Origin of the sequence: Synechococcus sp. UW86 (assembly GCF_900474085.1) — a bacterium.
Classification (GTDB): domain Bacteria; phylum Cyanobacteriota; class Cyanobacteriia; order PCC-6307; family Cyanobiaceae; genus Parasynechococcus.
In genome coordinates this window covers 1-54859 of sequence record NZ_UCNU01000010.1, presented here as the reverse complement: position 1 = coordinate 54859, position 54859 = coordinate 1, and the positions used below count along the sequence as shown (strand labels likewise).

58 protein-coding genes and 2 pseudogenes (1 of these 60 cut by a window edge) are annotated in these 54859 nt (G+C 63.6%); 37 read left to right on the top strand and 23 right to left on the bottom strand.

What is annotated here, in order from left to right; genetic code table 11:
- Together DXY04_RS05510 and DXY04_RS12450 are read left to right on the top strand one after the other, a co-directional pair.
- Positions 1 to 388, top strand: the 3' portion of a protein-coding gene (locus DXY04_RS05510; protein ID WP_115161332.1) for a hypothetical protein. 59 nt of this gene lie to the left of the window's left edge; only the last 388 of its 447 coding nucleotides appear in the window; the start codon falls outside the window, past its left edge; its stop codon occupies positions 386 to 388.
- A gap of 70 nt (positions 389 to 458) precedes the next feature.
- Positions 459 to 668: pseudogene (locus DXY04_RS12450) on the top strand (hypothetical protein).
- Positions 669 to 710: 42 nt separating this feature from the next.
- On the opposite strand, the gene DXY04_RS05500 reads toward DXY04_RS12450, so the two are convergent.
- The gene (locus DXY04_RS05500; protein ID WP_115161331.1) at positions 711 to 956 is read right to left on the bottom strand and encodes a Nif11-like leader peptide family natural product precursor; all 246 of its coding nucleotides are present in this window, start codon (positions 954 to 956) and stop codon (positions 711 to 713) included.
- A gap of 61 nt (positions 957 to 1017) precedes the next feature.
- On the opposite strand from DXY04_RS05500, the gene DXY04_RS05495 reads away from it, so the two are divergent.
- Positions 1018 to 1332: a hypothetical protein gene (locus tag DXY04_RS05495; protein WP_115161330.1), complete on the top strand. Its 315-nt coding sequence runs from the start codon at positions 1018 to 1020 to the stop codon at positions 1330 to 1332.
- Here DXY04_RS05495 and DXY04_RS05490 read toward each other — a convergent pair.
- Together DXY04_RS05490 and DXY04_RS05485 are read right to left on the bottom strand one after the other, a co-directional pair.
- The gene (locus tag DXY04_RS05490) at positions 1249 to 2073 is read right to left on the bottom strand and encodes a carbohydrate ABC transporter permease (RefSeq protein WP_115161329.1); all 825 of its coding nucleotides are present in this window, start codon (positions 2071 to 2073) and stop codon (positions 1249 to 1251) included. The genes DXY04_RS05495 and DXY04_RS05490 overlap by 84 nt on opposite strands.
- 10 nt (positions 2074 to 2083) lie before the next feature.
- Positions 2084 to 3706: a 2-isopropylmalate synthase gene (locus DXY04_RS05485; RefSeq protein WP_115161328.1), complete on the bottom strand. Its 1623-nt coding sequence runs from the start codon at positions 3704 to 3706 to the stop codon at positions 2084 to 2086.
- A gap of 109 nt (positions 3707 to 3815) precedes the next feature.
- Here DXY04_RS05485 and DXY04_RS05480 point away from each other — a divergent pair, with 109 nt between their 5' ends.
- A complete protein-coding gene (locus DXY04_RS05480; protein WP_115161468.1) occupies positions 3816 to 5411 on the top strand; it encodes a glycoside hydrolase family 57 protein in 1596 nt (531 codons plus the stop codon).
- A gap of 81 nt (positions 5412 to 5492) precedes the next feature.
- Here DXY04_RS05480 and crtL read toward each other — a convergent pair whose 3' ends face one another.
- A complete protein-coding gene (gene crtL / locus DXY04_RS05475) occupies positions 5493 to 6731 on the bottom strand; it encodes a lycopene beta cyclase (RefSeq protein WP_115161327.1) in 1239 nt (412 codons plus the stop codon).
- 2 nt (positions 6732 to 6733) lie between these two features.
- Positions 6734 to 9358: a DNA gyrase subunit A gene (gyrA, locus tag DXY04_RS05470; RefSeq protein WP_115161326.1), complete on the bottom strand. Its 2625-nt coding sequence runs from the start codon at positions 9356 to 9358 to the stop codon at positions 6734 to 6736.
- Between the two features lie 91 nt (positions 9359 to 9449).
- On the opposite strand from gyrA, the gene DXY04_RS05465 reads away from it, so the two are divergent.
- The 5 genes and pseudogenes from DXY04_RS05465 to rsmD all read left to right on the top strand — a co-directional run.
- Positions 9450 to 9956, top strand: coding sequence for a CAAD domain-containing protein (locus DXY04_RS05465; protein WP_115161325.1), 507 nt, complete (start codon positions 9450 to 9452; stop codon positions 9954 to 9956).
- A gap of 63 nt (positions 9957 to 10019) precedes the next feature.
- A complete protein-coding gene (locus DXY04_RS05460; protein WP_115161324.1) occupies positions 10020 to 11183 on the top strand; it encodes a GuaB3 family IMP dehydrogenase-related protein in 1164 nt (387 codons plus the stop codon).
- A 180-nt stretch (positions 11184 to 11363) separates the two neighbouring features.
- On the top strand, positions 11364 to 11687 hold the full coding sequence (gene trxA / locus DXY04_RS05455; RefSeq protein ID WP_006851354.1) for a thioredoxin: 324 nt from the start codon (positions 11364 to 11366) through the stop codon (positions 11685 to 11687).
- 26 nt (positions 11688 to 11713) lie between these two features.
- Positions 11714 to 12355, top strand: coding sequence for an imidazole glycerol phosphate synthase subunit HisH (gene hisH, locus DXY04_RS05450; protein ID WP_115161323.1), 642 nt, complete (start codon positions 11714 to 11716; stop codon positions 12353 to 12355).
- Positions 12352 to 12891, top strand: a pseudogene (rsmD, locus tag DXY04_RS05445) (16S rRNA (guanine(966)-N(2))-methyltransferase RsmD); the annotation flags it as partial. The gene hisH and the pseudogene rsmD, both read left to right, overlap by 4 nt.
- Positions 12892 to 12901: 10 nt before the next feature.
- Here rsmD and petG read toward each other — a convergent pair.
- The gene (gene petG, locus DXY04_RS12445) at positions 12902 to 13018 is read right to left on the bottom strand and encodes a cytochrome b6-f complex subunit V (RefSeq protein ID WP_071823076.1); all 117 of its coding nucleotides are present in this window, start codon (positions 13016 to 13018) and stop codon (positions 12902 to 12904) included.
- A gap of 56 nt (positions 13019 to 13074) precedes the next feature.
- Between petG and DXY04_RS05435 the strand changes: the two genes are divergently transcribed.
- From DXY04_RS05435 to DXY04_RS05375, 13 genes are all read left to right on the top strand, one after another.
- Positions 13075 to 13488 carry a c-type cytochrome gene (locus DXY04_RS05435; protein WP_025362444.1) on the top strand — a complete coding sequence of 138 codons (414 nt, stop codon included), beginning with the start codon at positions 13075 to 13077 and terminating at the stop codon, positions 13486 to 13488.
- A 9-nt stretch (positions 13489 to 13497) separates the two neighbouring features.
- A complete protein-coding gene (locus DXY04_RS05430) occupies positions 13498 to 14244 on the top strand; it encodes an RNA methyltransferase (RefSeq protein ID WP_115161321.1) in 747 nt (248 codons plus the stop codon).
- Between the two features lie 28 nt (positions 14245 to 14272).
- A complete protein-coding gene (locus tag DXY04_RS05425; protein ID WP_115161320.1) occupies positions 14273 to 15418 on the top strand; it encodes a serine hydrolase in 1146 nt (381 codons plus the stop codon).
- Positions 15415 to 16767: a DUF3370 domain-containing protein gene (locus DXY04_RS05420; RefSeq protein WP_115161319.1), complete on the top strand. Its 1353-nt coding sequence runs from the start codon at positions 15415 to 15417 to the stop codon at positions 16765 to 16767. Before DXY04_RS05425 ends, DXY04_RS05420 begins: the two co-directional genes overlap by 4 nt.
- A 20-nt stretch (positions 16768 to 16787) precedes the next feature.
- A complete protein-coding gene (gene bchI, locus DXY04_RS05415; protein ID WP_115161467.1) occupies positions 16788 to 17876 on the top strand; it encodes a magnesium chelatase ATPase subunit I in 1089 nt (362 codons plus the stop codon).
- Between the two features lie 18 nt (positions 17877 to 17894).
- Entirely contained in the window at positions 17895 to 18359 is a 465-nt protein-coding gene (gene ruvC, locus DXY04_RS05410; RefSeq protein ID WP_115161318.1) for a crossover junction endodeoxyribonuclease RuvC, read from the top strand.
- A complete protein-coding gene (locus tag DXY04_RS05405; RefSeq protein ID WP_115161317.1) occupies positions 18356 to 18904 on the top strand; it encodes a 5-formyltetrahydrofolate cyclo-ligase in 549 nt (182 codons plus the stop codon). Before ruvC ends, DXY04_RS05405 begins: the two co-directional genes overlap by 4 nt.
- A gap of 11 nt (positions 18905 to 18915) precedes the next feature.
- The gene (locus DXY04_RS05400) at positions 18916 to 19359 is read left to right on the top strand and encodes a hypothetical protein (protein ID WP_115161316.1); all 444 of its coding nucleotides are present in this window, start codon (positions 18916 to 18918) and stop codon (positions 19357 to 19359) included.
- A 7-nt stretch (positions 19360 to 19366) separates the two neighbouring features.
- Positions 19367 to 19789 carry a SufE family protein gene (locus DXY04_RS05395; protein ID WP_115161315.1) on the top strand — a complete coding sequence of 141 codons (423 nt, stop codon included), beginning with the start codon at positions 19367 to 19369 and terminating at the stop codon, positions 19787 to 19789.
- Positions 19790 to 19882: 93 nt separating this feature from the next.
- The gene (locus DXY04_RS05390) at positions 19883 to 21190 is read left to right on the top strand and encodes a homoserine dehydrogenase (RefSeq protein WP_115008629.1); all 1308 of its coding nucleotides are present in this window, start codon (positions 19883 to 19885) and stop codon (positions 21188 to 21190) included.
- Between the two features lie 165 nt (positions 21191 to 21355).
- The gene (locus tag DXY04_RS05385) at positions 21356 to 21529 is read left to right on the top strand and encodes a hypothetical protein (protein WP_011364908.1); all 174 of its coding nucleotides are present in this window, start codon (positions 21356 to 21358) and stop codon (positions 21527 to 21529) included.
- An 88-nt stretch (positions 21530 to 21617) separates the two neighbouring features.
- Positions 21618 to 23207: an ABC transporter substrate-binding protein gene (locus DXY04_RS05380; RefSeq protein ID WP_115161313.1), complete on the top strand. Its 1590-nt coding sequence runs from the start codon at positions 21618 to 21620 to the stop codon at positions 23205 to 23207.
- Entirely contained in the window at positions 23207 to 24226 is a 1020-nt protein-coding gene (locus DXY04_RS05375; RefSeq protein WP_115081889.1) for an ABC transporter permease, read from the top strand. The genes DXY04_RS05380 and DXY04_RS05375 overlap by 1 nt, the downstream gene beginning before the upstream one ends.
- Here DXY04_RS05375 and DXY04_RS05370 read toward each other — a convergent pair.
- Positions 24220 to 25794, bottom strand: coding sequence for an alpha/beta hydrolase (locus tag DXY04_RS05370; protein WP_371634526.1), 1575 nt, complete (start codon positions 25792 to 25794; stop codon positions 24220 to 24222). The genes DXY04_RS05375 and DXY04_RS05370 overlap by 7 nt on opposite strands.
- Positions 25795 to 25931: 137 nt before the next feature.
- On the opposite strand from DXY04_RS05370, the gene DXY04_RS05365 reads away from it, so the two are divergent.
- Positions 25932 to 27146, top strand: a complete 1215-nt coding sequence (locus tag DXY04_RS05365; protein ID WP_244278590.1) for an MFS transporter — start codon at positions 25932 to 25934, stop codon at positions 27144 to 27146.
- A gap of 220 nt (positions 27147 to 27366) precedes the next feature.
- Positions 27367 to 27627 carry a hypothetical protein gene (locus tag DXY04_RS05360; protein WP_115161310.1) on the top strand — a complete coding sequence of 87 codons (261 nt, stop codon included), beginning with the start codon at positions 27367 to 27369 and terminating at the stop codon, positions 27625 to 27627.
- A 96-nt stretch (positions 27628 to 27723) separates the two neighbouring features.
- Here the strand turns inward: DXY04_RS05360 and ychF are convergent, their stop codons facing one another.
- A complete protein-coding gene (ychF, locus tag DXY04_RS05355; RefSeq protein ID WP_115161309.1) occupies positions 27724 to 28815 on the bottom strand; it encodes a redox-regulated ATPase YchF in 1092 nt (363 codons plus the stop codon).
- Positions 28816 to 28866: 51 nt separating this feature from the next.
- Here ychF and DXY04_RS05350 point away from each other — a divergent pair, with 51 nt between their 5' ends.
- Genes DXY04_RS05350 through DXY04_RS05335 form a run of 4 tightly spaced genes read left to right on the top strand, consistent with a single transcriptional unit; the run spans position 28867 to position 34809 of the window.
- A complete protein-coding gene (locus DXY04_RS05350; protein WP_244278589.1) occupies positions 28867 to 30033 on the top strand; it encodes an efflux RND transporter periplasmic adaptor subunit in 1167 nt (388 codons plus the stop codon).
- Between the two features lie 24 nt (positions 30034 to 30057).
- Complete coding sequence (gene polA, locus DXY04_RS05345; protein ID WP_115161307.1) at positions 30058 to 33018, top strand: DNA polymerase I; 2961 nt, start codon at positions 30058 to 30060, stop codon at positions 33016 to 33018.
- A gap of 46 nt (positions 33019 to 33064) precedes the next feature.
- Entirely contained in the window at positions 33065 to 34546 is a 1482-nt protein-coding gene (gene cysS, locus DXY04_RS05340) for a cysteine--tRNA ligase (RefSeq protein WP_115161306.1), read from the top strand.
- A 20-nt stretch (positions 34547 to 34566) separates the two neighbouring features.
- Complete coding sequence (locus DXY04_RS05335) at positions 34567 to 34809, top strand: hypothetical protein (protein ID WP_244278588.1); 243 nt, start codon at positions 34567 to 34569, stop codon at positions 34807 to 34809.
- A gap of 20 nt (positions 34810 to 34829) precedes the next feature.
- On the opposite strand, the gene DXY04_RS05330 is transcribed toward DXY04_RS05335, so the two are convergent.
- Positions 34830 to 36149: a sodium-dependent transporter gene (locus DXY04_RS05330; protein ID WP_115161305.1), complete on the bottom strand. Its 1320-nt coding sequence runs from the start codon at positions 36147 to 36149 to the stop codon at positions 34830 to 34832.
- 79 nt (positions 36150 to 36228) lie between these two features.
- On the opposite strand from DXY04_RS05330, the gene DXY04_RS05325 reads away from it, so the two are divergent.
- Complete coding sequence (locus DXY04_RS05325) at positions 36229 to 37476, top strand: 1-deoxy-D-xylulose-5-phosphate reductoisomerase (protein ID WP_115161304.1); 1248 nt, start codon at positions 36229 to 36231, stop codon at positions 37474 to 37476.
- A 65-nt stretch (positions 37477 to 37541) separates the two neighbouring features.
- Here the strand turns inward: DXY04_RS05325 and DXY04_RS12625 are convergent, their stop codons facing one another.
- On the bottom strand, positions 37542 to 37766 hold the full coding sequence (locus DXY04_RS12625; RefSeq protein ID WP_206749652.1) for a hypothetical protein: 225 nt from the start codon (positions 37764 to 37766) through the stop codon (positions 37542 to 37544).
- A gap of 296 nt (positions 37767 to 38062) precedes the next feature.
- Between DXY04_RS12625 and DXY04_RS05315 the strand changes: the two genes are divergently transcribed.
- The gene (locus DXY04_RS05315) at positions 38063 to 39208 is read left to right on the top strand and encodes a fatty acid desaturase (protein WP_115161302.1); all 1146 of its coding nucleotides are present in this window, start codon (positions 38063 to 38065) and stop codon (positions 39206 to 39208) included.
- A 35-nt stretch (positions 39209 to 39243) separates the two neighbouring features.
- Here DXY04_RS05315 and DXY04_RS05310 read toward each other — a convergent pair whose 3' ends face one another.
- The 4 genes from DXY04_RS05310 to DXY04_RS05295 are packed head-to-tail and all read right to left on the bottom strand — an operon-like array spanning position 39244 to position 43131.
- The gene (locus DXY04_RS05310; protein ID WP_170951348.1) at positions 39244 to 40275 is read right to left on the bottom strand and encodes an alpha/beta fold hydrolase; all 1032 of its coding nucleotides are present in this window, start codon (positions 40273 to 40275) and stop codon (positions 39244 to 39246) included.
- Positions 40275 to 41696: an NAD(P)(+) transhydrogenase (Re/Si-specific) subunit beta gene (locus DXY04_RS05305; RefSeq protein WP_115161301.1), complete on the bottom strand. Its 1422-nt coding sequence runs from the start codon at positions 41694 to 41696 to the stop codon at positions 40275 to 40277. The genes DXY04_RS05310 and DXY04_RS05305 overlap by 1 nt, the downstream gene beginning before the upstream one ends.
- Positions 41696 to 41992: an NAD(P) transhydrogenase subunit alpha gene (locus DXY04_RS05300; protein WP_011364925.1), complete on the bottom strand. Its 297-nt coding sequence runs from the start codon at positions 41990 to 41992 to the stop codon at positions 41696 to 41698. Before DXY04_RS05300 ends, DXY04_RS05305 begins: the two co-directional genes overlap by 1 nt.
- On the bottom strand, positions 41992 to 43131 hold the full coding sequence (locus DXY04_RS05295; RefSeq protein WP_244278586.1) for a Re/Si-specific NAD(P)(+) transhydrogenase subunit alpha: 1140 nt from the start codon (positions 43129 to 43131) through the stop codon (positions 41992 to 41994). The genes DXY04_RS05300 and DXY04_RS05295 overlap by 1 nt, the downstream gene beginning before the upstream one ends.
- Positions 43132 to 43255: 124 nt before the next feature.
- Here DXY04_RS05295 and DXY04_RS05290 point away from each other — a divergent pair, with 124 nt between their 5' ends.
- On the top strand, positions 43256 to 43834 hold the full coding sequence (locus DXY04_RS05290) for an EF-1 guanine nucleotide exchange domain-containing protein (RefSeq protein ID WP_115008613.1): 579 nt from the start codon (positions 43256 to 43258) through the stop codon (positions 43832 to 43834).
- 48 nt (positions 43835 to 43882) lie between these two features.
- Here DXY04_RS05290 and DXY04_RS11790 read toward each other — a convergent pair whose 3' ends face one another.
- Positions 43883 to 44059 (bottom strand): hypothetical protein, encoded by a 177-nt coding sequence (locus tag DXY04_RS11790; protein WP_186495854.1) that lies wholly within the window; start codon positions 44057 to 44059, stop codon positions 43883 to 43885.
- Between the two features lie 165 nt (positions 44060 to 44224).
- On the opposite strand from DXY04_RS11790, the gene DXY04_RS05285 reads away from it, so the two are divergent.
- The 3 genes from DXY04_RS05285 (at position 44225) to trxB (ending at position 47451) form a co-directional block, all read left to right on the top strand.
- A complete protein-coding gene (locus tag DXY04_RS05285) occupies positions 44225 to 45616 on the top strand; it encodes a DEAD/DEAH box helicase (protein WP_115161300.1) in 1392 nt (463 codons plus the stop codon).
- Between the two features lie 96 nt (positions 45617 to 45712).
- Entirely contained in the window at positions 45713 to 45961 is a 249-nt protein-coding gene (locus DXY04_RS05280; protein ID WP_244278585.1) for a hypothetical protein, read from the top strand.
- 107 nt (positions 45962 to 46068) lie between these two features.
- Positions 46069 to 47451 (top strand): thioredoxin-disulfide reductase, encoded by a 1383-nt coding sequence (gene trxB, locus DXY04_RS05275; protein WP_115161298.1) that lies wholly within the window; start codon positions 46069 to 46071, stop codon positions 47449 to 47451.
- A gap of 12 nt (positions 47452 to 47463) precedes the next feature.
- On the opposite strand, the gene infA is transcribed toward trxB, so the two are convergent.
- A complete protein-coding gene (gene infA, locus DXY04_RS05270) occupies positions 47464 to 47733 on the bottom strand; it encodes a translation initiation factor IF-1 (protein WP_006041809.1) in 270 nt (89 codons plus the stop codon).
- A gap of 201 nt (positions 47734 to 47934) precedes the next feature.
- Here infA and DXY04_RS05265 point away from each other — a divergent pair, with 201 nt between their 5' ends.
- Positions 47935 to 48597, top strand: a complete 663-nt coding sequence (locus DXY04_RS05265) for a pseudouridine synthase (protein ID WP_244278584.1) — start codon at positions 47935 to 47937, stop codon at positions 48595 to 48597.
- Here DXY04_RS05265 and DXY04_RS05260 read toward each other — a convergent pair.
- The 5 genes from DXY04_RS05260 to DXY04_RS05240 are packed head-to-tail and all read right to left on the bottom strand — an operon-like array spanning position 48530 to position 51905.
- Positions 48530 to 49357 carry a methyltransferase domain-containing protein gene (locus DXY04_RS05260; RefSeq protein WP_115161296.1) on the bottom strand — a complete coding sequence of 276 codons (828 nt, stop codon included), beginning with the start codon at positions 49355 to 49357 and terminating at the stop codon, positions 48530 to 48532. The genes DXY04_RS05265 and DXY04_RS05260 overlap by 68 nt on opposite strands.
- Positions 49357 to 49572 (bottom strand): hypothetical protein, encoded by a 216-nt coding sequence (locus DXY04_RS05255; RefSeq protein WP_114988609.1) that lies wholly within the window; start codon positions 49570 to 49572, stop codon positions 49357 to 49359. Before DXY04_RS05255 ends, DXY04_RS05260 begins: the two co-directional genes overlap by 1 nt.
- 53 nt (positions 49573 to 49625) lie before the next feature.
- Positions 49626 to 50588, bottom strand: coding sequence for an NAD(P)H-binding protein (locus tag DXY04_RS05250; RefSeq protein ID WP_115161295.1), 963 nt, complete (start codon positions 50586 to 50588; stop codon positions 49626 to 49628).
- Positions 50589 to 50644: 56 nt separating this feature from the next.
- Entirely contained in the window at positions 50645 to 50746 is a 102-nt protein-coding gene (gene petM, locus DXY04_RS05245) for a cytochrome b6-f complex subunit PetM (protein ID WP_011364936.1), read from the bottom strand.
- Positions 50747 to 50774: 28 nt separating this feature from the next.
- Positions 50775 to 51905 (bottom strand): N2,N2-dimethylguanosine tRNA methyltransferase, encoded by a 1131-nt coding sequence (locus DXY04_RS05240; RefSeq protein ID WP_115161294.1) that lies wholly within the window; start codon positions 51903 to 51905, stop codon positions 50775 to 50777.
- Between the two features lie 37 nt (positions 51906 to 51942).
- Here DXY04_RS05240 and DXY04_RS05235 point away from each other — a divergent pair, with 37 nt between their 5' ends.
- On the top strand, positions 51943 to 52908 hold the full coding sequence (locus DXY04_RS05235; RefSeq protein WP_115161293.1) for an alpha/beta fold hydrolase: 966 nt from the start codon (positions 51943 to 51945) through the stop codon (positions 52906 to 52908).
- Positions 52880 to 53410, top strand: coding sequence for an acetolactate synthase small subunit (ilvN, locus tag DXY04_RS05230; RefSeq protein WP_115132937.1), 531 nt, complete (start codon positions 52880 to 52882; stop codon positions 53408 to 53410). Before DXY04_RS05235 ends, ilvN begins: the two co-directional genes overlap by 29 nt.
- A 1-nt stretch (position 53411) precedes the next feature.
- Here the strand turns inward: ilvN and DXY04_RS05225 are convergent, their stop codons facing one another.
- The gene (locus DXY04_RS05225) at positions 53412 to 54083 is read right to left on the bottom strand and encodes a peptidylprolyl isomerase (protein ID WP_115161292.1); all 672 of its coding nucleotides are present in this window, start codon (positions 54081 to 54083) and stop codon (positions 53412 to 53414) included.
- 4 nt (positions 54084 to 54087) lie between these two features.
- A complete protein-coding gene (locus tag DXY04_RS05220; protein ID WP_115009215.1) occupies positions 54088 to 54624 on the bottom strand; it encodes a photosystem I assembly protein Ycf4 in 537 nt (178 codons plus the stop codon).
- Positions 54625 to 54859: the final 235 nt, after the last annotated feature.

Genomic DNA, 54859 nt, shown 5'->3' with positions numbered 1-54859 from the left:
GTTTCAAAAAGCACGGGCCCTGTATCTCAACAAATATCCACTTCCCCAGGCCGATGGCAGTGCTCCGCTGCGGCTTTACGTCTGCGATGAGCGGCTGGAGGAATCGATTCAGCCCGCCAACGATGGTGATCCGAATCACCGCCTGGCGATTCTCCGCTCACGGCCGGGGCAGTTGGCCGTGGTGCACTGGCAACAACCCCATCCGCCCGAGCCGGAGCAGCTGCGCCGCTACCTGCAGGACACCTGGTCGCTCAACCCGGACGAACTGGAGATCGAGGCCCTCAGCACCCCCTGGTTCAGGGAGGGCGGGCATCAAAGCCGCTTTGCTGCGCCCATGGGGTTGGGCTGGCAACAACAAACCCTCTTAACCCTCAAGGAAGAAAACTAAAAGCAATTCCGCAGAACGAGCGGAGCCACCGAAACGCACCGCTAGCCAGAAGAGATAGCCCTCTCAGCCAATGTTCACCAAACACGCCGAACGCTATGTGCTGAGATCCTGCTCGGAAGGCGGCTATCTCTGCATCAATGTGGTGAACCAACGCATCGAGAGCTAACCCTCCCTCGACAAAGCCTGGATCTTTCACAGCCACGATGGTGCCGTGAACCACGCCCTTTCGATCGGCGAAGTGCTCGGGGAAACACCGGACGTGGTGAAGCTGGATCAGTGACTGGATCTGTGAACTGTTCTGTGAACTGAAACGTGGTGGCGATCAGCCGTGGATGAAATTGCGCAGGCGGCGTGATTCGGCGGCTTGATCCTGCTGAAGCTCAGCTGCCGTTCGCGCCTGGTGTTCGCGCTGCTGTGCCGCGAAGACATCCGCCTCACTCAGGGCAAAGCCGTGCTCGGCAGCGAGCACGAGAAACCGCTCAAGATCCATGGGCTGCGCAAGGGCCTTGGCCAGATCAGGGTCGCTGTCGCGAAGCGTGAGAAACCGATCCAGATCCTCGAGAGACATCCCTGCACCACTTGTTGCGTGCCCCCATTGAAGTCAGCATCAGCCCAAGTGGGGAGGTCGCATGCTGTTGAAACTGATCAGCTGCGGCAGCCTGGCGCTGGTGAGTGTTCTGGTGGTGACCCTGCTGCAGGGTTTGCGGCAGCACAACCAACGCATCCATGCTCTGCAGGAGCGGATCGATCAGCTGGAGGAGCGCACACCGAACCGCGCCCACAGTGAGCTGCTCAGCCAACAGATGGGTGTGATGCAGGAACGCATGGATGCCTTCTCGGCCATGCGCACCTCGGCCGCTTCATCCCTTCACAGCATCCCCGCTGGCATTGGGCAGGATGAAGCGCTGCGACAGCACGAACACGACCAACACCGGCAGGATTGACACCACCGAGCCAGCGGCAACGATCCGCCAATCCAGGGAAAAGCTGCTGGAGAGCTGCTGCAACCCCAGAGGCAAGGTGTAGAGGGACGGGTCGTCGAGGATCACCAGCGGCCAGAGGAAATCACTCCAGGTGCCGATGAACACGAACATCGCCAGAGTGATGAGATCGGCTTTGGCGGCAGGAATCATCACGTTCCACCATTCCCCCAGGCGGCTGCAGCCATCGATGCGTGCCGCCTCCTCCAGCTCCTTGGGAACACCCAAAAAGCTCTGGCGCAGCAGATAAAGGCCAAAGGCGGTGGCCGCCTGGGGAATCACCAGGGCCAACAGGGTGTTGCGCAGGCCCAGCTGCACCATCAGCAAATACAGCGGAATCATCACCACCTGAAACGGGATCAGGATCGTGGCCACCACCAGGCCCAGCACCAGGCCCCGGCCGGCGAAGCGCAGCCGGGCCAGGGGGTAGGCAGCCAGGGAGCAGAACAGCAGGTTGGCCAGCACCGCCAGGCCACTCACCACGGTGCTGTTGAACAGATAGGTGGTGAGGGGATTGTCCTGAAACAGCCGCACGTAGGCATCGAGGCTCGGCTGGGCGGGCAGCAACGCCGGTGGACTGCTGAAGATGTCTTCCGCCGGGCCCTTGAGCGAGGTGCTCACCAACCAGAGCAAGGGCGTGAGCACCAGCAGCGCCAAAAGAATCAGCAGCACCAGCTGAACAACCCGGGCGGTGGAGGTGCGCATGGCGTCGGCTCTAGAGCGTCGGTCGGGTCTCCAGAACAACAGGATCCTTCTGCGGATGCAATGACTGGCGCTCTTCTCCGGCCACCAAGCGATTGAGGGCATTCACGAAGGCCATCGCCGCCGCCACCACCACATCGGTGTCTGCAGCGTGACCGGAATAGAGCGCACCGTTGCGGCGCAGGCGAATGGTCACATCGCCCATGGCATCGATGCCCTCGGTGACCGACTTGACCGAGAACTCGATCAATTCATTGGGCACACCCGCGAGATCATTCAAGGCACGGCAGACGGCATCCACCGGACCGGTGCCCACTGCCGAGCCGGTGGTTTCACTGCCCTCTTCATCCGAAAGGGTGACGGTGGCAGTGGGGAGCAGGCTGCTACCGCAGCTGACCTGAACAAATTTGAGCTGGAAGCGGGCTTCCGGCTGCTGCACCTGTTCGCTGACGATCGCCTCCAGATCACGGTCGGTGATCTCGCGCTTGCGATCGGCGAGTTCCTTGAAGCGGGCAAAGGCCTCATCGAGATCCTCACGGGTGAGGTCGTAGCCCAGCTCCTCCAGTCGGGCGCGAACGGCACTGCGGCCGCTCAGCTTGCCGAGGGAGATGCGGTTGTCGGACAAGCCCACCGTCTGGGCGTCGATGATTTCGTAGGTGAGCCGATTCTTGAGAACGCCGTCCTGGTGGATGCCGGATTCATGGGCGAAAGCATTGGCACCAACGATGGCCTTGTTGGGCTGCACCACCATGCCGGTGAGATTGGAGACCAGCCGTGAGGTCTTGGTGATCTCTTCGGTGCGCACAGCCGTGAGCGGTGTGGGGCTGTCCTCATCCCGGCCAAAGAAGGGGTTGTAATAGCGCCGCCGCACATGCAGCGCCATCACCAACTCCTCGAGGGAGGCATTGCCGGCCCGTTCGCCGATGCCGTTGATCGTGCATTCGAGCTGACGGGCACCGTTCTTGACGGCCTCAAGGAAATTGGCCACGGCCAGGCCGAGATCGTTGTGGCCATGCACCGAGATCACGGCATCGCCGATGTTGGGCACGTGCTGATTGATGCCCGCGATCAGCGCACCGAACTCCGAGGGGGTGGTGTAGCCGACGGTGTCGGGGATGTTGATCGTGGTGGCACCCGCGGCAATCGCCGCCTCAATCACCTCGTAAAGGAACTCCGGATCGCTGCGGCCGGCGTCTTCGCAGGAGAACTCAACATCCTCCACAAGAGAGCGGGCGTAGCCCACCATCTCGGGAACGATGCCAAGCACGTCGGCACGGCTCTTGCGCAGCTTGTGCTCGAGGTGGATATCGCTGGTGGCGATGAAGGTGTGAATGCGGCGACGCGGGGCTGGCGCCACGGCATCGGCGCAGGCCTTGATGTCGGCCCTTGAAGCACGGGCCAGGCCACAGATGATCGGGCCGTTGTCGCCACCCACCTGCTGGGCGATCCGCTGCACAGCAGCGAAATCACCGGGGCTGGCGAAGGGGAACCCCGCCTCGATCACATCCACACCGAGCCGGGCCAGCTGCTGGGCAATGGCCAGCTTTTCCTCCAGGTTGAGGCTCGCCCCGGGCGACTGCTCACCATCCCGCAGGGTGGTGTCAAAAATCAGGACGCGACCGGGGTCCTTGGCCATGGAAGGGGCTCCAGCGGAGGTCTTAGTCGGAATGACTATGAGTTAACCCATCTTAGTTCAGCCCCCGAGGGGGAATCGGATTAAATTCAGCCACCGTTTGGGCTTGTTCGTGACCAAAGGCGCTGTCGCCCTGGTGTTGCATGCCCATCTGCCCTACGTGCGGTCGGCACAACCTGGCTCCCTGGAGGAGGACTGGTTTTTCCAGGCCCTGATCGAGTGTTATCTGCCGCTGCTGAAAACGCTGGAGATAGCCAGCGCCGACCCCCACCAGCAGCCCAAGCTCACCATCGGCCTATCGCCGACGCTGCTGTCGCTGCTCAGCGATCAAGACCTCAAGCAGCGCTTCCCCGACTGGCTGAACGAACGGCTGGATCTCCTGCCGAAGGCCGATCCATCCCTGCGCGCAGGCGCCGAGCACCTGGCGGCCACGATCGAGCGGCACCGGCGGGCCTGGCAGAGCTGCGACGGCGATCTGATCCAGCGCTTCGCCGCCCTGCAGCGATTGGGGGTGGTGGACCTACTCACCTGCGGCGCCACCCACGGCTACCTGCCCCTGCTGCGCCATCACCCGGAAGCGGTGCGCGGGCAACTGCGCACGGCGGTGCGGGAACACCAACGCCTCGTGGGCGAACGCCCCTTGGGGATTTGGTTGCCGGAATGTGCCTATTACGAGGGCCTGGATCGCTGGATGCGCGATGCGGGGCTGCGCTATGCCGTGCTAGATGGCCATGGGTTGCTGCACGGCCGGCCCAGGCCCCGCTATGGGGTGTACGCCCCGATCTGCAGCCGCAATGGGGTGGCCTTCTTCGGGCGCGACAGTGACGCCACGCTGCCGGTGTGGTCGGCCAAGGACGGCTACCCCGGCGATCCCCACTACCGGGAGTTCCACCGGGATCTGGGCTGGGACCTGCCGGTCGAAGAGCTCAAGCCCCTGGGGCTGGACCAGCCGCGCCCGCTCGGCCTGAAGCTGCATCGGGTCACCGATCACAGCGCTCCGTTGGACCGCAAACGCCCCTATGAACCGGGGGTGGCGGCTGAACGGGTGAAAGAGCACGCCGCCGATTACCTGCAGGGCCGCCGGCGGCAACTGGATCAGCTCAGCGCTGCCATGGACGTTTCGCCCCTGCTGGTGGCCCCCTTCGATGCCGAACTGTTTGGCCACTGGTGGTTTGAAGGGCCGGCTTTTCTCAGCCAGCTGTTCCAACAGGCACCTCAGGAAGGGGTGAGCTTCACCCGCCTGCGCGATGTGCTGAACAACGTTGGCAAGCTGCAGCTCTGCGATCCCTGCCCCTCCAGCTGGGGGCAAGGGGGCTATCACGACTACTGGCTGAATGACAGCAACGCCTGGATAATCCCCGAATGGGAAAAGGCCAGCGCCGCGATGGTGCAGCGCTGCAGCCGCGGCGTGGGCAGCGAGCAGGCGATGCAGTGGCTGCAGCAGGCGGCACGAGAGCTGTTGCTGGCGCAGTCATCGGATTGGAGCTTCATCCTCCGAGCCGGCACCACCACCGAACTGGCCAAAGAACGGGTGCAACGCCACCTGGGCCGCTTCTGGCAGCTGATGCAGGCGATCGATGGCACCACCGAGCTGCCGGAGGGCTGGCTCGAAGAGGTGCAGACTGACGACCGCCTGTTCCCGCTGATTCAACCTCTGGACTGGGCTCCGTTGCAGCCCACGGCACAGCCTTCTGCACCCAACTCATAAACAAACGCCTCCCTCATCCGAGGGAGGCGTAGATGCTCAGAACTCCCTTAACTGGGGGATCGGATCTTTCTTGAACGGATCTCAAAACCGCGGAGCTTGATTCGGTGCCGCCCCCAGCACCAGCCCCCGCCGCAACTCCCAGGGGGATAGTGCAAACAAGCGCAGCATCACCCCCATCAAGCGCGGCAACGGCAGGGTGTTGGTGAGGAAGCCAAACCACTCCTCCCTCGGCAAGGAGAAGAACGTGGCGAAGTGGGTGCGCAACAACGCTTCGTTGAAGCCCATCAAGCGGCCCAAACCGAATTGATAGAGGTGATGGCGCAGCACCAATTCGATCGGCCAGAGCGCTTGCCAACCCCGATAGGCCAAGGCCGCTGAACCAAGTCTCGGATTGGCGATGGCTTCGGCGATGGCCTGTGCTAGATCCGGACCCCGCCGCAGCAGCGATCCCACCATGTAGCCCGAGGCCGGGTGCACCATGCTCGCTGCACCACCAAACGCCAGCACCGGCTGGTTGCGATCCGGCAACGGCAGATTCATCGGAAAGAGGCAGAACTCTTCGTGGATCACCTCGGTGATCTCCACGCCGCGCAGATCGAGGCGCTGCTGGAGCCGTTGCTTGAGCACGTCGTAGGGGACCCCTGGCGCCAAGGCGAGCGAAGTCTCTTCCACGAAGAACATTCCATCGCCCAAATCCATCGCATACAAAAACGTGGGCGGTTCGCTGCGCTGCTCCTCGCTGAGGTGATCACAGCGGTAGTCCATCAACACAAACCGGCCCGGCTCAATCGGCGGTTTGGAGAAACGCCCCACCACGCCGTAAGCCGCCTGGCCCGCCACCGGCCCCTGATCCGGCCGGCGAATATGAGGCGTGCGCGAGCCGGAGGCATCAATCACCAAGCGCGCCTGCAGGGTGGTTCCTGATGCGCAATACACGTTGGTGGTTGCACCATTCTCGTCCACCCGCTCAACGATGTCTTGATGAAAGACCACACACTCAGCCCGCTCCAGCCAATGGCGCTGCAGGGCCGCCCGATCGAACAGGCCGTAGTCGATCCCGTGGGCATGGCTCTGATCTTGAGCCGTTGAGCCACCTTCGCCGAAATAACTGACGGTGTCGCTCCAGCGGTGCTCCAGCAGCTGCTCAAGCCCCACCGCTTTAAGTTCATCGGCCCAGATGCCGTAGGTGTTGGGCCAGGGATCGTCGACCGGATCCGGGGCAATGGCCGCAACAGCCACACCCCGTTTGTTCAGTTCCGAAGCGATGCAGAGGGCAGCAGGACCGCCCCCCAGCACCAGCACATCCACCGGCTCAGCCAAGGTCAGCTGTCCTGAGCGTTGTTTTCAGTGTTAGCCGCTTCGGTGTCACTCGATTCGCTGTCGTTCGACGTGTCGTCAGCGGAATCGTCCTCGGCTTCCGGCGGCACCAGCACCACCTTCAGAAGCCGGTCGCCCTTGTCGAGCTTCTGCAGACGCACCCCCGTAGCAGCACGGGACTGCTGTGGAATGGCATCGGCGCTGGTGCGCACGATCACCCCCTTCTCGCTCACCAGCAGCAACTCTTCACCGGCACCGAGCACACTCAGCCCCACCAGCTCGTCGGAGTCGGTGCGGAACTTCATCGCGCGAAGACCCATGCCGGCCCGCTTCTGCAGACGGAATTGCGTCACCGGAACCCGCTTGCCCAGACCCGAAGCCGACGCCACGAGCACCCAGGGGCCCTCGCTGGCGGCATCCTCTTCATCGTCTGCGCTGGCGGCCACCTGATCGGCGAGTTCCACCGGCAGCACATCCATGCTCACCAGGGCATCGCCCTCGCGCAGGTTCATCGACCGCACGCCGCGGGCCGTACGCCCCAGGGGCCGCAATTCCTCATCACTGAGGCGGAAGTGGATGGTCATCCCCGCTTTGGAGCCGATCAAAACGCTGTCGCCGGGCACGGCCAGGCGCACCCAGGTGAGGGCATCGCCTTCCTCCAGGTTGATGGCGATCAGACCATTGGAGCGGATGTTGCTGAAGGCCGAAAGGCGGGTGCGCTTGATGAAGCCACCTCGGGTGAGCATCACCAGGTCGGTGTCGTCGCTGAATTCCGACACCGGAATCAATGTGGTGATCGCTTCTTCCCGGGGAATTGGCAGCAGCTGCACCACCGGCGTTCCCTTGGCCGCACGGCTGCACTGGGGCACGCGGTAGGCGGGCAGGGCATACGACACACCGCGGTCGCTGAACAGCACCAAGGTGTCGTGGTCGTTGCAGCTGATGAACAGCTTCACCGCATCTTCACCCTGGCTGCGGGTGCCGGCCTTGCCGCGGGTGCCACGGCTGGTGGCCTCAAATTCACTCACCGGCATCCGCTTGAGATAGCCGGTCTCGGTGAGCAGCACCACCGACCGCTCGTTGGCGATCAGGTCGATGTCGGAGAGGCCACCGCCGAGGTCGAGGATTTCGGTGCGGCGGGGCGTCGGGTAGCGCTCCTGCAGCTGACCGAGCTCGCTCTGGATGATCCCGAACACCCGCTCACGCCGGCCAAGGATGTCCTTGTAGTCGGCGATCTTGGTGACCAGATCCTCATGCTCGAGCCGGATCTTGTCGGCTTCAAGCGCAGTGAGGCGACGCAGCTGCATCTGCAGGATGGCGTCGGCCTGGATGTCGGACAGGCCATGGCGATCCTGCAGCTGTTGCCGTGCCGTGGCCGTGTCGGGTGCAGCCCGGATCAAGGCAATGATCGGATCGAGCTGATCAAGGGCCAGCAGCAGGCCCAGCAGGATGTGATCACGCTCTTCCGCCTTGCGCAGCAGGTAGCGGGTGCGGCGCTCGATCGTCTCGACGCGGAAGTCGAGGAACACCTCGAGCATCTTGCGCAGGGTGAGCAGGATCGGCTCACCGTTCACCAGCGCCAGCATGTAGGCACTGAAGTTGCTCTGCAGCGGGGTGAGCTTGAACAGGTTGTTCAGCACCACCTGCGGGTAGGCATCGCGGCGCAGCTCCACCACGATCCGCATGCCATCGCGGTCGCTCTCGTCTCGGATGTCGGAGATGCCCTCAAGCTTCTTGTCGTTGACCAGCTCTGCGATGCGCTCTATCAACGCGGCCTTGTTGGTCTGATACGGCAACTCGGTGATGATCACCGCATCGCGATCGGGCCGCCCTGGTGCCTCGATCGTTTCGATGTTGGCCACGCCGCGCATGGTCACCGAGCCGCGGCCACCCAGGTAGGTCTCGCGGATGCCTTCGCGCCCCAGGATCTGACCGCCGGTGGGGAAGTCCGGGCCAGGGATCAGCTGGATCAACTCTTGATCGGTGATCTCGGGGTTCGCGATTAGCGCCTGCAACCCGTCGATCAATTCATTGAGGTTGTGGGGCGGGATGTTGGTCGCCATCCCCACGGCGATGCCCGCCGAGCCATTTAGCAGCAGCTGAGGGATCCGCGCCGGCAGCACCGTGGGCTCCTGCTGGGAGCCATCAAAGTTGTCGGCGAAATCAACGGTCTCCGCCTCGATGTCTTCCAGGAGGCTGTCGGTGGTGAGCGCCCGCAACCGCGATTCGGTGTATCGCATGGCCGCCGGCGGGTCGTTGTCCACCGAACCGAAGTTGCCGTGCCCATCGATCAGGGGCATCGACATCGAGAAGTCCTGGGCCATGCGCACCAGGGCGTCGTACACGGCGGTGTCGCCGTGGGGGTGATATTTGCCGAGCACTTCGCCCACCACACGGGCGCACTTGCGGTATGGCCTGTCGCTGGTGAGGCCCAGCTCGTACATCGCGTACAGGATCCGGCGATGCACGGGCTTGAGGCCATCGCGGGCATCAGGCAGGGCCCGACCCACGATCACACTCATCGCGTACTCCAAATAGGAGCGCGACATCTCGTTGCGCAGGTCCGTCTGAATGATCCGATCGTCGGAATCGCCGGGACCGCCGCCTCCAGGCCCCACAGAATCCGTCATACGTGCATCAGACGTCCTTTGTCAGTCTATCTCGGACAGTGGAAGCAACAGAAAAATCCGGATAAACTGCCGAACGCTTTCCACTGACGTGATGGGTCCTGTCGACGAGCCGCGCCCTGAAGCCGAAACCCCAGGCAGCGACCCCACCCCCACACCGGAGCCCACGCCAGCCCCAACGCCGGAACCTGAGCCGACTCCGGCACCAACCCCCGCTCCAACACCAGACCCGGTGATTGCTTCCACCGTGTCGATCCCTGCTCAGGAGAGCGCCGATGAAGACGGCGGCGAATGGGAGCTGCTGGTGGGCAAGGTGAAGTACTGGCTCGAGCAGAACGATCTGGCTGAGCTCTGGACCAAAGCCCAGCTGCCGCTGCGGGTGGTGGGCGGCCTGATCGTGTTCAGCCTGGTGGCGACGGTTTACTCCGGCGTGCTCAGCACCATCAACAGCATCCCTCTGGTGCCAGGCCTGCTGGAGCTGGCCGGCGTGATCTGGCTGGTGAACTTCGCCCTGCGCAACCTGATCCGCAACAGCGATCGGGACAACTTCATCAAGGGCGCCCGCTCCACCTGGACCCGCGTGACGGGCCGATCGAGCTGACCCGGTCAAGCTGAGCCGATCATCCCGATTGGTAGCTTGATCTGACTTTATTGAAGTCGCGCGGTGGACATTCAGCTCGGACGCTCCAAGACCGTTCGCCGGGCCTACGGAATCGATGAAATCGCTCTGGTGCCTGGGGGTCGCACGGTGGACCCCGAGGTCACCGATACCCGTTGGACCCTGGGCGGCATCGAGCGCGAGATCCCGATCATCGCCAGCGCCATGGACGGCGTGGTGGACGTGGGCATGGCCGTTCGCCTGTCCCAACTGGGCGCCCTCGGCGTGTTGAACCTTGAGGGTGTTCAGACCCGCTACGAAGACCCCAACCAGGTGCTGGATCGCATCGCCGCCGTCGGCAAGGACGAGTTCGTCCCGCTGATGCAGGAGATCTACAGCCAGCCGGTTCAGGAGGCGCTGGTCCGCAAACGCATCCAGGACATCAAGGCCCAGGGCGGCATTGCAGCCGTGAGTGGCACTCCGGTGGCAGCCATGCGTTTCGGCAAGGCCATCGCCGAAGCCGGAGCCGACCTCTTCTTCGTGCAGGCCACCGTGGTCTCGACGGATCACACCGGTCCTGCAGGCCAGGAGACCCTGGATCTGGAAGCCCTGTGCCGCGACATGGGCGTTCCCGTGGTGATCGGTAACTGCGTCACCTACGACGTGGCCCTGCAGCTGATGCGGGCTGGTGCCGCCGGCGTGATGGTGGGCATCGGCCCCGGTGCCGCCTGCACCTCCCGTGGCGTTCTCGGCGTGGGCATTCCCCAGGCCACCGCAGTGGCCGACTGTGCTGCCGCCCGGGCCTACTACGAAAAGGAAAGCGGTCGCTACGTGCCGATCGTTGCCGACGGTGGCATCGTCACCGGCGGTGACATCTGCAAATGCATCGCCTGCGGCGCCGACGCCGTGATGATCGGCTCCCCCATCGCCCGGGCTGAAGAAGCTCCCGGTCGGGGCTTCCACTGGGGCATGGCCACGCCTAGCCCGGTGCTGCCCCGCGGCACCCGCATCAATGTGGGCAACACCGGCAGCATCGAACGCATCCTGCGCGGCCCGGCCAAGTTGGACGACGGCACCCACAACCTGCTGGGCTGCCTGAAGACATCCATGGGCACCCTGGGCGCCCAAACCATCAAAGAGATGCAGCAGGTGGAGGTGGTCGTGGCCCCCTCCCTGCTGACGGAAGGCAAGGTCTACCAAAAGGCCCAGCACCTCGGAATGGGCAAGTAAGGCAGGGCTAAATTGGAGCTGTGCGGGCTTCGGCCCACACACTCCTCACACCCCCCGGCCCGGCGCGATCGGGCTTTCACTCTTTGTGGAGAGCGACTGTCACAGTTCCCTTCTCAGCAGGGAAGAGCTGTGTTTTCGCTCAAAACCGTTGCTAAATTCTCCTTAAATTCCCCTGCTCATATGTCCAGCGCTGCTGCTGTCACCGACGCATCCTTCGAGCAGGACGTGCTCCAGAGCGATGTGCCGGTTCTCGTGGACTTCTGGGCACCCTGGTGCGGACCCTGCCGCATGGTGGCTCCGATCGTGGAAGAGATCGCCAAAGAATTTGACGGCCAGATCAAGGTGTTCAAGCTCAACACCGACGAAAACCCCAACGTGGCCAGCCAGTACGGCATCCGCAGCATCCCGACGCTGATGGTGTTCAAGGGCGGCCAGAAGGTTGACACCGTCGTGGGTGCTGTTCCCAAGGCAACCCTGTCAGGCACCATTTCCAAGTACCTCTGAATCCGTCTTCAGAACGGATCAACCGGTTGAGTCTGAACCTCGGGTTAATCGATTACGGCATGGGCAATCTCCACTCGGTGGAGAAATGCCTCGAGCGGCTGGATCAAGGCTGCTCGTTGATCCATAACGCCGATGATCTGGAGGGCGTCGATGCGCTGATCCTGCCCGGGGTCGGCGCCTTCGACCCGGCCATGGCCAACCTCAGGGCCACCGGACTTGTGCCCCACCTGCTGCGCTGGGGCCAGGAGGATCGCCCCCTACTCGGCATCTGCCTCGGCCTGCAACTGCTGTTCGAGCAGAGCGATGAAGGCAGCGATCCAGGCCTCGGGCTCTTGGGCGGACGGGTGAGCCGCCTGCCCAGCAACAGCGGCGAACGCATCCCCCACATGGGCTGGGCACCGTTGAAGCATCACGGCAGCTGCCCACTGCTCAGCAGCGATGCCCCATCGGAATGGGTTTATTTCGTGCACAGCTACGCCGCTGTTCCCAGCGATCGAAATGACCTCAAAGCCTCGGCCCCCTTCGGCGATCAGGAGGTGACCGCTGTGGTCTGGCGGGGCCGCGTCGGCGCTTGCCAGTTCCATCCGGAGAAGTCGTCCGATGCCGGAGAAGAGATGCTCAAGCGCTGGTTGACCTGGCTGCGCAACGGGGCTGAACCCTGCCCATGAGCGGTGGCGGGCAACTGCGCCTCAGCGGGGGGCGACGGCTGCTGAGCCCCGGGGGTCGCACGGCTCGGCCCACCACCTCCAGGGTGCGCGAAGCGGTGATGAACATCATTGCCCCTCACCTGCAGGACTGCCGCTGGCTCGACCTCTGCAGCGGCAGCGGCGTGATGGGGTGTGAGGCCCTGCAGCGGGGGGCGCGCTGTGTGGTGGCCGTTGATCAAGACCCGCAGTGCATCCGCGTCAGCCGCAGCAACCTCAGTGTCGTGGCGGCAAGCCGTTCACCGGCTCCGGAGATCCGCACCGAACGGCGGGAACTGATCTCGTGGCTGCGCAAGGGCTGGAGCCAGGAGCCCTTCGACATCGTCTATTTCGACCCTCCCTACGACCAGGGCCTCTACGAACCCTGCCTGATCGCCCTCGCCGAGGGGAATTGGCTTCACCAGGATTCTCTGGTGGTGTGTGAACACCGCTCCAACCTGAACCCAGAACCGGGCTCAGATTGGACAGTGGTGGATCAACGCCGCTACGGCATCAGCAGCGTGATGCTGCTCAGCCCCCCAGAGCGCTGCCACCACGGCGGTACTGGTTCCATGCCGCCACGAACAGACCCATCAGCGTGACGGGGATCAGACCCAGAACGATGCCGCAGAGCAGAGGTTCGATCATCGCGTCGCGTCAGCAATCAGAATTAGGGAGAATTCTCTCATTGGAACTCCGGGTCTGTGGTCCAGCCGTCACGAATTGCGGCCGAATCGGCATCAGCTGATGCAAATGATTCGAGCGATCGGGGTCGCGGCCTGATCGCCGCGCTCGTGGTGTCGGCTGCCACGGCCTGCGTGGTGCTGGTGCTCTGGGTACTGGGCAGCGCCCAACAGGACCCCTACATCAAGGCCAGCCTTGAGCTGCAGGGGGCCGTTGACCACGGCGGCCAGCTGTTCCGAATCAATTGCGCCGGCTGCCATGGCCTTGCCGGCCAGGGGTTGGTGGGCCCTCAACTTCAGGGCGTCAGCAACCAACTCAAAGACCCCGTTCTGGTGCACCAGATCATCAGTGGCGAAACTCCCCCCATGCCGAGCTTTGAGATGGAACCGCAATCGATGGCCGACCTGCTGGCCTACCTGCACACCCTCAGCTGAGCCGCTGCCTTGAATGCCGTTGTCGTGCTGGTGGAGCCGGCCGGCCCCCTAAACATCGGAAGCGTGGCCAGGCTCTGCGCCAATTTCGGGGTGAGCGAGTTGCGGCTGGTGGCCCCCCGCTGTGACCACCTCAGCGAGGAGGCCATGCTGATGGCCGTGCACGGCCAGGCGCTGCTTCAGGGCGCCGTGGTGGTTCCCGACCTGCTGACGGCCATCCATGACTGCCGCCGCACCGTGGGCAGTTGCGGACGCCTGGACCATGGCGAGATCCCCCTGCAAACACCCGAGCAGGCCCTGAGTTGGTTGCTGGCCGGCGATGGCAGCAGCTCCAACTCAGACGCCCCCGTGGCCTTGGTGTTTGGACGGGAAGACCGCGGCCTCAGCAACAGTGAGCTGCGGCTCTGCCAGAGGGTTCTCTGCCTGCAGAGCGGGGAGGCCTATCCCTCGCTGAATCTCTCCCACGCCGTGGCGGTGGTGCTGCATGAGTTGGCCCGCCTCAACAGCGGGACCACGGAAACCCGCTGCATCGAGCCCCCATCGCCGGACCCGGCAGCCGCCAAGGCGCTTTCAGCCTGTCTTGACGACGCCACTGACCTGCTGCTGGAGGCCGGTTTCCTGCTGGAGCACACCGCCGCCGCCCGCATGGCCAAGGTGCGGGATCTGCTGCAACGCGCCACGGTGCGCGCCGAGGAGGTGGCTCTGCTGCGGGGAATGGTGCGCCAACTGCGCTGGGCCATCCGCGCCAAGCGCCCCTAATCTCTGCCGAACAGTCACGGCTGAAAGGTTGAGCAGCAGTCGTTCGTCACGTCGCTCCGCCGGCTGGAAAGGTCCGGCCCAGCTAATTCTGCGGCTGGTGTTGATGGGGGTGGGTCTTGGACTGCTCACCGGCAGCGGCCTACGGCTGCTGGCGCCCCGCGTTCAGCAACAGGAGATCGCGCTGCCCAACTGGCTGGCCGATCAAGCGCTGATCACCACGCTGCTCGGTGACGCCGTGGAGCCGCCCAGCACTGAAAATGCCTCAGGGAAGAAAACTTCTCCTGTCGTGGCGAAGGGCCTGAAGCAGGCACGCTTCGCCCCCAGGCAGGAAATCAGGGCGCTGAGTGAGCGCTGGCTGGAGCTGGCCGCGCAACAGAGCGATCTGCAGGCCAGCGCCTACATGCTGATCCTCGACGACGGACGCTTTGCAGCCATGCAGGCCGAACGGCCGATGGCTGCCGCCAGCTCGATCAAGACGCCGATCCTGCTCGCAGTGCTGGAACTGCTGGATCAGGGAACACTGCAGTGGAACGAACCGCTCACGCTCACCAAGGAGCTGGTGGGGGGAGGCGCCGGATGGATGGCCTCCCGGCCCCTGGGCAGTCGCTTCCCCACCCATGAGGTGGCCACGGAAATGATCCGGGTGAGCGACAACTCCGCCACCAACCTCATAATTGCCCGGGCGGGTGGAATGGATGCGATCAACGCCCGCTTTCAGGAGCTGGACCTGCCCTCCACCGTGGTGAACAACTGGCTGCCGGATCTCGACGGAACCAACACCACCAGTGCCAGAGATCTCAGCCGGGCCATCGCCTTGGTGGACAGCGGTGAGCTGCTGGCCCCCCGCAGCCGGGATCTGTTTCGCGAGGTGATGGGCACGTCGATCACCAACACGCTGCTGCCCAGGGGCTTGATGCGCGGCCTCGGTGGCGCCCAGGGCGAACCGGACGCAAGCCTGGCCCGCAAGGGATACCGCGTCTACAACAAAACAGGTGACATCGGCATCGCCTACGCCGATGCCGGGCTGATCGAACTCCCCGACGGACGACGCGCTGTGGCGGGATTTCTGGTGGAGGGCCCCTTCAACGACCCCCGATCCACCGAACTGATCCGTCGGCTCGCCGCTGCCATGGCACCGCACCTCAAACCCGTCCCTGTTCCGCCCAAGCCATGAAGCTCGCTCCGCTGTTGTCTGCTGCCTGGCTGGCTGTTGCAGCCATGCCCGGCGCTGCGGAGGTGATTGAGCGTCAGCAGAGCGTTCGCCCCCTGCCGGGAGGCCTCGACAGCGTGTTGATGGTGAACGACAACAACCCCGAACTGATCGATGACGACGGCATCCTGATTTCGACCTTCCCCGATGGGGAGGCGGCGTCGGTTCCGGTGGTGCTCAACGGACGCTTTGACCTGTTCAGCCACCACGTGTATGCCGGTGATGCGGCGGGCAGCCCCAGCTCAACCCTGTGGCTGGCGGTGCTGGCGGCTCCGCTGGGGAATGCGCCTGTGACCCTGCAGCTGCTCGCAGGCAGCACCTCGCTCTCGCAGGCCACAGGGCCCGGCCAGACCCAGGCCCCTTTCCTGCCCTTGCCGAGCCTGATGCCGGAAACCACCGAGGTGGTGGCGGCAGGACCCGGCAGCCGTGTGGCCGGAGATCTGTTGGCCGGCCGCCGCGCAGCGGAACTCAGCAACCGCCGCTGGACACTGGCTCCCGGCGCACCAACACAGCTGCTGCTGTTGCCCATTCCCGTGGCCGGTCTTGATCCCCTGCTGAACGGCCGCAACCTGCAACTGCGCTTCCACAGCTCCGGCCCTGTGGCGCTGGCCACCCTGGCCGCTCACGGTGAAGACGGAAAGGCTCCAAGCGAGGAGCGATGGCTGCAGCTGCTCAAGGACCAACGCATGAGCAGCAAGGAGCATCAACCCACCCCACGGGGCAGCAAGGGCAAGATCATTTATTCCCGGGTGAGCGGTGTTCAGATCGGCAGCAGCTGGCGGGCGCGCATCACCGACCCGGGCAGCCCGGTTCTGGCCGCACCCACGGCCCCCATCTCCTGGCCGATCAGCAGCCTGGAGCGCGGCACCCTGGCCACCAACCAGGTGCAAACCGCGGAACTCAAAAACTTTTATCCCGGCACCGCCTGGGCCGCCCATGGCAACTACGGAGTCGAGTACGACCTCACCCTGCCCCTGCAAAACACTGGCTCAGACGCGGTGACGCTGCAACTGTCGCTGGATTCGCCCCTCAAAGGCAACAGCACCACCTCCTTGCTGCGCTTCCGCGATGACCTCAACGGTCCGGTGATGTTCCGCGGGCCCGTGCAGACCACGGGTCTGGAGGATCCAGAGGGAGTTTCCCAGGGACGTCAGACCCAGCACCTGGTGCTACGCCAGGGGCAGCAGGGGCCGTCCCTGGGACAGCTGATGCTCAAGCCAGGGGAGGCCAAGCAGGTGCGCGTTCGCCTGGTCTATCCCGCTGATGCCACGCCACCGCAGGTCATCACCGTGCAGCCTGTGAAACAATCCTGAGCACGCCTAGAGAATTGCTCGTGACTGCACCCCGGAAGCGCAGGGTCTTCCCCTTCACTGCGGTGATCGGTCAAGAGGAGATGAAGCTGGCCCTGCTTCTCAACGTGATCGATCCACGCATCGGCGGCGTGATGATCATGGGAGACCGTGGCACCGGCAAATCCACCACGATCCGTGCCCTGGCCGATCTGCTGCCGGACATCGACGTTGTCGCCGGCGATCCCTACAACAGCTCGGACAGCGATCCCGACCTGCAGAGCAGTGAGGTGCGCGAACGGATGCAACAGGGTGAAACCCTGACCACCGAACAGCGGCAGGTGCCGATGGTGGACCTGCCCCTCGGTGCAACGGAAGACCGCCTCTGCGGCACCATCGACATCGAGAAAGCCCTGAGCGAAGGCGTGCGCGCCTTTGAGCCCGGCCTGCTGGCCAAGGCCAACCGTGGCCTGCTCTACGTGGATGAGGTGAACCTGCTCGACGACCACCTCGTTGACGTTCTGCTCGACTCCGCCGCCTCCGGCTGGAACACCGTGGAACGGGAAGGCGTCTCCGTGCGCCACCCGGCGCGTTTCGTGTTGATCGGCTCCGGCAACCCGGAGGAAGGCGAACTGCGCCCCCAGCTGCTCGACCGTTTCGGCATGAGCGTGGAAGTGCGCACCGTGCGTGATCCGGAACTGCGGGTGCAGGTGGTGGACCAGCGCACCGCCTTCGACAGCGATCCCGATGGCTTCAGCACCGCTGTGGAGGGCAATCAAGATGCCCTGCAACAGCGGGTGGTGGAGGCCCAACAGCGCCTGGAGCAGGTGACCATCGATGAGGATCTGCGCCTTCGCATCTCCGCCGTCTGCGGCGAGCTGGATGTGGATGGTCTGCGGGGTGACATTGTCACCAACCGTGCCGCCCGGGCCCTGGCCGCCTTCGAGGGACGCACGGAAGTGAGCGAGGAAGACGTGGCCCGGGTGGCCTCCTGTTGCCTGCGTCACCGGCTGCGCAAGGACCCCCTGGAGCAGGTGGATTCCGGCGACCGCGTGGTGAAGGTGTTCTGCAAGGTGTTTGAGCGCAGCGAGAGCAGCGACCGCGCTGATTTCGAACTGGCCCTCGCCGCCTGATCCCCCCACAATCAGCCCATGCGGATCCTCGGCATCGACCCGGGCCTCGCCCGGGTGGGCTACGGGGTGATCGACATTCAGGACGGATGCCAGCGCATGCTCGATTGCGGCATCATCCAGACCGATTCCGGTCGCTCTGATGGTGATCGCATGGTGGAGATCGCTGGCGACCTGCGGCAGCTGATCCGGATCTGGCGCCCGGAACTGGCGGCCGTGGAGAAGTTTTTCTTCTACCGATCCAGCAACACCATCAACGTGGTGCAGGCGCGGGGCGTGGTGGTGATGACCCTGGCCCGCTTCAAGATCCCGATGGTGGAGTTCCCACCCATGCAGATCAAACTCGCCGTGGCGGGGTTCGGCCATGCCGAAAAGGATGAGGTGCTGGAGGCGGTGATGCGGGAGTTGAACCTGGAGGAACCGCCCCGCCCGGACGATGCGGCCGATGCCCTTGCGGTGGCGCTGACGGCCTGGTTGCAGCGATGAGCAGCAAGCCAACCCTGCGCCGTCACTTCAAAGCCCAGCGTCATCTGGGGGAAGCCGCCACGCGATCCATCCAGAACGCCGTGGCGGCGCTGATCGGCCAGTCCAACTGCGGCAACCGCCATGTGGGCATCTACTGGCCCCTCCCGGGGGAAGTGGATATACGGCCGCTGCGGGATGGTCCCCATCCGCCCTTGGCCTTGCCGGTGGCCGATGGCAACGGCAGGCTCATCTACCGAAGCTGGGGTGAGGACCCGCTTCAGCCCGATGGCTGCGGCATTCCCGCTCCTGCCATAGGAGATGCTCTGAAACCCGATCAACTGGCGCTGCTGCTGGTGCCGGCGCTTGCGGTGGACGGCGCGGGAATCCGCCTGGGCTATGGCGGTGGGTATTACGACCGGCTCAGGGCTGATCCCGCCTGGGCTGCCCTGCCGGCCTGGGTGGTTCTCCCCTCAGCCTGCCTTGCGGCCGAGGCGTTGCCCCGCGAGCCCTGGGATGTTCCGTTCACCGGCTGGATCACGGAACAAGGTGCTGGTCGGCCCGCCTGAGGGGCCGCATCATGGGCACCATTGATCGCCCTTCCATGCTGCGTCTGCTGGCTCCACTGCTTCTGCTCGGGTCAGTGCTGCAGGGCTCGCTGCTGGCCCCTGCCAAAGCCCATCAGATCGAAAGTGCTCTGCAGTATCTCGATGGCGATCTGCAATTGAGCAGTAGCTTTTCCAACGGTGAGCCCACCCAGGGGGCCGTTGTTCGCCTGCTCAATGCCGATGGCACGCCAGGGCAGGAACTGGGCCGCACCGATGCCGAGGGACGCCTGAGCCTCGATCTCAGCAGCGTGGGCAACGGCACCGTTGATCTCCAGGTGGACGGTGGTCCAGGCCACCGCGACTACCTCGAACTTCCCGTTCAAGACGGCGAAGTGGATCTGAACGAGGTGGTCATGTTCCCCTTCAGCCTGGTGATGGTGGGGCTGCTGGTTAGCGTGCGACGTCGAAACGACTGAGCCCCGCATGGCCACCAGCACCGGCAGTGATGCCCTCGACCGGATGGTGGAGCGCCTGGGCGGCACCGCCGATCCAAAACGCCGCTACGAATACGTGCTCTGGTTGGCCAAGAAGCTCGCACCCATGCCGGCCGAGGAGCAGACCGACGACATCAAGGTGAAGGGATGTGTGTCGCAGGTGTTTGTGCGGGGTGCCCTCGATGAGGGAGTGATGCGCTGGCAGGGCGACTCCGATGCGCTGATCACCAAGGGACTGCTCGCATTGTTGATCCAGGGGCTGGATGGATTGACGCCGGCCCAGGTGCAGGCGGTGGACCCGGCCTTCATTGCAGCAACAGGCCTGCAGGCCAGCCTGACGCCCTCACGCGCCAATGGCTTCCTCAACATCCTCCTGGCCATGCAGGAGCAGGCCCGGCAACTGGAAAGCTGACCCAAGCTCTGATCAGGACAGGGACAGGAACAGAAGCCGAATCACGTCAATACATAGAGTCGCTCGCAAACGTTCCAACACGGATCACAGGGGATGGCAGCAAAGGTCGGCGTGGGTCTGCTGGGACTGGGCACGGTTGGCGGTGGAGTGGCATCGATTCTCCAGAACCCCAGCGAACGTCACCCGCTGGTGGGTGAACTGGAGCTGATCCGTGTTGCAGTCCGCGATCTGAACCGCCCCCGGCCCGTTGCTCTGGACGAAAGCCTGCTGACCACCGACCCATCGGCGGTGATTCAGGACCCAGCCGTGGACGTGGTGGTGGAGGTGATCGGCGGCCTGGAGCCGGCCCGCAGCCTGATTCTCCAGGCGATTGCAGCCGGCAAATCCGTGGTGACCGCCAACAAGGCCGTGATCGCACGCCACGGTCAGGAAATCGCTGAAGCCGCGGCCGCCGCCGGGGTGTACGTGCTGATCGAGGCCGCCGTTGGTGGCGGCATTCCCATCATTGAGCCGCTGAAGCAGTCCCTGGGGGGCAACCGCATCAACCGCGTCAGCGGCATCATCAACGGCACCACCAACTACATCCTCACCCGCATGGCTGAGGAGGGGGCCGCCTATGACGCGGTGCTCAAGGATGCCCAGGAGCTGGGCTACGCCGAAGCCGATCCGGCAGCGGATGTGGACGGTCTTGATGCGGCCGACAAGATCGCGATCCTTGCGACTCTGGCCTTCGGCGGCAGCGTGGATCGCGCTGCCGTTCCCACCGACGGCATCAGTGGCCTGCAGGGCGTGGATGTGGATTACGCCAATCAATTGGGCTACGGCGTGAAGCTGCTGGCGGTGGCCGAGCGCATGGCGGAAAGCGGCGATCCCCTGCCCCTCTCCCTGCGGGTGCAGCCCACGCTGGTGCCCAAGGACCACCCCCTGGCCGGCGTGAACGGCGTCAACAACGCCATCCTTGTGGAAGGTGACCCCATCGGCCGGGTGATGTTCTACGGCCCCGGTGCGGGAGCCGGCCCGACCGCCTCTGCGGTGGTGGCCGACATCCTCAACATCGCTGGCATCCGCCAGGCCAGTGAAGGTCCCGGGAACGTGGATCCCCTGCTGGCCGCCAGCAGCTGGCGACCCTGCGCGCTCGTCGACTCAGGCGACATTCGCCAACGCCACTATGTGCGTTTCAAGACAAAAGACGCCCCCGGCGTGATCGGCAAGGTGGGTGGCTGCTTCGGTGAACGCAACGTGTCGATCCAGTCGATCGTGCAGTTCAATGCCAGCGACGCCGGCGCCGAGATCGTTGTGATCACCCATGAAGTGAGCCAACGCCAGATGAATGAAGCCCTGGACGCCATCCAGGCTTTGCCGGAGGTGTCTGGCCTGGCCGCTCACCTCGGCTGCCTCTAAGGAGAGCTTCCGCCCCTGGCGAATGCCCCCTGGCGTGCGTCAGAGTGTCAAGAACTTTCACGGCACAGGCCTGAATCCTCAGATCTGTGCTCGAAACGGTTCATGCAGAACCTCACTTGTTCAAGTCCCGCTCAAGGCTGCCCCCTAGAGGAGGGGGTGAATCCAATGACGGTGCACCAGGGAGATTGCGTCAATCTCGACAGTGACGACGACACCTATCAAGTGATCGGCGTGGATGGTGACCACGACCGCTGCTGGGTGCGCCGCTGGCCCTTACAGAGCAACGAGGGCTCACCGGTGTTCGAAATCTCGTTGGAAAGGATTCGCCAGGTCGGGTAAGTCCCTGTTGAATGGGCCGACCCGTGTTGATTGAGGCCCGTTGAAGCGCACCGATCGCCCCACGAGAGGGAAGTGCGGTGGCGCGCTGATGGCCCTAGCCCTGGCCATCACCCAGATGGGGTGTCAGGCCCCGCCCCCCACCAGCCGCATCACGGTGGCCTCAGCGGGCCGAATCAGCTCCCTGGATCCAGCCCAGGCCAGCACCCTCGGCGCCACGCAGCTGATCAGCGCCCTGGGGGATCCGCTCTATCGCCTGAAGCGGGATCGCTCCCTGGAACCCCGCCTGGCGGCCTCGGCCCCGGTTCTGAGTGATGGCGGTCGCACCGTCACGGTTCCCCTGCGCACCGATGTGCGATTCCACGATGGAACGCCGTTCGATGCCGCAGCCATGGCCTTCAGCCTGCGGCGCTTCCTCGAAATCGGAACCCTCAGCTATGTGGTGGGCGACCGGATTGCGGCGGTGGAGGAAGCCGACAGCCACACCCTGCGGCTGCGCCTCAGTCGCCCCTCCACATCCCTGCAGGGTCTGCTGACGTCGATCAACCTCACCCCGATTTCACCAACGGCCTACAGCAACCATCAGGACCGTTTTCTGCACAACCGCTTTGTGGGGACAGGCCCCTACAAACTGACCCGCTTCAGCGAACATCAGCAACGCTTGGAGCCCTTTGCCCAGTACTGGGGTGAGGCGCCGCGCAACAACGGCCTCGATCTGATCACGCTGAGCAACTCTACGGCGCTCTACGGGGCATTGCGCAGTGGCGAGGTGGATCTGCTGCTCTCCGCCTCGATCGACGAAGACCAGCGCCACACCCTGCATGAACGGGCCAGCGCGGGGGAGCTGCACGAGTCGGTGGGTCCGGCGATGGAGATCGGCTACATCACCCTGCTGAGCAACCGGGAGCCATTCCAGGACCCCAACCTCAGGCGGGCCCTGGCCGTCAGCCTGAACCGAAGCGAGATCAGTGAACGGGTGAGCTACGGGCTGCGCCGTCCACTGCGGGCACTGGTTCCCCCCAGCCTGGCCGGCGGCGCCATGGCCCCTTGGCCCGAACACAACCCCGAGAAGGCCCGCGAGCTGCTGCAGGCGGCGGGCTACTGCAACGGCAGCACCCTGCGCTTTCCGCTCACCTTCCGCTCCAATGTGCCCGCCGACAAATTGCTGGCCCTCACCTGGCAGGCCCAGGTGCAACGGGACCTCTCGGATTGCCTGGTGTTGGATCTCGATGGCGTCGAATCCACCACCATCTACCGCCAGCTGGGGGAAGGTGCCTTCAAAGCCGTGATGCTGGATTGGCGCGGCAGCTACCCCGATCCGGAGGCCTATCTGACTCCGCTGTTGAGCTGCACCTCGGTGGAGGGCAACATCTGCATGGAAGGAGAAGCAGTCATCAGCGGCAGCTTCTGGAGTGCCCCCGGATTGCAGACCGCCCTGCTGAAATCCGACACGCTGACGGGCGATGCCCGCCGCACCGCCCTGGATCGTGTGGACCATCTCGCCGCCGACGGTGCTGCCTACATTCCCGTATGGCTGGATTCACCTCGGGCCTGGGCCCAGCTGAACCTCAACCCTCCACGATTTGATGGCAGTGGTCAGCTGATGCTCGCTGAGCTGGAGCGCCGGCAGGACGGAGCATCAAAGAAAGGAGCGACGAACACAGGAGCGACGAACAACTGATGGGACGCGCCCGAGACCTCGCCCGCTACAGCGCCACCCGCCTCGCCCTGGCGCCATTGATGTTGTGGCTGATCGCCAGCCTGGTGTTCCTGTTGCTGCGCGTCGCCCCAGGGGATCCCGTGGATGCGGTGCTCGGCAGCCGTGCCCCCGCCGCCGCCAAAGCCGCCATGCGAGCTCGGCTTGGCCTGGATCAATCGTTACTGGATCAGTACCTCAGCTATCTCAACGGATTGATCCACGGCGATCTGGGGCAGGCCCTGATCAACCAGGAGCCGGTTCGAACCATCATCGGCAAAACCCTGCCCGCCAGCCTGGAGCTGAGCGTGATCGCCCTGGTGTTGGCTGCCGTGGTGGGGCTGAGCATTGGCTTCAGCGGCATTGCCCGGCCCGAGGGAAAGATTGACCTGGGCGGACGCCTCTACGGATTGGGCACCTATGCCCTGCCGCCCTTCTGGGTGGCCATGCTGGTACAGCTGGTGTTCGCCGTCAGCCTGGGCTGGTTGCCGGTGGGCGGGCGCTTCCCCCCCAGCCTTCTCCCCCCCGAGGGCAGCGGATTTTTCCTGCTGGACAGCGCTCTGCAGAACAACTGGACCGCGTTCCGAGGCACCGTGCGTCACCTGATCCTGCCCGCGGGGACCCTGGCCCTACTGCTCAGCGGCACCTTCACGACCGCCCTGCGACTGAACCTGCGACGCACCCTGCGCGGCGACTACGTGGAAGCGGCGCGCAGCCGCGGCCTCAGTGAGCGCCAGGTGATCCTGCGCCACGGACTGCCCAATGCCTTGCTGCCGGTGCTCACCATTGCTGGCATCACCGTGGCCTCCTTGATCGGTGGGGCCCTGCTGATTGAAGTGACCTTCTCCTGGCCAGGCATTGCCTTGCGGCTGCAGGAAGCCATCAACCAGAGGGACTACCCCGTCGTTCAGGGGATCGTGGTGGTGATCGCCGCCCTGGTGGTGCTGGTGAGTGTTGCCGTTGATCTACTGGTGGCCAGCCTCGATCCACGGGTGCGCTACTGATCCAGCAGCTGCTGGACCCTGCGACGGCCCAAGCGATGCCAGCGCGTCTTGGAACTGGCGTCCATCAGGTGAACGGCATCGTTGCTGGGTGGCGGGGAGTTCAGGGAATCAAGAAAACGGATGACTTCATGGGCAATCACCCGTTGAACGCTGAGGGGATTGACGCCCACCAACTCTTCGCCGAGCCGGAAGATGTCGTCCCCCTCTGATGCCTTGCCCTGGCCATCCACACGAATCGGTGAAAAGTGACTGGCCCCCTCCACCACCACCACACGGCTGGCGGGATGCTCCGCCAATCCAGCCACAAGAGCCAGCTGCTCATCCAAAGGAGGGGTGATCAGATCGAGGGTGCCCCCCACAATCAACAGCGGAATCGGCAAAGCCCGACTGGCGCGGTGCGGCCAGATCAACCCACCAAAGCTGTTGAGCCCCACCACCGCCCGGGGCGGCGCGTCCATTGCATTGCCGTCGAGCACACGGCCTGCCGCCAGTTCGCACTGGAGCAATTCCGACAGGTTGGTGAGGGGCAAGCCCGCCAGGGCCGCTTCACAGCGCTGGGCCATGCCGGGCACCATCTCCGCCCCACTGGCCAGGAGGGCCGTTAAGGCACCCAGGGAATGGCCCATCAGCACCACCTCGGTCCCGGGGATGTTCAAATCGCCCCGTTGCTGCGCCTCCAGCACCGCCGCCAAGTCAGCCAAGCGATCACGAAGTGCTGCGGCGCCATCAAACGACTGACGACCCTCCAGCAAACCCTGAACAGCGGCGGCATCGCTGCCGGGATGCTCCAGCACAAGCACGGGCCAGCCCGCCTGCATCAGCGAACGGGCCAGCCAGTGGAAGTGGTTGGGGTCCCCGCCCAGCCCCGGCATCATCAAAACCCATGTCTGATCCTCACGAGGCGACTGGGGAATCCAACGTTCCAGCCGCAATGGCCGCGAACGATGGCCCACCGCAAGCATTGCGTAACGGGGCGCATCAGCCGAGGCCAAGCGCTCCCTGCCCTGCAGGGGCTGCAACCGAGCCTCCTCCTGAGCCAAAGCCCGCATCAGGGACTGATGACGCTTCAATTCCAACCGCCAGCGGTTGGCAGCAGCCACCAACGCATCCAGATCAAGACGCAACTGCGGGGTGGGCACCGCCTCCAACACATCCAGCGTTGAAACGGTTTCCTGCCGTTCGAGCAACTGCTCCAGCGTTGAGAGCACCAGTGAACGTTTGATGCGCCGTCCGTCCTCCACGCGAATCAATTCCCCCAGGGCATCCAGCAGCGGCCCCGCTCCCCAGCTGCTGAGCAGCTGACGCCCGAGGCTGCGGCGGGAGAGCACCGGAGCCTGGAGCAGACGGATCAGCCCCTCGCGACTCTCGGGTGCGAGAAGCCCCATCCAGGTGGACAACTCCGATCGCGAGAGCTGCGCTGGATCGGCCATCGGCGAGCGCACAAAGGATCCGAGTTCCTCCACCGAAACCGGAAGAACCACACCGTCGATCTTGACCTCCAGACGTTCTGTGGAGCCAACAGGCCACGATCCGCACGTGCTGAGCAGCAGACTGCCCATCAAGCCCATCGCGATGCATCGTCCTGTTAAGCGTCCGCGCAGCAACGCCTGACCCTCTGCGGTGGTGGAACCAGTTTCCATCACCCCTGAGAGATGTCACCCGACTGAGGTTTCTGGCGTCCATCGGTGCCGGCGGAGTGATGTTCATGACGCCGCTGATCTTTCATGCGATCAACTTCTCAGCGCGTGAAGTGGGAAGCGGCCTGGCCGTCTCTGCCCTGATCGGCACGGTGGTGCGCCTGCTGAGCGGTGCACTGCTTGATCGCGGCATCCGCTGCTCCTGGCCGGTGAGGGGCACAACCCTGTTGGCCATAGCGGCTGATCTGATCCTGCTGCAGGCTGACAACTACAACAGCTACCTGCTCGGACAACTGCTGCTGGGCTGTGCGGCGGGTCTGTACTGGCCTGCCATCGAATTGGCCGTTCCCCTCAGTTGCGGCAACCTTCCCTCCGGGCGGGGCTACGCCCTGGTGCGCAGTGCCGATGCCCTCGGCATCGGCATCGGCACGCTGATCGGAACCGCTGCCGCCACCCTGGGAATCCTGCGGACGGTGTACATCGTTGAAGCGGTGTGCATGGGCGCTGTGTTGGTGCTGATCAGCCTTGTTCCCCTCCAGGACGGTCCGCCCTACCGCAACCTCAGCAGCAACAGCCCAGAGTCGGTTGGTCAACGGCCACGGCCAATGCCCCGGCTGCCTTGGTTGCTTCCCCTGCTGCCGGTGCTGCTGATCAGTGTGGTGGCCACCGGGATCCTGGCCCTTCAACAGAGTGCGCTTCCCCTCGATCTGGTGCGCGGCGGGCTGGTGCGACCGGCCCTGAGCGAGAGCCACAGCAGTGCCCTGATCGCCCTTCAGTTGACCTTGCTGGTGAGCCTGCAGTGGCCGGTGGGCCGTTGGCTGGCGGAGCGCAGCGTTGCCTTCGGCCTCGGCTTGAGCCTGGCGGGATTCAGTCTGGGCTGCGGCCTGATTGCCTTGTCCTCTCTGTTCGAAAACGGAACGATCCTGGTGCTGGCTGCCCTGCTGCCGATGGCCTTCGCCCAGGCCGCGTTCCTGCCCACGGCCACAGAAGCCGTCATTGAAGAGACACCACCAGAACACCGGGGGTTGGCGATGGCGCTGTTTTCCCAGTGCTTCGCCATCAGCGCCATTGTGGCCCCCCTCGCTGGTGGAGCCCTGCTCGACCTTCAAAACAATGGCCTGCTGCTCTGGTTGTTGATGGGTGGGGCCTGCCTGGTCGTGCTCCCCACCCTGCGCAGCCTCAAGCCGCGCTACGGAGTGACAGCAACAGGCCAGGACATCGCTCCGCCGGAACGACAACGCTTTGATGTTCTGGCGGGCGGTTCAGGTCAACAACATCATTAGAAACTGACGCCAAAAGATGAGAACCATCCGAGGACGAACAGGAAGCCATCTCTCAGTTAGATGCTGAAGATCAATACTGAACAAGTCCTCACTCCTCTTTTTGTCGTACCAACCGATCTCAACCAGGGAAAGATGTTCAAGCTCTATGGACTTTCCAAGGAATGATCAGAAGCCAAACTGTGTTGACCACAACACCGGAAAAGCAAGATCAGATCGCTCAATGAAATGGTTCATTGTGATGCTGCTTACCTTCGTATTTTCTCCGCTTGCCAGTGCCGCTCAGCACGATGGATGGGCATTAGTGGCTCACGGAGAGCGCAAAAAAGCGGCTTACCTGGTTCTAAGCACAATCACCCAGGAGATCGAACTCATTCCAGTTGAATCCCTGAATCAATGCGAGACAATTGGACATGGGATCATGAAGGGTGGAAAGCTGAGCAAGTTCCTCAAGGGATACAAGTGCATTCCAGGCTTGCTCTAGGCGAACCAACTAGAGATTACTGAACTTTCCCCAACCAAGCACTCTTGAAAAGTCAAAGAGCGCTAGAAAGAATGTCTAGGGAATCAAATGCTTTGACTAGACGTTGAACAAAAATTCCATCACGTCTCCCTCATCAACCACATACTCTTTCCCTTCACTGCGCAGCCAACCCTTGTTGCGGGCTTCCGACAGTGAGCCGGCTTCCAGCAGCTTCTCCCAACCGATGGTCTGAGCACGGATGAAGCCCCGTTCGAAATCGGTGTGAATCACACCGGCAGCCTGCGGAGCGGTCATCCCGGCTTTGAACGTCCAGGCCCTTGTTTCCTTTTCACCGGTGGTGAAGTAGGTGCGCAGCCCGAGCAATCGATAGGTGGCCCGAATCAGGCTTTGCAGTCCACCTTCCGTCACCCCGAGACCTTCCAGATAGTCCGCGGTTTCCTCATCTCCCAGTTCCACCAGCTCCGCTTCCACCTGGGCAGAGATCCGCACCGTTTCGGCACCTTCCTTGGCGGCCAGTTCAACCACCTCGGTGCAGAAGGCATTGCCTTCAGCCAGGTCGTCTTCACTCACATTGGTGGCGTAGATGATCGGCTTGGCGGTCAACAGCCCCAAGGGCTTGATCATTGCCGCTTCTTCCTCGTTCAGATCGACGCTGCGAGCCGCACCACCGTTCTCGAGCACCGCCTGAATCCGTTCAAGAGCGGCGTCTTCCACCTGCGCTTCTTTGCTGGTGCGCATCTGCTTCTTGAGACGCTCCCGGCGTTTCTCAATCTGAGCCAGATCCGCCAGACCCAGCTCAAGATTGATCACCTCCGCATCACGGGAGGGACCCACTGACCCTGAAACGTGGATGACGTCATCGTCCTCGAAGCAGCGGATCACGTGAACGATCGCGTCCACCTCACGGATGTTGGCGAGGAACTTGTTGCCCAGCCCTTCGCCCTGGCTGGCGCCTTTCACCAGACCAGCAATGTCGACAAACTCCATCCGGGTCGGAATGGTGTCCTGGCTTTTGCTCAGTTCTGTGAGCCGGTCCAATCGTTCATCGGGCACCGCCACGGTGCCGACGTTGGGCTCGATCGTGCAGAACGGAAAATTGGCAGCCTGCGCCTGCGCGTTGGCGACCAACGCATTGAACAAGGTGGACTTGCCCACGTTGGGCAATCCGACAATTCCGGCTTTGAGCATCGGCGGAATCTACCGGCCAGCAGCGAGACTGTTGTGAAGTTTTGTGGGCCCATGCTGCAGTCCTTGCGCTCCCCTGCGTCCCCATCGCCCGAAGCAGAGCTGGCCTCAGTGGCCAAAGCACGATCCAGACGGCACAAAACCGCAATGGTGGGAGTGCTGCTGCTGGCCCTCGGCGGGGGTGGGCTACTGCTGCGTTTCGGTCCCTGGATCAACCGTCAACGGGATCTGACGCCCTTCACCACCACAGCTGAACGCGGCGTGCTCTCTGGTGTGATCAACGCCAGCGGCGAACTGCAGGCCCAGCAGAAGGTGAACGTGAGTCCGCGCCAGCCGGGTCTGCTGGCGGAGCTGATGGTGGATGAAGGGGATGTGGTGGAGAACGAGCAGGTGCTGGCGGTGATGGATCGCGGCGATCTCGATGATCGGCTGCAGGAGAAGCAGGCTCTGCTGCGTCAGGCCGACGCCAACTATCTGAACAAGAGGGAGGATTTCGAACGTCGCAGCCAGCTGTATGCCAGCGGCGCGCTCAGCGCTGACGACTTCAGTGATGCGCGCTTCGAGATGCTGGCCAGGCAGGCGGGTCTGGTGGCAGCCCGGGAACGGGTGGAGCAACTGGAACAGGAGAGCCGAGAAAAGACGATCCGCGCCCCCTTCTCAGGAACGATCACAGCGCGCTACGCCGAACCGGGGTCGTTCGTGACCCCCACCACCGCCGCCTCGGCCACAGCCGGTGCCACCAGCGCCTCGATCGTTGAGCTCTCGCAAGGCTTGGAGGTGAGGGCCCGCGTTCCGGAAAGCGACATCGGCCGCATCCAGCCCGGCCAAACCGCCGAGATCAGGGTGGATGCCTATCCCGATGAGCGCTTCCAGGCAACGGTGAGTGAGGTTGCCCCCCGCGCTGCGAAAGAAAACAGCGTCACCTCCTTTGAAGTGAAGCTGAACTTCGTCAACCCGCAGAAGAAGCTGAAGATCGGCATGACCGCCGACATCAATTTCCAAACCGGGCGCAGTGCGCCCGAAATCCTGGTGCCCACCGTGGCGATCACCCTTGAAGACGGCCAACAGGGTGTGTTGCTGGTGGATGAAAACCAGCAACCACGTTTTCAGCCGGTGGAACTGGGCAACAGCAGCGGCGACAAGACTGCAATCCTGAACGGTCTCGAATCAGGAACCCGCGTGTTCATCGATCTGCCCCCATGGGCCGATCGCCGCGATTGATCCACACACCCTTTCAACACCGTCATGCCTGAGGCCACCGCCAAGCCCCTTCTGCTGCTTGTGGATGGCCATTCCCTGGCATTCCGCAGCTTCTACGCCTTCAGCAAGGGGGGGGAAGGCGGTCTGGCCACCAAAGACGGCCGGCCCACCAGCGTGACCTACGGCTTTCTCAAAGCCCTGCTGGACAACAGCAAAACCCTGAAGCCAGAAGGCGTTGCCATCGCCTTCGACACAGCCGAGCCCACCTTCCGCCACAAGGCTGACGCCAACTACAAGGCCCACCGGGATGTGGCCCCTGAGGTGTTCTTCCAGGACCTCGAACAGCTGCAGCAGATCCTCGAAACGCACCTGCAGCTCCCCCTCTGCATGGCACCGGGCTACGAAGCCGACGATGTGCTGGGAACCCTGGCGAACCGAGCGGCCGACTCGGGATGGGGCGTGCGGATCCTTTCGGGAGACCGCGACCTGTTCCAGCTGGTGGATGACAGCCGCGACATCGCGGTGCTCTACATGGGTGGCGGCCCCTACGCCAAAAGCAGTGGCCCAATGCTGATCCGCGAAGAGGGGGTGCTCGGCAAGCTCGGCGTGATGCCCAACAAGGTGGTGGACCTCAAGGCCCTCACCGGGGACAGCTCCGACAACATCCCCGGCGTGCGCGGGGTTGGCCCGAAAACAGCCATCAACCTGCTGAAGGACAACAGCGACCTCGACGCGGTGTACGCCACCCTCGAGCAAGTGGAAGCCGAAGGGCCGAAAGCCAGCCGGGGCGCCATCAAAGGAGCTCTGAAAGGGAAGCTGCGCGCCGACCGCGACAACGCCTACCTGTCGCGCAAGCTGGCCGAGATTCTCGTCGATGTTCCCCTGCCCAAGGAACCCAGCCTGCCGTTGTCGTCGGTGGATGCCGACGGCCTGAGCAGCTGCCTGGAAGACCTCGAGCTCAACAGCCTGCTGCGCCAGGTGGGGGGCTTTGTGGCGGCCTTCTCCGAAGGGGGCTACGGGGCCAATGCGGAGGCCGCTGCAGCCAAGCCCCCCCGCCGCTCAGCCACCACAGAACCGGCAGCTGCAGAGGCCGCAACCGAGCCGACAACCCAAGACGACGTGGGGCTGCCGGCCCTGAAGCCGCAGCTGATCCAGACCGAAACGGCCCTGGATGCTCTGGTGCAAAGGCTGATGGCCTGCACCGACAGCAGCCTGCCTGTGGCCTTCGACACCGAGACCACCGACCTCAACCCGTTCCGCGCCGAACTGGTGGGCATCGGCATCTGCTGGGGAGAGGCCCTGGATGCGCTCGCCTACATCCCACTGGGCCACAAAGGCAGTGAAGACAGCAGCCCGGAGCAGCTGCCCTTAGAAACCGTGCTCACCGCCCTCGCCCCCTGGCTGGCCAGCAGCAACCACCCCAAGGCTCTGCAGAACGCCAAATACGACCGCTTGATCCTGTTGCGGCATGGCGTTGCCCTCGAGGGCGTCGTGATCGACACGCTGCTGGCCGATTACCTGCGGGATGCCGCGGCCAAACACGGTCTGGAGCTGATGGCCGAACGGGAATTCGGCTTCCAGCCCACCGCCTTCACCGATCTGGTGGGCAAGAAGCAAACCTTCGCCGATGTGCCGCTGGAACCCGCCAGCCTGTACTGCGGCATGGACGTGCACGTCACCCATCGCCTCGCCCTGTTGCTGCGACGTCAGCTGGAAGCCATGGGGCCGCAGTTGCTGCCATTGCTGGAGCAGGTGGAGCAGCCGCTGGAACCAGTGCTGGCCCGGATGGAATCCACCGGAATCCGCATTGATGTGCCCTATCTCCAGGGCCTTTCCGAGGAGATGGGCTCCACCCTGCAGCAGCTGGAATCCGACGCCAAAGCGGCAGCGGGTGTGGACTTCAACCTGGCCTCACCCAAGCAGCTGGGGGAGCTGCTGTTCGACACCCTTGGCCTGGATCGCAAGAAATCCCGGCGCACCAAAACCGGTTTCAGCACCGACGCCACCGTGCTGGAGAAACTCGGCAACGACCACCCGGTGGTGCCTCTGGTGCTGGAGCACCGGGTGCTCAGCAAGCTCAAGAGCACGTACATCGACGCCTTGCCGCAGCTGGTGGAGGCGGAAACCGGACGGGTCCACACCGATTTCAACCAGGCCGTAACGGCAACGGGGCGACTGAGCAGCAGCAACCCCAACCTGCAGAACATTCCGGTGCGCACCGAGTACAGCCGGCGGATCCGCAAGGCCTTCCTGCCGCAGGAGGGCTGGACCCTGCTCAGCGCTGATTACTCCCAGATCGAGCTGCGCATCCTCACCCACCTCTCGGGAGAAGAGGTGCTGCAGGAGGCCTACCGCAGCGGCGACGACGTGCACGCGCTTACCGCCAGGCTGCTGCTGGACAAGGACGAGGTCAGCCCGGACGAGCGTCGGCTCGGCAAAACGATCAACTTCGGTGTGATCTACGGCATGGGAGCCCAGCGCTTCGCCCGGGAAACCGGCGTGAGCCAGAGCGAAGCCAAGGAGTTCCTGGCCAAGTACAAGCAGCGCTACCCGAAGGTGTTCGCCTTCCTCGAGCTGCAGGAGCGGCTCGCCCTCAGCCGCGGTTACGTGGAAACGATTCTCGGCCGCCGGCGGCCGTTCCACTTCGATCGCAACGGCCTGGGGCGGCTGCTGGGCAAGGACCCGCTGGAGATCGACCTGGACGTGGCCCGCCGCGGCGGCATGGAGGCGCAGCAACTGCGGGCGGCGGCCAATGCCCCGATTCAGGGCTCGAGTGCCGACATCATCAAAGTGGCGATGGTGCAGCTGCAAGACGCCCTGCAGCGTCAGGGCCTACCGGCCCAGCTGCTGCTGCAGGTGCACGACGAACTGGTGCTCGAGGTGGCGCCGGACGCCCTAGACGCCATCCGAGAGCTGGTGGTGCAGACCATGGAACAGGCCGTTGCGCTGAGTGTTCCCTTGGTGGTGGAGACCGGCGTCGGCGCGAACTGGATGGAGGCGAAATAAACGCAGCCGAACAGGCCGTAGCCTCAGCCGCAGCTTCTGAACGGCTGTGTCCCTGCGGCTCACCAACACCCTCACCCGCCGCACCGAGCCGTTCACACCCCTAACCCCGGGGAAGGCGAGCATCTATTGCTGCGGCGTGACGGTCTACGACCTCTGCCACCTGGGCCATGCCCGCAGCTACATCAACTGGGATGTGCTGCGCCGCTATCTGATCTGGCGCGGCCTCGAGGTGACCTTCGTTCAGAACTTCACCGACATCGACGACAAGATCCTCAAACGGGCCGGCGAGGAGAACTCCTCGATGACGGAGGTGAGCGAGCGAAACATTGCCTCGTTCCACCAGGACATGGATGCCTTGGGGATCCTGCGGCCCGACCGGATGCCCCGCGCCACCCAGTGCCTGGATGGCATCCGCGCACTGATCGGCGAACTGGAAGCCAAGGGTGCGGCCTACAGCGCTGAAGGGGATGTGTATTTCGCGGTGATGAAACATGCCGGTTACGGCAAGCTCAGCGGCCGCGACCTGAGCGAACAACAGGACAACGCCGCAGGGCGGGTGGCCGATGCCGAAGAGGCCCGCAAGCAGCACCCCTTCGATTTCGCGCTCTGGAAAGGGGCCAAACCCGGAGAACCCAGCTTCCCCTCCCCCTGGGGTGAGGGACGCCCCGGCTGGCACATCGAATGTTCAGCCATGGTGCGGGCGGAACTCGGCGACACGATCGACATCCACCTGGGGGGTGCCGACCTGGTGTTCCCGCACCACGAAAACGAGATCGCCCAATCCGAAGCCGCCACCGGTCAGGACCTGGCCCGGGTGTGGATGCACAACGGCATGGTCAATGTGGGCGGCCAGAAGATGAGCAAGTCGCTCGGCAACTTCACCACCATCCATGCGCTACTGGAGAGCGGGGTCTCGGCGATGACCCTGCGCCTGTTTGTGCTGCAGGCCCACTACCGCAAACCCCTTGATTTCACCGCTGAGGCCCTTGAGGCCGCAGCCACCGGCTGGAAGGGTCTGAATGCAGCTCTGAGCCTTGGCGATCGCCATGGCGCGAGTCTCGGCTGGAGCACGGCCGCACCGCTCACAGAGGGCGCCATCACGGCCGATGGAGGTCCAGCCGACACCGCTCTGGTGGAGCTCGAACAACGCTTCATCAGCGCCATGGACGATGACCTGAACAGCTCGGGCGGACTGGCCGTGCTGTTCGATCTGGCCAAGCCCCTGCGGGCCCTCGCCAACCGGCTGGAACGGGGGGAAGATGCCGCCCTGCCTGAGCCGGAGTTGAAAGGTCTGGAGGGGCGTTGGCAGCTGCTGCGACACCTGGCGGCGGTGCTGGGACTGCGCTCGGAAGCGGAAGCCGCCACCAGCCTCGACGACGGCGCCATTGATGCAGCCATCGCGGCACGCAAGGCAGCGAAAGCAGCGAAGGATTACGCGGAGGCCGACCGGATCCGGGATGAGCTCGCCGCCCAGGGGGTGGAGCTGATCGACAAACCCGGCGGGGTGACGGAGTGGATCCGCGCCTGATCCCGGCAGACTGAACCCCAATGCTGTCGCTCCCCATGCTCTGGCTGAAGAAGCTGAACTTCATGGAAACCGCCAAGCTCGAGATGGAGCTGATGAAGGCCCTCGATGCCGGTGAGGATCTTGAGGCGAAGCTCGGGGCTCAGAAGCAATTGGCCGCGTCCACGGGCGACGCGGAGCAAGCCTGGAAAGCAGAGGTGTGGGACAAGATGCTGCAGAGGATTCGCAAGATGGAATCCATGCTCAATTCTTCGGATCAGCCGTAAGCACTCGCCAGGCGAATCCTTCAGCCGGGGATCAGATCAACCACGCTGATCACCAGACCAACGGCGATCACCGGCGGCGAAATCCAGCGCAGCATCACCAGCAGAAAGCGCTGCAGCCAGATCGGGCTCCCCGAATGGCTGAGCTCCTCCTGAAAACGGGCGGGAAGCACCCAACCCAGCAACAGGGCCAGGAGCAAGCCCCCCAGAATCAGCAGCAGGCCCCCAAACACGGAATCCATCCAGCCGAGAACCTCCATGGAGGTGGCCGCTGGAAGACCGGCCACAAAGATCAACGCCGCGGAGCCCCAGACGGCCCGGGAGCGGCTCCACCCCAGGCGATCGATCAAACAGGCCACCGGCACCTCCAACAGCGACACCGCTGAGGTGATCGCTGCAATCAGGGCCAGAGCAAAAAAGAGCACCGCCACCAGCTGACCTGTGGCGCCCAGCGAGCCCAGGCCCGTGGGCAGCGCGATGAAGATCGTGCCCAGGGTGGAGCCACTGATCACATCCTGGAGGCCAAAGCTCATCACCACGGGGAAGGTGACCATGCCGGCCAGCAAGCCCACAGCGGTGTCCATCCCCACCACCGCCACGGCTTCCCGCGGCAGGTGGGCGCGCCGGCTCAGGTAGGCCGAATAGGCCAGGATGCAGCCGATGCCCGTGCCAATCGAGAAGAAGGCCTGGGTGAAGGCATTGCGAATCGTGGTGGGGTCCTGCAGCTGGCTGTTGTCCCAGCGGAGCAGGAAGGTGCGATAGCCCTCCGAGGCCCCATCAAGACCAGCGGCCCATACCGCAAGGCCAATCAGCAGCACAAACAACAGCGGCAGCCCCCAGCGGGACAACCGCTCAATGCCTCCGCGCACGCCAGCCGCCACCACAGCAGCAGTCGCCACCAGGCTGAGCAGCTGGCCGATCAAGGCAGAGCGGCCGCCACTGAGGCCGGCGAAAAATGCTTCCGCTGAAACGATATCTGCCGGGAGCCCCTGGGTGAGGGTCTGCACCAGGGTGGCCCCGGTCCACCCCATCAACACGGCATAGAAGGCCAGGATTCCACTGGCCGCAAGCACGAACAGCCAACCCATCGGCTGCCAACGGCGACCTGCGGCCGCCACTGGCGCGAGCAGGGGGCTTTGGCCGGTGCTGCGCCCCAGCACCATTTCGGCCACCAGCACCGGCAGGCAGACCAACAGCACAATCACCACGTAGAGCAGCAGGAAGGCGCCGCCACCTCCCTGGGAGGCGCGGTAAGCAAAGCCCCAGAGATTGCCCAGACCCACGGCACTGCCCGCAGCTGCAAGGACAAACCCCAGGCCCGATCGCCACTGTTCCTTCGCCATGCGCTCTCCACAAGCTGTCCGCCAGCTTGCCAGCGTTCAACGGTCCTGGTGGGAGACTTGTCGCAACTGCCGGAACAGCATGAAAGCCATCAGCGTGCTGGGATCCACCGGTTCGATCGGCACCCAGACCCTCCAGATCGCTGAGGAGTTTCCAGAGCAGTTCCGCGTTGTGGCCCTGACGGCCGGCCGCAACCTGAAGCTTTTGGTTGACCAAGTTCAGCGGCATCGCCCTGAGGTGGTGGCCCTGGCCGATGACGATCTCCTGCCCGAACTGCAGGAGCATCTGCAGGACGCCGGCGTCACAGGCGCTGATGCACCCCAGCTGGTGGGAGGTGCTGATGGTCTCAACGTTGCTGCCGCCTGGGACAGCGCCGACCTGGTGGTGACGGGCATTGTTGGTTGCGCCGGTCTGTTACCGACCCTGGCGGCGATCCGCGCCGGCAAAGACCTGGCTCTGGCGAACAAGGAAACGCTGATTGCAGCCGGCCCCGTGGTGCTGCCGGAGCTGAAGAAGAGCGGCAGCCGTCTGCTGCCGGCGGATTCGGAGCACTCAGCAATTTTCCAGTGCCTGCAGGGAACCCCCTGGGCTGAAAACGCACGCCTCTCCACCGGCGTGCCCACACCGGGGCTGCGCCGGATTCAGCTCACAGCCTCCGGCGGCGCCTTCCGCGACTGGACGGCCGCAGACCTTGAAAAAGCCACCGTGGCCGATGCCACCAGTCACCCCAACTGGAGCATGGGCCGCAAGATCACCGTGGATTCCGCCTCCTTGATGAACAAGGGGCTGGAGGTGATCGAAGCCCATTACCTGTTCGGCCTGGATTACGACCACATCGAGATCGTGATCCATCCGCAGAGCATCATCCATTCGATGATCGAACTGGCGGATTCCTCCGTGCTGGCCCAACTGGGCTGGCCCGACATGAAGCTGCCGATCCTCTACTGCCTCAGCTGGCCCTCTCGCCTGGAGACGCCATGGCGGCGACTGGATCTCACGGAAGTGGGTCAGCTCAGCTTCCGGGCCCCCGATCCCGCCAAGTACCCCTGCATGGAGCTGGCCTACGCCGCCGGACGCGCCGGCGGCACCATGCCTGCGGTGATGAATGCTGCCAACGAGGAAGCCGTGGCGCAGTTCCTCGAGGAGAAGATTCACTTCCTCGATATCCCCACAGTTATCGAGGCCGCCTGCGAGCGTCATAAACCCGATCTGATGGCCCAACCCCAGTTGGACGACGTGCTGCGGGTGGATCAGTGGGCGCGAACCGCCGTGCGAGAACAGGTGAACCGCGGTGTGACCCGTTTGCCCATGGGAGCGCTCGCCGCTTAGGCATGCAACGGGTCAGCCATCACCTCCTGCTCTGCGCAACCGCCACCAAAGCCAAATGCTGCGATTCAGCGCTTGGGGCACAAACCTGGAATGAACTGAAGAGCGTTGTTCGCGAACTGAATCTCGAAAACACGGAACGCCCGGAGGGAATTGTTCTGCGCAGCAAAGCCGATTGCCTCAGGGTGTGCGAGCGAGGGCCGATTCTTCTGGTCTGGCCAGACGGAATTTGGTACGCCGACGTTTCGCCTGATCGCGTCAAAAGAATCATCGAACAACACATCATCGGCCAACAACCCATTGAAGAATGGATTCTCAAAAGAACACCATTCGAGACACCCACTGGCTCCCCTTCAGGCGAAATTTGATCCCTAATCAATCCAGCAAAGCATTAGCGAAAGGCTCAATTTGCACCTAAAGAAGGAACTCTGAGCAAAAGGAACTTGAAATCCAGCCGGAATTCCAAACAACGAAATCCGAACAATTGCTATTGAGCTCTTGAGCACCATGCGCCCACAGGTCGCAGCCCAGGCAATTATGATGAAAACCTTAAGCGCCAACAGATGAGCGCTTGTCTTGAGGCTTCCATTTGGCATTTGCAACTGCGACCCGACCCGCAAATCCAGCCCCTGAAGACAGCGCTGAATCAATCCTCTACCCGAGCAAAGCTGAGCTGCTCAGCGCCTTGCCAGCAGAGCTCTCCAAGCTGAGCCCAGCGAAGTCCTGGGCGAGCCTGGCCATGTCTGCTGGGCTTTCGCTTCTGGCCGTCGGCCTGGGAACCCTTCTCCCGCTCTCGGCAGCCGCCACCCCCCTCTGGCTCCTCTACGGCGTGATCACCGGCACCATCGCGATGGGCTGCTGGGTGATCGCCCATGAATGCGGCCATCACGCCTTCCACCCCAACCGCCGGATTGAAGGCGTTGTGGGCTTTGTTCTGCACAGCATTTTGCTGGTGCCGTATTACAGCTGGGCCCACAGCCATGCGGTGCACCACGCCCACTGCAATCACCTGGAACAGGGAGAAACCCATGTTCCGCCGCGGGCAACGTCACCGATGGGACGAACCACCGAACAGCTCAAGCAGAGGTTGAATCCCACCGTCTTCGGGATCATTTCTCTGTTCAATCACCTCGTGATTGGCTGGCAGCTTTATCTCTTCCTGGGCGCCACCGGCGGCGAGGACTACGACTCCCCCACCTCTCATTTCTGGAATCGCAAGCGCAATTTCAACGGCAAACGCCGTCTCTTCCCTCAGTCCTTCGGCAAGTGGATGCTGCGATCCAACCTGGGATTGCTCGCCATGGTTGCCCTGTTGCTCATCGCCTCAGTGCAGTTTTCCCTGCTCCGTGTGCTGTGCGTCTACGGCCTGCCCTACCTGGTGATCAACATGTGGCTGACCACCTACACCTGGCTGCAGCACACCAACACCGATATCCCTCACTTCTCCAACGAAACCTGGACGTGGTCGAAGGGAGCCCTGCAAACGGTTGATCGTCCCTACGGGCCCATCCTCAACCTGCTGCACCATGGAATTGGCTCAACCCACGTGTGCCATCACGTGAATTCATCGATTCCGCACTACAACTCCTGGCGTGGAACTCAACTGCTGAGGCAGAGGTTTCCTGAGCTGGTGCGCTACGACTCAACACCGATCCACAAAGCGCTGTGGAGGATTGCCACCCGCTGTGGTGGCGCTGTGTACCAGAACCCAAGCGATCGGGCCTTCTACTACTGAAGCGATAGGGCCCCACAACATGTGGGGATCACGGCTTAACCAGCAACAACGTCCCTGAGCCAGGCCGCCGCCAGCTGGTCGCCCCAGCATCCGTCGCGGCCATGAAAGCCGTTGTGCCCTCCCCGTGGCGTGAACAAGGTGTGAATCGCAGCCTCCGGAGGCAGCGCCTCTGCGAGATCCATTGCAGAGGAAGCAGGAACCCAAGGATCATCCAGGGCCTGCAGCAGCAAGGTGGGCGGCATCGCTTTACATGCGGGCACCAGATGCTGCAGGGGTGAAGCCTCGCGGTAGTAGGCCTCCACATCCGCAAACCCCCAGCGGGGAGCCGTCACGGCACTGTCGAACTCACGAATCGAACGAGGGGGCGTCGCCTGCAGCTGGGCTTCCTCGTCGGCGCTCACCCCAAAGGGATCTGCCAGGGTCTGACGCACCAACCGCTTGAGTAGCCAGCGTTGGTAGACCCGATTGCGCGGTCGCTCGATCGAGGCGCTGCAGGCCGCCAGATCCAGGGGACTGCTGGCACAGAAGAGGCCATCAAGCACACCGGGGGAAGCCAGAGCGGCATTGAGCAGCATCGTGCCGCCCAGGGAGATGCCTGCCCCCAGCAGTGGGCGACCCGCCGCCAAGCTTCGGGCCCGAGCAATCACCGGCAGCAGATCGCTGTTGCAGCGTGCTGCATACGTGCCACCCGCAAGGTGGCGGCCTGGATCAGCACCGCGCAGGTTGAGGCGCAGCACTGCAAAACCGGCGGCCTGGAGCGCCACACCCATCCGCCTCAGGCCTTCCCGGGAACTGGATCCACCCAGCCCATGGAGCAGCAAAACCAAGCCCTTGGGGTCCCCTTCCGGCAGATCGAGCAGGGCCAGCAACGACCCGGCAGCCGCCGCTCCACTGGGGAGGGCTGGCACGGGAATTTCAATCGGGACCCCTTGATCGTGGGGGAGATCCACCTCGCGCAGGGTGTCGCGCAGGGTTTGCAGGTCACCGCCAATCCAGGGCCAGCGCTGCTCAAACGACGGAACCCCCAGCCGCTCCCGCAGCTGGGGGTTATCCACGCCGCGGGCCATCACTTCTTGCCCAGTCCCAGATCCTTGAGTTCCACCAGGAGATCGCCGAGCACCTTCTTGGCATCGCCGAACAGCATCGAGGTGTTGGCCAGCTCGAACAGATCGTTCTTGATGCCGGAGTAGCCAGCGCTCATGCCCCGTTTCACCACGAACACAGTGCGGGCGTCCTGCACATCCAGAACGGGCATGCCGTAGAGAGGCGAATTGGGGTCGTTCTTGGCCTGGGGATTGACCACATCATTGGCACCCAGCACCAACACCACGTCGGTGGCAGGGAACTCGGGATTGATCTGATCCATCTCCTGTAGCTGCTCGTAGGGCACATCGGCCTCAGCCAGGAGCACGTTCATGTGACCCGGCATACGACCGGCCACCGGGTGAATGGCATAGGCCACATCGATACCAGCGCTCTCCAGCACCCGAGTCACTTCCCTGAGCGTGTGTTGCGCCTGAGCCACGGCCAAGCCATAGCCCGGAACAATCACTACCCGTTCAGCGGCCTCAAGGGTGAGAGCGCACTCCTCAACACTGCAGCTGGTGATGTTGGTGTATTCACCGCCGCCACCGCCTGCAGCGGTCGTGGCACCCAGGGCGCCACCGAACAGCACAGACACCAGGGAACGGTTCATGCCATTGCACATCACCTGGGTGAGGATCAGGCCAGCAGCACCAACCATGGCGCCGGCCACGATCAGCAACTGGCTTCCCACCACGAAACCGGCAGCAGCGGCAGCCACACCGGAATAGCTGTTCAGCAGGGAGATCACCACGGGCATGTCGGCGCCGCCGATCGGCAGCGTCACCCCGATTCCCAGCAGGCCGGAGGCCACCACCAGCAGCCAGAGGCCCGTGCTCGAATCAGCGTTGCGCAGCATCTCAACGGCACCCACAAGGGATGCCACCGCCAGCGCAATGTTCACGGCGTGGCGCGCCTTGCTCTGCATCCAAGCCGGCGTGGACAGCCAACCCTGCAGCTTGGCCATGGCCACGATCGAGCCGGTGAAGGTGATCGCACCCACGAACACGGAGACAACGATCGACACCACGGCCACAGGGCCTGCCGCATCGAGGGCCGCCGGGTAAAGCGCAGCAGCCAGAGCCACCAGCAGTGACGACATGCCACCGCAGCCGTTGAAGAGGGCGACCGTCTCCGGCATCGAGGTCATCGGCACCCGCTGGGCGGTGATGGCGCCGAGCACACCACCCACCAACGTTCCGGCGATGATCCAGGTCCAGGCGGCGATGCTGATGCCGCTGGTGCCGAGGTAGTTGATCAGCAGACCCAGCACCGCAAGGCCCATGGCCACAGCGGCCAGCTGGTTGGCGCCCCTGGCGGAACGCACCTTGGAGAGACCTTTGATGCCGAGGGCCAGCAGCAGAACCGCAACCAGCTCGATCGCGTATTTGAGAAGGTCAGACATCAGCGGTTCTCCTTGCGAGCAGGCTTGCGGCTGAACATGGCCAGCATGCGATCGGTCACGAGGAAGCCCCCGATCACGTTGAACAGGGCAAAGCCCAGCGAGACGGAACCGAGCAGCAACAGCACGGTGTTGTCGCCGGCTTTGATGATGGCGGTGAGTGCTGCCAACACGGTGATGCCCGAGATGGCATTGGCACCACTCATTAAGGGAGTGTGCAGGGTGGGGGGAACCTTGCCGATCAGCTCCAGCCCAAGCAGGCTGCCAAGCAGGAGAACCCAGAGGAATTCAACAAACATCAGTTGGCACCTGGGGTAAGGACATCGCCACGACGGATGGTGCCGTCCTGGGCGATCAGACAGCCGGCGATCAGTTCATCCTCGGGATCAAGGCTGAGGACGCCGTCCTTCAAGGTGGGCTCCAGCAGAGCCACGAGGTTGCGGGCGTAGAGCGCACTGGCGTGATTGGGAACGCTGCAGGGCAGGTCGTTACCACCGATCAGCTTCACACCCTTGCGATCCACGGTCTTGCCAGGAACGGTGTCGGCACAGTTGCCGCCCTGGGCCACGGCCAGATCCACCACCACCGCGCCGGGGCGCATCCGATCGAGCATGTCTTCGCTGATCAAACGCGGAGCGCGGCGGCCGGGCACCTGGGCTGTGCAGATGGCCACGTCGGCCTCCGCCAGCTGATCCGACAGCTGCTGACGCTGGGCCGCCAGGAAGGCATCGGAGGCCTGTTTGGCATAGCCACCGGATTCCGAAGGCTTGTCCTCCATTTCGGGAGGCTCAATGAAACGGGCGCCGAGGGATTCCACCTGCTCCTTCACCGCAGGTCTGATATCACTGACGTACACGACAGCACCCAGACGGCGCGCCGTGGCCACGGCCTGAAGGCCCGCCACACCGGCTCCAAGAATCACCACCTTGGCCGGCTGAACGGTGCCCGCCGCCGTCATCAGCATCGGGAAATAACGGTCCAGCGCGGCGGAGGCCAGCAGCACCGACTTGTAGCCCGCGATGTTGGCCTGGGAGGAGAGCGCATCGGCGGACTGCGCCCGGCTGATCCGGGGCAACAGCTCGAGCGCCATGGCTGAAAGGCCGCTGCGCTTCAGGGCGGCCGTCAGCTCTTCGTTGGCGTAGGGGGAAAGAAGACCGACCACCAGCGCTCCCTGGCGCAAGCGGGCCAGGGTGGCTGCGCTCGGCGATTGAACACAGAGGAGAACGTCGGCCTGACCCCAGGCCGACGTGTCTCCTTTCTCAATGAGATCTGCGCCCTGCTCGGCGTAGGCCTCATCGAGGTATCCGGAGGGAGTACCGGCTCCGCATTCGACTGCGACGCTGCAGCCCAACGAGACGAATTTTTTGACCGTGTCCGGCGTTGCCGCGACCCGGGTTTCTCCCGGTGTCGACTCCACCGGTATCAGAAGTCTGGGCAAGGCGAACACAACCACCGACCCAAGCGAGGTTACGAGGTCGCCTTCTCGCCATCAGGAACCTTCCTGAAGAAAGGCCCTGAGTTCTGTCGCTCTTGCTACGTGAAGTGCACCCTCTGTGCTCCCCATGGGTCTCAGCGCAATCGAGTGTCCGGACGGCCTCTGCCACAGCCACCACGGTGGCCATGCCGTTGAACGAGAAACCATGCAGTCCACCCTCCAGTTGCACGGCAAAGACTGGTGTGAACGGCTGGCGGAGCGGATTTATGAAATCTCCGTCGACACCTTTTCGCAAAGCGTGATGCCGAGCCTGCACACGGCCGGCTGGCAGCGACGCCATCTGGACTGGGAGTTCAAGCTCAACGACGGCGAGAGCGAACCCGATCGCACCCTGGTGGACGGGATGATCAACGCCACGGAAAGCTTCCTGCGCAGCAGCGAGGTGCACCGCCTGTTCATCCAGGAACTCGTGCAGGGCACCTTCGCGGAGGCCGAGAACGACGACCTGCGCATTCAGGCGGTGCGCACCTTGGTGGAGACCGAGATCGTGGCGATGCTTGAGGAGCACAAAGAGGAGCTGCTGGATCGGCTCGCTCAGCAGCTGCTGGACACCGCCAAGGGGGATTTCACGGCAGCTCGTTCCGCCTCGGAGGAGGCCTTGAAGGAAGTGGAGCACCTGGTGGTTAACCACGCCGAAGCGCTCTGAAGCAGGCGCTCTAAAGCAAGCGCTGATGATCCAAGACGTGCTGCCGGATCAGACGATCGGCAGCACTTCCTGTTCGAGGCCGGCGGCCCCGTTCACCTCTCCGCGGCGGTGCAGGACGCGGGCCCGAAGAATCAACGGATCGATGTCGCATTCGAGTTGCCAGCAGCCATCGAGCTGGTCGCGCTGCTGATCGAGGGGGCTGCTGAAGAAACGACGTTGGGCCATGGCGATGGGCGGGACCCGATCCCGATGGAGCTGATGGCCGGACGGTAGAGATGCCACGGCGCAAAGGAATGGTTAAAAAGACTCATCTTCCCGGGAGGTGATATCTCAGCCGTCAGCTTCAACCTCCCGGCCAGGCAAACCACGAACGAGGCCCAGGCACGCCAGGTGCAACCAAGGCAGTGGCAGCAACAGCTGATTCAGCTGCTGCGGCGCAGGCTCGAGCTTGAGGGCAGCAGCCGCGACCTGCTGGTGTTTGCAGGCCCCGGAGCAGGCAAAACCCTCGGGGCGCTGCTGGGATTCCGTGCCATGCACGATCAGGGCCGGCTGAACCATTTCCTGGTCTTCTGCCACCGGACCTCGATCCTCAACCAATGGAAATCCGCCGCGGCGCGTCTTGGCTTGCGGCTGGAGGAGTGGCCCTGCCCGCCGGAGCAAAGCCAGGACGCTGATGGCTTGTTGGTGACCTATCAGGGTGCCGGTCGCCAGCGCGAGGCTCTGGGGGCACGGCTCGAGCAATGGGGCCTGAGCTCCTGCATGGCGATCGCCGATGAGGCCCACCATCTCGGCGTTGATCCCGACGAACCGGATGCCACCGCCTGGGGGCAGACCTTTCTGGAGCTGACCGGCAACGTGCGGCTGCGCCTGGGGCTCACGGGCACCCCATTTCGTGCCGACAACCTGGCGTTCTGCGCCGCCCGGCGCATGCGGGTGCGGCTCGATGACGGCGGTTGGGTTGAGCAGATCCGACCGGATCTCTGCGTTGAACCCAGGGACTTGATCGCCGCAGGGGATGTGCGCCCCCTGGAGTTCCGTTTTCAGGACGGCTGGGTGGAACACAGCCGCGAAGGCCAACCCGACCGCGACGTTTCCCCCCTCTCGGCGGAGCAACGGGAAAGCTGGCGCGCGCGAAACCTGCGTCGCGCCATTCGCCTGGCCGACAGCAGCAGCATTGGCCAGCAGGTGCTGCTGCGCGCCCAGCAGAAGCTGAACCAGTTGCGTGAGCGACAACCGCAGGCTGCTGGTCTTGTCATCGCCCGCGACATCAGCCACGCCGAAGCCATCAGCCGGGTGTTGATGGACGACGGCAACCGGGTGGAGTTGATCCATTCCCAGAGCCCACAAGCCACGGAGCGCTTGAACGCCTTCCAAAGCGGTGACGCCGATTGGCTGGTGAGCATCGACATGTGCGCGGAGGGCTTTGATGCGCCACGTCTGCGGGTGGTGGCCTACCTGACCACCGTGGTGACCCGCAGCCGTTTTGTGCAGGGCATCACCCGGGCTGTGCGGATGACGCCTGAACTGGCCGCCCGTGAAGCCATTCCCAGGGAAGCCTCTTACGTTTTTGCTCCAGCAGACCCACTGCTGATGGACTACGCCCGCTCATGGTCGGTGGCTGAGCCCTACGTGCTGCGGCCTCAGGAGCAGGAGGCCGAAGACGAGCAGCCGGGGGTTGGCGCCTGGCGCGGACCGAGCCTTCCCCTGGAAGCGGTGGAGGACGGAGCCGGCGCTGTGATCCGGCTGAAAACGCCCGAATTACCCGCTTTTTTGCAGCGCTGAGCACAGCATTGGCCAGAGGAAAATGCGAATTTGTGCAAATGGAGGGCTGAAAGGGACCCCCGATCCGCCAACCTGATCTACATCGAGGAGACAGTCATGGACGCCGCAATGGAACGCCGGATCGTCGTTGCAACGGGCTGGGCATCCACGCGCATCGCAGTCCTAGACAAGGAAGAGCGCTATGAAGACAGTTATGCGATAACGCAAGAATTCTGCGAATGGATCACATGCATCGGCGAAAACGTGGAGATGCTCGAGGCCAATGTTTTGGCAGCTCCGCGCAACCCGCGCAAACGGCGTCCAATTCACGACCCCAGCTCCAACGACTCACAAGTTGAAATCTAAAGTTTTTCTTAAATTCTTCTAAATCTCATTCATTCATTTCCAAGCCTTTGCTCACGTCGGCTTCCAGCAGGGCCTTAGATTTAACTCATAGTCAGTTCGCTTAAGCGGTGGGTCAAGCCGGTACGGATCACATCGAAAACCTGGTCATCGTTGGGTCAGGGCCAGCCGGGTACACAGCCGCCATCTACGCAGCACGGGCCAACCTTCAACCGCTGCTGATCACTGGGTTCCAACGCGGTGGCATCCCCGGTGGCCAGCTGATGACCACCACCCATGTGGAGAATTTTCCGGGCTTCCCTGATGGTGTGCTCGGGCCCGACCTGATGGACCTGATGAAGTCCCAGGCGGTGCGTTGGGGCACCCACCTGCTGGAAGCAGATGCCGACAGCATTGATCTCAGCTCCAAGCCCTACCGCATTGAGGTCGAGGGACAGACCATCCGCACCCACGCCCTGGTGATCGCCACCGGCGCCAGTGCCAACCGCCTCCAACTTCCCTCAGAGCAAACCTTCTGGAGCAAAGGCATCAGCGCCTGTGCGATCTGTGACGGCGCCACACCGCAGTTCCGCAATGAGGAACTCGCCGTGGTGGGCGGCGGCGACTCCGCCTGCGAGGAGGCGGTGTACCTCACCAAGTACGGAAGCCATGTGCATCTGGTGGTGCGCTCCGACAAGCTCCGCGCCAGTGCCGCGATGGCTGATCGGGTGTTGGCCAACGACGCGATCACGGTGCACTGGAACAGCGAAATCGAGGATGTGAACGGGGAGGACTGGATGCAGTCGATGACCCTGCGCAATCGCATCGAGGGCAGTTCATCCACCATCGCCGTCAAGGGGCTCTTCTATGCCATCGGTCACACCCCCAACACCGATCTGCTTCAGGGGCAAATCGATCTGGACGACAAGGGCTACCTGACCACGGAACCGGGACGACCGGAAACGTGCATGGAAGGCGTGTTCGCGGCCGGCGATGTGGCCGATGCCGAATGGCGACAGGGCATCACCGCAGCTGGCAGCGGCTGCAAGGCGGCCTTAGCAGCGGAGCGCTGGCTGAGTCACCACAACCTGGCTACCCGGGTGCAGCGTGAGCAGGTGGAGCCAGCGGTGGCGGAACGCCCGGTGAATGTGGATGTCACCACGGAAGCCACCTACGACCCTCAGGGACTGTGGCAGAAAGGAAGCTTTGCCCTGCGCAAGCTATATCACGACAGCGCCAAGCCGCTGCTGGTGATTTACACCTCACCCAGCTGCGGCCCTTGCCACGTGCTGAAACCCCAGTTGCAGCGAGTGATTCAAGAACTGGATGGATCAGCCCAAGCCATTGTGATCGACATCGAAGCCGATCAGGAGATCGCTGAACAGGCCGGAGTGAACGGCACACCCACGGTGCAGCTGTTCCACAACAAGGCCATGGTGAAGCAGTGGCGCGGCGTAAAGCAGCGCAGTGAATTCAAAGCTACGATTGAAGCTTGCCTTCAGGCTGCAGCCTGAGGGCAGTAGCCCTCAACGGCGACGCGGTCCACCGGGGCGGTTACCGCCGGGACGACCGCCGGGAGCACCGGCATTGCGCTCGCGGTAGGTGATGCGGCCGCGGGTGAGGTCGTAGGGGCTGATCTCCACCAGCACCTTGTCACCCGCGAGCAATTTGATCCGGAACTTGGTGAGCTTTCCAGCGGCTCTGCAGAGGCATTGGTGGCCAGCAGGCTGCTCGAGGGTGACCAGATAGAACCCGTTGCCCTGTTCCTTCTCGATCACGCCCGAGGTTTCGATCATGCGCTGGTGGCCAGTTCTGTCTTGCTGCAGTCAGTTTAGAAGGCCACTTGCACCCCGCAGAGGCAACACAGCCCTTAGGCTCCAACGCCGACACACATCCCCCTGCCGTGATTCTCCCCCCGTTGAGCCTGGATCTCGGCCTGCTATTGATATCCATTGGCGTGGTCAACCTGTGGAGGATGCGCGAAAACGCAAGCTGACTTGACGACGCTGCTGCTGAACAAGCCCTACGGGGTTTTGAGTCAATTCACGCCGGAGGAGGGAAGCCGCTGGCGTTGCCTGAGCGACTTTGTTGATATGCCCCAGGTGTATGCCGCGGGCCGGCTCGATGCCGACAGCGAGGGGCTGCTGATCCTCACCAGCAACGGCCGTCTCCAACAGCGCCTCACTGACCCTCGCTTTGGCCATTGGCGCAGCTACTGGGCGCAGGTGGAAGGAACTCCCAACACCACTCAACTGCAACAGCTCTGCGATGGGGTTGTGGTCCAGGGGCGCCGGACCTTGCCGGCGAAGGCGCGCTGGCTTCAGGGCCAAGACCAACCGACGTTGCCCGAGCGAACACCCCCCATTCGTTTTCGCGCTGCGATTCCCACCAGTTGGTTGCAGCTGTCCCTCACCGAGGGGCGCAACCGGCAGGTGCGCCGGATGACGGCGGCTGTTGGCCTGCCGACGTTGCGTCTGGTGCGCTGCTGCATCGATCTGATGGACAACGGTCCCCCGCTGGACCTCACGGGCCTTCACCCCGGCAGTTGGCGTGCGGTGACTGCAGCTGAACAGGAACGGCTCAACCGCCTGATCAGCAGCAGCTCGAGCGCTGGTGCTCAGCGGGGAGGACATCGGAGGGGAGGGCACCGACGAGGGTGACCGCCCGGAATTCAATGCCCTCCACCACACGCCAGGGCTGCTCACTGCGATCGGCGTAGCGAACCTGCTCAAATCCGAGAGCTTCGAAGGCCTCCAGGAAGGCCTGCTCCTGCCATGCGCCGCTGATGCAGCCACTCCAGAGATCAGGGTCCTGCTGCAAACGCAGGGGCACCACCTGATCGCAAACAATGTCGCTGATGGCAACGCGACCACCGGGAGCCAGGACCCGGCGAATGTTGGCCAGGAGCCTGTCGCGTGCTGATGGGTTCACCAGGTTGAGCACACAGTTGCTCAGCACCACATCGATCGAAGCGTCTGCGATCAGGGGTTCACCCGTGGCCGTGGGTGCATCCAGGGCTTCGATGGCCCCATCAACAAAACGGACGTTGTCGAAGCCCACAGCTGAAGCAACAACCGGGATGGCTTGACGCGACAAAGCCAGCATGTCGGCGTTGCGGTCCACACCGGTCACGCGACCGGATGCACCGACAATTTGGCTGCAGATGAAGGCGTTTTTGCCGCTGCCGCTGCCCAGGTCCAGCACGTGGTCCGCCTGCTTCACCCAGCGGGTGGGGTCACCACAGCCGTAATCCCGTTCAACGACAGCATCAGGAATCACCTTGAGCAGGGCAGGGTCGAAGCCGACCGGGGTGCAAAGGCAGGCTTCCTGCTCTTGGGCAGCAGCCCCATAACGCGCTTCCACAGCCTGGGTTTGATCCAGAGACTGGGGCACTGGGGACGAACAACACGATTCCGCCATCAGCCGATCGCCTCCTGCAGCTCACGCACCACATTCCACTGGCCGTACCAGTAGTTGGCCTCAGCCCGTCGATCGGGGTCCTCCACACCATCCACCGCATCGGGGCCCACCGACTTCCACAGCTCATGGCCACAGACGCGGTTGAGGCCTTGTTCCGCCTCATCCGACAACAACTGCAGACGCCGCTGCAGATTTTTGAGCTGAGCGACAGCCATCAGAACAGGATCAATTGAGGCGATAGTACAAAAGAACCAAGAGGGATCAAGGTTCAGAAAGGCAGCTTTTTCTTCGCGTCCTTGTCGAGATCGGCTTCCATCTCGCGCAGGCGCTTCAGGATCGTGTCGTAGTACTCACCGATGTAGCCCTCCATTTCCGTGGTCTCCGAGGCCTCAAGACCGAAGGCGGCATAGCTGTTCTGCATGGGGGCATCCAAGGTCTGACCGCTGCCGGTGACCTCAGCAAAAGCCAAGCGCTCCGCCACGTTGACGGCGGGTTCAAAGAAGGACGCCACTCCCTGCATCAGGTTCATCAGGACGGGCTGCACACGAAACACGCGGGCTGTCTTGCCACTGCAGCGTTCACAGAGCTGCACCAGTTCGCCAGTGTTCCAGGCCTTGGGGCCAACAACGGGGTAGGTGCCACGCACGGTTTCCTCCCGCTCGAGCGCCGCAACGGCGAAGCGGGCCATGTCCTGAGTGTTCATGTAGGCGATGGCCGTGGGGCTGCCACTGACCCACACCGTCTGGCTCTCCAGAACAGGAATGGCGAACTGACTGATCACCCCCTGCATGAAGGCGGCACCCTGCAGGATCGTGTAGTCGAAATCCGACGACTCCAGCAGCTTCTCCGTACAGGCCTTGATGTCCATCAAGGGAACCTCGCGGTGCTGATGAGCGCCCAGAAGCGAGAGAAAAACAAAGCGCTTCACCTCTGCCCGCTCACAGGCACGAAGCAGATTGAGCTTTCCGTCCCAATCTGTTTCGTAGATGCTGCGGGGGTCGTTGGGGCGACTGGTGGATGCATCGATCACGGCATCCATGCCCTCAAGGGCGTAATCGAGGCTGTCGGGCTCCAACAGGTCACCCCGGGTCAGCTCACAACCCCATTCCTGCAGAAAAGCAGCCTTGCGGGGAGTCCGCACCATGCAGCGCACCTGGTGGCCGGCGTCAAGGGCACGACGGGCGATCTGTCGTCCCAGGGTGCCGGTGCCACCCACCACAAGCACTTGCATCGGCGCCTTCCTCACGAAGGGTGGAGCCTAATGGCCCCAGTACCAAAGCGACTGCTTCAGTCGTCGCCTTGCAGTTTCAGCAGCAGAGCACCACCAGCGAGGCCGACGGGAATCAAGACCCAGAAGATCGCAGCAGTTCCAAAAATCTCAGCAGCCATGGTCTGGGCAAAGCGATCACCCGCCCATTTAAATCCCTTCCCCCCGCAGGCTGGCGCAGATCTGTAACAGCTGCGGTAATTCCGCATCTGTTCGCACCTGGCCAGGCATGACGCCACTGGCACTGGCGCGATAACCCGCTGCTTGGAGCGCCTGCACCAATGGCCCCAGAGCTGGTGGTCCTCCGATGCCCAGCCGTCGAGCCAGCTCATCGGTGGGCCAGACCGTGGGGCGATCACCGGGATCCGCCTGCAGGCGCTGCATCAATCGAAGGGTGGCGGGGCTGATCTGCTGACGCCCCAGCGGTTGAGCCTCGGCAATCAGCTGCTGCAACAACTGCGGCTCCTGCAAGGGACCGATCCACAGCGGGCCGCTGATGCTCCAGCGCCCCTGCCCAGCCACGCAATTACAGGCAGGCCAGCCGCTGAGCTTGAGCAGGGGCTGCACCCGTTGAGCACCACAGCGTTCGCAACGGGCCACCAGCCCCAGCTTCAGTTCATCGCCCGCGGGGATCTGGCGCCGCAGGCGCAGGGCGAGGCGAAAGGTGCGGCCTTCACTGAAGCTGAACAGTGGCTGCAGTCCACGGCCCAGCATCCAGGCCTGCCGCGCCACCAGCCCAATCTGCTGCCGCAGGGCCATTTCCCAGCTGGAGGGATGGGCGCGAGCGGCAGCCCCAAGGCTGCGGATGGCGCCTGGCCGGTCGTGGCCGGTGGGGGAGCGACCATCCGTGGAGGCCAGAAACAACAGGCCGTCGAAGCGCAGAGCCTGAAGGGCCGGCTGAATTAGAGGCCCAGGAGCACCAAAGGCATCAAGGTCGATGAAATCGAACCAGTGGCGCTCAACAATCGAGCGGTGCAGCAGCAGGTCTGCAGCCTCAGCCGTGAGCCGGGTTGAACACCCCAGCCCCGCCGCATTGGCCTGGATCAGCGGCAGCCGGTCGGGATCCCCATCGTTGATCCAGAGCTCCGTTTCAACGGCCGGGCTGGCCAGCGCCTCCAACCCCCAGCGCAGGGCCCTAATCCCGCAACCGGCCATCAGATCCAGCCAGCGCAGGGGGCGCGTGGCATGGAGGCTCTGGTGACGGGCCAGCAACACCGAAAGGTCCCGGGCCGGACGCGACTCAGGCCTGAAAAAGCCTGGGCCAAGGCTGAGCTCAGCCAAACCTTCGCGATAGTGATGATCGGTTGAGGTCAGAAGGGTGCCGCCTGCTGCTGTCCAGACTGCCGAGTGGGGTGTCCAGAGCACCTGGCAGTGGAGGGGCTGGCCCTGCCACTGGCGGGTCAGCGGCCCTGAAAGGGGCCCTGCCCTGCTGCTGCTGCACGGGTTCGGCGCCGCCAGCGGACACTGGCGCCACTGCGCGCCGCGCCTGGCTGACCAGGGCTGGCGGGTCTACAGCCTGGATCTGCTGGGTTTCGGCCAATCCGCCCAGCCGGCGCGGCCGATGGACAACCGGCTCTGGGCCCTGCAGGTGTGCGCATTCCTCGATCAGGTGGTGCAAGAGCCAGCAGTGGTGATCGGCAATTCCCTGGGGGCCCTGACCGCACTCACCGCGGCGGTGCTGGCGCCGAAACGGGTGCGGGCGGTGGTCGCCGCGCCCCTGCCGGACCCTGCCCTGATTCAACCGTTGCCGAAACGACGGACGCCCTGGCGGCGGCGTTGGCAGCGGCGGCTGCTCGCCCTAGTGCTGCACGTGCTCCCGCTTGAACTTGTGGTGCCCTTGATCGCGCGCACGGGCCTGCTCAAAGCTGGGCTTCAGGGGGCTTACTGGCAGTCAATCCAATCCGACCCGGAGCTGCTGCAGCTGATCGCCCGTCCTGCCCGGCGCCCCACAGCAGCCCGGGCCCTGCGGGGCATGAGCCTGGGCATGGCCAACCGTCCCCGAGGCGCCACCGCCCCCGCCCTGCTCGAGCAACTGCGGGTGCCCATGCTGCTGATCTGGGGCCGTCAGGATCGGTTTGTGCCCCTGGCCATCGGGGAATCCGTGGCCGCCAGCCACCCAGAACTCGAGCTGAGGGTGCTGGATCGCTGCGGACACTGCCCCCATGACGAAGCGCCTGATCGCTTCCTAGCTGTGTTGTTGCCCTGGCTGGACCGTAACTTGGGAGGACCAGACCGGCAGGGGACGACCAGCGGCGATGAAACACACCCTTTCGGTGGTGGTTGAAGACGAATCCGGCGCACTCAGCCGGATCGCAGGACTCTTCGCCCGACGCGGCTTCAACATCGACAGCCTGGCTGTCGGCCCAGCAGAGGCCGAAGGGCAATCGCGCCTGACGATGGTTGTTGAGGGCGACGACCAGACGCTCCAGCAGATGACCAAACAGCTAGACAAGCTGGTGAATGTGCTTCAGGTGCTCGACCTGACCCAGCGCCCCGCCGTGGAGCGTGAGCTGATGCTTCTCAAAGTTTCAGCACCGGCAGCATCCCGGGGCGCCGTGATCGAACTTGTTCAGGTGTTCAGGGCCAAGGTTGTGGACGTGGCCGATGAAGCCTTGACCCTGGAAGTAGTGGGGGATCCCGGAAAGCTGGTGGCCCTTGAACGGTTGATGGCCCCCTTCGGCATTCTCGAAATCGCCCGCACCGGCAAGGTGGCCCTGGAGCGGGCCTCAGGCGTGAACACCGAAATGCTCAAGGTGTCACCTAGCCACAGCCGGGTGCCCGCCTGAGTTAATGAGTTATCGCAGCCTTGGTGATGCGATCTCCTTGCTGGATCGCATCCACCACCTCCATGCCGTCCACCACACGGCCGAAGACGGCGTAACGACCGTCGAGTTCCGGTAAGGGGCGCAAGGCCAAATAGAATTGGGCGCTGGCGGAGTCAGGATCCTGGGAGCGGGCCATGGCCACCGCACCACGCTCATGGGTCAACTCCAGGCCATCAAGTTCTGCCGGATTGGTGCTGACCCTGCTGTAGCGGGGCTGCGGCTCGGATCGGAACTTGATCTCAAGCGGGATCATCCGCGCCTGGCCGTTGTCGGGATCCACAAAACTGCCGGTACCAAGCTGCCCCAGGGGAACCGATCGATCACTGGATTGCGGATCGCCCCCCTGAACAACAAATGGAACGGGCTCGCGAACAACGCGGTGGAACATGGTGCCGTCGTAGGTGCCGCGCCGCACAAGATCGATGAAATTGCCGGAGGTGAGGGGAGCGGCATCGCCGTTCACTTCAATCGTGAACTCGCCCTGGCTCGTCTGCATGGTGACGGTGGCCAGGCCCTGCAGGCAGGCCGCCTGAGCATCAGCACAACCGGTCACCACCGAAGCGCGCGGGGAAGGGCTGCAACTCACCAACAACGGGATGAGCAGCAACAGCGCCCAGGAACGAAGACGACGCATCGGATCAAAGGCCCTCAAGGTTGACGCCCAGGAAGCGGGCCAGTTCAGCACCGTCCTTCTCCAACTGAGCCAGAGGAAGCGGTTCACCAACGCGGGTGAGCGGCATGTCACGGCGTCCCTGGATTCTCAGGGCGACGCGGCGGCGCGCATTGAAGCCATCGCGCACCTCCACCTTCACCGCCTTGACGTCTTTAAGCGGAATTTCCACCAGAACGGGTTTGCGGAAACCACGACGGCTGATGGTCACCACGCCGGCATCTTTATCGAAGCGATTGCTGCCGCCGCCAACGTTCACGGCAATCACGTACCAGAGGTAAGTGGCCAGCAACGCCGCAGCCAGGCTGTACAAGCCCATCACCAGTCCCTGGGGCACGAACACCAGCGCAGCGGGGTGCCCCAAGGGGAGCAGGTCGCGACCGAGGTAGCTCGAGAGCGAAGCCAGAAGGAAGCCCACGCCCCCAATCGTGACGGCCGAAGCCACCAGAAAATTCGAGAGACGACGGGAGCCGAGCACGGGTTGCTCGAGCACTGCTGCGGACATGACCCAGCCAGAACGAAGCGCCATTGTGACCGCAGAAAGGCCCCGACGACGAAATAGGAAAAAATCCCTAAGAAACAGAGCTATACAGGGCGTTTCAGCTCACGCAAATCAGCCCCGCAGGTCGCGTGAAGATTGTTAAGGTCGCTGCGTATCCCACAGCCTGCGGCTTTCCGCACCGTTCACCTCTCATGACGATCGCTGTAGGACGCGCGCCACAGCGGGGATGGTTTGACGT

Bases quoted from the DNA above. Each gene is read 5' to 3' on its own strand.
- DXY04_RS05360 (WP_115161310.1), top strand. From the start codon at position 27,367: ATGAAATGGTTCATTGTGATGCTGCTTACCTTCGTATTTTCTCCGCTT.
- DXY04_RS05385 (WP_011364908.1), top strand. From the start codon at position 21,356: ATGACGGTGCACCAGGGAGATTGCGTCAATCTCGACAGTGACGACGAC.
- ychF (WP_115161309.1), bottom strand. From the start codon at position 28,815: ATGCTCAAAGCCGGAATTGTCGGATTGCCCAACGTGGGCAAGTCCACC.
- DXY04_RS05255 (WP_114988609.1), bottom strand. From the start codon at position 49,572: ATGGCTGTCGCTCAGCTCAAAAATCTGCAGCGGCGTCTGCAGTTGTTG.
- DXY04_RS05400 (WP_115161316.1), top strand. From the start codon at position 18,916: ATGGGCACCATTGATCGCCCTTCCATGCTGCGTCTGCTGGCTCCACTG.
- ruvC (WP_115161318.1), top strand. From the start codon at position 17,895: ATGCGGATCCTCGGCATCGACCCGGGCCTCGCCCGGGTGGGCTACGGG.
- DXY04_RS05335 (WP_244278588.1), top strand. From the start codon at position 34,567: ATGCTGTCGCTCCCCATGCTCTGGCTGAAGAAGCTGAACTTCATGGAA.
- DXY04_RS05280 (WP_244278585.1), top strand. From the start codon at position 45,713: ATGGACGCCGCAATGGAACGCCGGATCGTCGTTGCAACGGGCTGGGCA.
- DXY04_RS05500 (WP_115161331.1), bottom strand. From the start codon at position 956: ATGTCTCTCGAGGATCTGGATCGGTTTCTCACGCTTCGCGACAGCGAC.
- DXY04_RS05485 (WP_115161328.1), bottom strand. From the start codon at position 3,706: ATGGCCAAGGACCCCGGTCGCGTCCTGATTTTTGACACCACCCTGCGG.
- DXY04_RS05350 (WP_244278589.1), top strand. From the start codon at position 28,867: ATGCTGCAGTCCTTGCGCTCCCCTGCGTCCCCATCGCCCGAAGCAGAG.
- DXY04_RS05310 (WP_170951348.1), bottom strand. From the start codon at position 40,275: ATGGCCCGCGGCGTGGATAACCCCCAGCTGCGGGAGCGGCTGGGGGTT.
- DXY04_RS05290 (WP_115008613.1), top strand. From the start codon at position 43,256: ATGGGTCTCAGCGCAATCGAGTGTCCGGACGGCCTCTGCCACAGCCAC.
- DXY04_RS05395 (WP_115161315.1), top strand. From the start codon at position 19,367: ATGGCCACCAGCACCGGCAGTGATGCCCTCGACCGGATGGTGGAGCGC.
- DXY04_RS05380 (WP_115161313.1), top strand. From the start codon at position 21,618: ATGGCCCTAGCCCTGGCCATCACCCAGATGGGGTGTCAGGCCCCGCCC.
- DXY04_RS05325 (WP_115161304.1), top strand. From the start codon at position 36,229: ATGAAAGCCATCAGCGTGCTGGGATCCACCGGTTCGATCGGCACCCAG.
- DXY04_RS05250 (WP_115161295.1), bottom strand. From the start codon at position 50,588: ATGCAAGTGCTTGTGGTGGGTGGCACCGGCACCCTGGGACGACAGATC.
- ilvN (WP_115132937.1), top strand. From the start codon at position 52,880: ATGAAACACACCCTTTCGGTGGTGGTTGAAGACGAATCCGGCGCACTC.
- DXY04_RS05420 (WP_115161319.1), top strand. From the start codon at position 15,415: ATGAAGCTCGCTCCGCTGTTGTCTGCTGCCTGGCTGGCTGTTGCAGCC.
- DXY04_RS05465 (WP_115161325.1), top strand. From the start codon at position 9,450: ATGGGTCCTGTCGACGAGCCGCGCCCTGAAGCCGAAACCCCAGGCAGC.
- DXY04_RS05220 (WP_115009215.1), bottom strand. From the start codon at position 54,624: ATGTCCGCAGCAGTGCTCGAGCAACCCGTGCTCGGCTCCCGTCGTCTC.
- gyrA (WP_115161326.1), bottom strand. From the start codon at position 9,358: ATGACGGATTCTGTGGGGCCTGGAGGCGGCGGTCCCGGCGATTCCGAC.
- DXY04_RS05370 (WP_371634526.1), bottom strand. From the start codon at position 25,794: ATGGGCTTGATGGGCAGTCTGCTGCTCAGCACGTGCGGATCGTGGCCT.
- DXY04_RS05260 (WP_115161296.1), bottom strand. From the start codon at position 49,357: ATGGCGGAATCGTGTTGTTCGTCCCCAGTGCCCCAGTCTCTGGATCAA.
- DXY04_RS05365 (WP_244278590.1), top strand. From the start codon at position 25,932: ATGACGCCGCTGATCTTTCATGCGATCAACTTCTCAGCGCGTGAAGTG.
- DXY04_RS05375 (WP_115081889.1), top strand. From the start codon at position 23,207: ATGGGACGCGCCCGAGACCTCGCCCGCTACAGCGCCACCCGCCTCGCC.
- polA (WP_115161307.1), top strand. From the start codon at position 30,058: ATGCCTGAGGCCACCGCCAAGCCCCTTCTGCTGCTTGTGGATGGCCAT.
- DXY04_RS05225 (WP_115161292.1), bottom strand. From the start codon at position 54,083: ATGCGTCGTCTTCGTTCCTGGGCGCTGTTGCTGCTCATCCCGTTGTTG.
- DXY04_RS05300 (WP_011364925.1), bottom strand. From the start codon at position 41,992: ATGTTTGTTGAATTCCTCTGGGTTCTCCTGCTTGGCAGCCTGCTTGGG.
- DXY04_RS05490 (WP_115161329.1), bottom strand. From the start codon at position 2,073: ATGCGCACCTCCACCGCCCGGGTTGTTCAGCTGGTGCTGCTGATTCTT.
- infA (WP_006041809.1), bottom strand. From the start codon at position 47,733: ATGATCGAAACCTCGGGCGTGATCGAGAAGGAACAGGGCAACGGGTTC.
- petG (WP_071823076.1), bottom strand. From the start codon at position 13,018: ATGATCGAACCTCTGCTCTGCGGCATCGTTCTGGGTCTGATCCCCGTC.
- DXY04_RS05305 (WP_115161301.1), bottom strand. From the start codon at position 41,696: ATGTCTGACCTTCTCAAATACGCGATCGAGCTGGTTGCGGTTCTGCTG.
- DXY04_RS05495 (WP_115161330.1), top strand. From the start codon at position 1,018: ATGCTGTTGAAACTGATCAGCTGCGGCAGCCTGGCGCTGGTGAGTGTT.
- DXY04_RS05330 (WP_115161305.1), bottom strand. From the start codon at position 36,149: ATGGCGAAGGAACAGTGGCGATCGGGCCTGGGGTTTGTCCTTGCAGCT.
- trxA (WP_006851354.1), top strand. From the start codon at position 11,364: ATGTCCAGCGCTGCTGCTGTCACCGACGCATCCTTCGAGCAGGACGTG.
- DXY04_RS05405 (WP_115161317.1), top strand. From the start codon at position 18,356: ATGAGCAGCAAGCCAACCCTGCGCCGTCACTTCAAAGCCCAGCGTCAT.
- DXY04_RS05390 (WP_115008629.1), top strand. From the start codon at position 19,883: ATGGCAGCAAAGGTCGGCGTGGGTCTGCTGGGACTGGGCACGGTTGGC.
- petM (WP_011364936.1), bottom strand. From the start codon at position 50,746: ATGGCTGCTGAGATTTTTGGAACTGCTGCGATCTTCTGGGTCTTGATT.
- DXY04_RS11790 (WP_186495854.1), bottom strand. From the start codon at position 44,059: ATGGCCCAACGTCGTTTCTTCAGCAGCCCCCTCGATCAGCAGCGCGAC.